At 33.9% G+C, this 42966-nt stretch carries 37 protein-coding genes (1 of these 37 running past the window's edge); 13 read left to right on the top strand and 24 right to left on the bottom strand.

Going from position 1 to position 42966, the window contains the following annotated elements:
• Nucleotides 1-601, bottom strand: the 5' portion of a protein-coding gene (locus AC1Q7L_RS16540) for an exonuclease/endonuclease/phosphatase family protein (RefSeq protein ID WP_492307799.1). Its footprint begins 83 nt before the window's first position; 601 of the gene's 684 nt are visible here — the first part of the coding sequence; the start codon lies at nt 599-601; its stop codon lies beyond the left edge, outside the window.
• A 1024-nt stretch (nt 602-1625) separates the two neighbouring features.
• Between AC1Q7L_RS16540 and AC1Q7L_RS16545 the strand changes: the two genes are divergently transcribed.
• Both AC1Q7L_RS16545 and ribB read left to right on the top strand, forming a co-directional pair.
• A complete protein-coding gene (locus tag AC1Q7L_RS16545) occupies nt 1626-2630 on the top strand; it encodes an LLM class flavin-dependent oxidoreductase (protein ID WP_066755234.1) in 1005 nt (334 codons plus the stop codon).
• 67 nt (nt 2631-2697) lie between these two features.
• Nucleotides 2698-3819: a 3,4-dihydroxy-2-butanone-4-phosphate synthase gene (gene ribB, locus AC1Q7L_RS16550; RefSeq protein ID WP_410692947.1), complete on the top strand. Its 1122-nt coding sequence runs from the start codon at nt 2698-2700 to the stop codon at nt 3817-3819.
• A 113-nt stretch (nt 3820-3932) separates the two neighbouring features.
• On the opposite strand, the gene fmt is transcribed toward ribB, so the two are convergent.
• The 6 genes from fmt to folK all read right to left on the bottom strand — a co-directional run bounded on the left by fmt (nt 3933) and on the right by folK (nt 11802).
• A complete protein-coding gene (gene fmt, locus AC1Q7L_RS16555; protein ID WP_492307801.1) occupies nt 3933-4880 on the bottom strand; it encodes a methionyl-tRNA formyltransferase in 948 nt (315 codons plus the stop codon).
• A gap of 100 nt (nt 4881-4980) precedes the next feature.
• On the bottom strand, nt 4981-6882 hold the full coding sequence (locus AC1Q7L_RS16560) for a RecQ family ATP-dependent DNA helicase (RefSeq protein WP_492307802.1): 1902 nt from the start codon (nt 6880-6882) through the stop codon (nt 4981-4983).
• An 83-nt stretch (nt 6883-6965) separates the two neighbouring features.
• Entirely contained in the window at nt 6966-8420 is a 1455-nt protein-coding gene (locus tag AC1Q7L_RS16565; RefSeq protein WP_492307803.1) for an OmpA family protein, read from the bottom strand.
• Nucleotides 8421-8621: 201 nt separating this feature from the next.
• Nucleotides 8622-10166: an OmpA family protein gene (locus tag AC1Q7L_RS16570; RefSeq protein WP_492307804.1), complete on the bottom strand. Its 1545-nt coding sequence runs from the start codon at nt 10164-10166 to the stop codon at nt 8622-8624.
• 87 nt (nt 10167-10253) lie between these two features.
• Nucleotides 10254-11363 carry an OmpA family protein gene (locus tag AC1Q7L_RS16575; RefSeq protein ID WP_492307805.1) on the bottom strand — a complete coding sequence of 370 codons (1110 nt, stop codon included), beginning with the start codon at nt 11361-11363 and terminating at the stop codon, nt 10254-10256.
• A gap of 22 nt (nt 11364-11385) precedes the next feature.
• Nucleotides 11386-11802, bottom strand: a complete 417-nt coding sequence (gene folK, locus AC1Q7L_RS16580) for a 2-amino-4-hydroxy-6-hydroxymethyldihydropteridine diphosphokinase (RefSeq protein ID WP_492307806.1) — start codon at nt 11800-11802, stop codon at nt 11386-11388.
• A gap of 19 nt (nt 11803-11821) precedes the next feature.
• Between folK and sppA the strand changes: the two genes are divergently transcribed.
• Entirely contained in the window at nt 11822-13579 is a 1758-nt protein-coding gene (gene sppA, locus AC1Q7L_RS16585; protein ID WP_492307807.1) for a signal peptide peptidase SppA, read from the top strand.
• 76 nt (nt 13580-13655) lie between these two features.
• Here sppA and AC1Q7L_RS16590 read toward each other — a convergent pair whose 3' ends face one another.
• The 5 genes from AC1Q7L_RS16590 to rpmB form a co-directional block, all read right to left on the bottom strand.
• Nucleotides 13656-13910: a GlsB/YeaQ/YmgE family stress response membrane protein gene (locus tag AC1Q7L_RS16590; RefSeq protein WP_492307808.1), complete on the bottom strand. Its 255-nt coding sequence runs from the start codon at nt 13908-13910 to the stop codon at nt 13656-13658.
• A 66-nt stretch (nt 13911-13976) separates the two neighbouring features.
• Nucleotides 13977-14930 (bottom strand): signal recognition particle-docking protein FtsY, encoded by a 954-nt coding sequence (gene ftsY, locus AC1Q7L_RS16595; protein ID WP_072412354.1) that lies wholly within the window; start codon nt 14928-14930, stop codon nt 13977-13979.
• 113 nt (nt 14931-15043) lie between these two features.
• Nucleotides 15044-15196 carry a DUF4295 family protein gene (locus AC1Q7L_RS16600; protein WP_066755245.1) on the bottom strand — a complete coding sequence of 51 codons (153 nt, stop codon included), beginning with the start codon at nt 15194-15196 and terminating at the stop codon, nt 15044-15046.
• 19 nt (nt 15197-15215) lie between these two features.
• On the bottom strand, nt 15216-15398 hold the full coding sequence (rpmG, locus tag AC1Q7L_RS16605; protein ID WP_027373683.1) for a 50S ribosomal protein L33: 183 nt from the start codon (nt 15396-15398) through the stop codon (nt 15216-15218).
• Between the two features lie 3 nt (nt 15399-15401).
• Entirely contained in the window at nt 15402-15644 is a 243-nt protein-coding gene (gene rpmB, locus AC1Q7L_RS16610) for a 50S ribosomal protein L28 (protein ID WP_054511814.1), read from the bottom strand.
• Nucleotides 15645-15884: 240 nt separating this feature from the next.
• On the opposite strand from rpmB, the gene AC1Q7L_RS16615 reads away from it, so the two are divergent.
• Nucleotides 15885-17597, top strand: coding sequence for a T9SS type A sorting domain-containing protein (locus AC1Q7L_RS16615; RefSeq protein ID WP_492307809.1), 1713 nt, complete (start codon nt 15885-15887; stop codon nt 17595-17597).
• 209 nt (nt 17598-17806) lie between these two features.
• Here AC1Q7L_RS16615 and lnt read toward each other — a convergent pair whose 3' ends face one another.
• The gene (lnt, locus tag AC1Q7L_RS16620; protein WP_492307810.1) at nt 17807-19441 is read right to left on the bottom strand and encodes an apolipoprotein N-acyltransferase; all 1635 of its coding nucleotides are present in this window, start codon (nt 19439-19441) and stop codon (nt 17807-17809) included.
• A gap of 55 nt (nt 19442-19496) precedes the next feature.
• On the opposite strand from lnt, the gene AC1Q7L_RS16625 reads away from it, so the two are divergent.
• Complete coding sequence (locus AC1Q7L_RS16625; protein WP_492307811.1) at nt 19497-19916, top strand: VanZ family protein; 420 nt, start codon at nt 19497-19499, stop codon at nt 19914-19916.
• 41 nt (nt 19917-19957) lie between these two features.
• Nucleotides 19958-20539: a hypothetical protein gene (locus AC1Q7L_RS16630; RefSeq protein WP_492307812.1), complete on the top strand. Its 582-nt coding sequence runs from the start codon at nt 19958-19960 to the stop codon at nt 20537-20539.
• 125 nt (nt 20540-20664) lie between these two features.
• Here the strand turns inward: AC1Q7L_RS16630 and proC are convergent, their stop codons facing one another.
• The 8 genes from proC to AC1Q7L_RS16670 all read right to left on the bottom strand — a co-directional run bounded on the left by proC (nt 20665) and on the right by AC1Q7L_RS16670 (nt 31084).
• Nucleotides 20665-21468 carry a pyrroline-5-carboxylate reductase gene (proC, locus tag AC1Q7L_RS16635; RefSeq protein WP_492307813.1) on the bottom strand — a complete coding sequence of 268 codons (804 nt, stop codon included), beginning with the start codon at nt 21466-21468 and terminating at the stop codon, nt 20665-20667.
• A gap of 45 nt (nt 21469-21513) precedes the next feature.
• Complete coding sequence (locus AC1Q7L_RS16640; protein ID WP_492307814.1) at nt 21514-22662, bottom strand: cytochrome-c peroxidase; 1149 nt, start codon at nt 22660-22662, stop codon at nt 21514-21516.
• A gap of 3 nt (nt 22663-22665) precedes the next feature.
• Nucleotides 22666-24153: a DUF6850 family outer membrane beta-barrel protein gene (locus AC1Q7L_RS16645; RefSeq protein WP_492307815.1), complete on the bottom strand. Its 1488-nt coding sequence runs from the start codon at nt 24151-24153 to the stop codon at nt 22666-22668.
• A gap of 66 nt (nt 24154-24219) precedes the next feature.
• Complete coding sequence (locus tag AC1Q7L_RS16650) at nt 24220-25449, bottom strand: DUF4876 domain-containing protein (RefSeq protein WP_492307816.1); 1230 nt, start codon at nt 25447-25449, stop codon at nt 24220-24222.
• Nucleotides 25450-25469: 20 nt separating this feature from the next.
• Complete coding sequence (locus tag AC1Q7L_RS16655) at nt 25470-28223, bottom strand: TonB-dependent receptor (RefSeq protein WP_492307817.1); 2754 nt, start codon at nt 28221-28223, stop codon at nt 25470-25472.
• 145 nt (nt 28224-28368) lie between these two features.
• Complete coding sequence (gene murB / locus AC1Q7L_RS16660; protein WP_492307818.1) at nt 28369-29382, bottom strand: UDP-N-acetylmuramate dehydrogenase; 1014 nt, start codon at nt 29380-29382, stop codon at nt 28369-28371.
• A gap of 4 nt (nt 29383-29386) precedes the next feature.
• Nucleotides 29387-29866, bottom strand: a complete 480-nt coding sequence (locus tag AC1Q7L_RS16665; protein ID WP_492307819.1) for a hypothetical protein — start codon at nt 29864-29866, stop codon at nt 29387-29389.
• 12 nt (nt 29867-29878) lie between these two features.
• On the bottom strand, nt 29879-31084 hold the full coding sequence (locus tag AC1Q7L_RS16670) for a pyridoxal phosphate-dependent aminotransferase (protein ID WP_072412260.1): 1206 nt from the start codon (nt 31082-31084) through the stop codon (nt 29879-29881).
• A 276-nt stretch (nt 31085-31360) separates the two neighbouring features.
• Here AC1Q7L_RS16670 and AC1Q7L_RS16675 point away from each other — a divergent pair, with 276 nt between their 5' ends.
• The 6 genes from AC1Q7L_RS16675 to AC1Q7L_RS16700 all read left to right on the top strand — a co-directional run bounded on the left by AC1Q7L_RS16675 (nt 31361) and on the right by AC1Q7L_RS16700 (nt 38266).
• Nucleotides 31361-33856, top strand: coding sequence for a T9SS type A sorting domain-containing protein (locus AC1Q7L_RS16675; RefSeq protein WP_492307820.1), 2496 nt, complete (start codon nt 31361-31363; stop codon nt 33854-33856).
• 132 nt (nt 33857-33988) lie between these two features.
• Nucleotides 33989-34444 (top strand): DUF1801 domain-containing protein, encoded by a 456-nt coding sequence (locus tag AC1Q7L_RS16680; RefSeq protein WP_492307821.1) that lies wholly within the window; start codon nt 33989-33991, stop codon nt 34442-34444.
• Nucleotides 34422-35072: a YiiX/YebB-like N1pC/P60 family cysteine hydrolase gene (locus AC1Q7L_RS16685; RefSeq protein ID WP_492307822.1), complete on the top strand. Its 651-nt coding sequence runs from the start codon at nt 34422-34424 to the stop codon at nt 35070-35072. Before AC1Q7L_RS16680 ends, AC1Q7L_RS16685 begins: the two co-directional genes overlap by 23 nt.
• Nucleotides 35073-35367: 295 nt before the next feature.
• Nucleotides 35368-35679 carry an NIL domain-containing protein gene (locus AC1Q7L_RS16690; protein WP_492307823.1) on the top strand — a complete coding sequence of 104 codons (312 nt, stop codon included), beginning with the start codon at nt 35368-35370 and terminating at the stop codon, nt 35677-35679.
• A gap of 112 nt (nt 35680-35791) precedes the next feature.
• Entirely contained in the window at nt 35792-36346 is a 555-nt protein-coding gene (locus AC1Q7L_RS16695) for a LemA family protein (RefSeq protein WP_492307824.1), read from the top strand.
• A 3-nt stretch (nt 36347-36349) separates the two neighbouring features.
• Nucleotides 36350-38266, top strand: coding sequence for a DUF2207 domain-containing protein (locus tag AC1Q7L_RS16700; RefSeq protein ID WP_492307825.1), 1917 nt, complete (start codon nt 36350-36352; stop codon nt 38264-38266).
• Between the two features lie 106 nt (nt 38267-38372).
• Here the strand turns inward: AC1Q7L_RS16700 and murA are convergent, their stop codons facing one another.
• Together murA and AC1Q7L_RS16710 are read right to left on the bottom strand one after the other, a co-directional pair.
• Nucleotides 38373-39680 (bottom strand): UDP-N-acetylglucosamine 1-carboxyvinyltransferase, encoded by a 1308-nt coding sequence (murA, locus tag AC1Q7L_RS16705; RefSeq protein WP_410692920.1) that lies wholly within the window; start codon nt 39678-39680, stop codon nt 38373-38375.
• On the bottom strand, nt 39681-40364 hold the full coding sequence (locus AC1Q7L_RS16710) for a DUF4290 domain-containing protein (RefSeq protein ID WP_410692919.1): 684 nt from the start codon (nt 40362-40364) through the stop codon (nt 39681-39683).
• A 189-nt stretch (nt 40365-40553) separates the two neighbouring features.
• Between AC1Q7L_RS16710 and AC1Q7L_RS16715 the strand changes: the two genes are divergently transcribed.
• Nucleotides 40554-41990, top strand: a complete 1437-nt coding sequence (locus AC1Q7L_RS16715; RefSeq protein WP_492307826.1) for an alpha-amylase — start codon at nt 40554-40556, stop codon at nt 41988-41990.
• Nucleotides 41991-42183: 193 nt separating this feature from the next.
• Here AC1Q7L_RS16715 and AC1Q7L_RS16720 read toward each other — a convergent pair whose 3' ends face one another.
• Nucleotides 42184-42363 carry a hypothetical protein gene (locus AC1Q7L_RS16720; RefSeq protein WP_492307827.1) on the bottom strand — a complete coding sequence of 60 codons (180 nt, stop codon included), beginning with the start codon at nt 42361-42363 and terminating at the stop codon, nt 42184-42186.
• Between the last annotated feature and the right edge of the window lie 603 nt (nt 42364-42966).

The raw sequence follows: 42966 nt of genomic DNA on the forward strand, positions 1-42966 counted from the left end.
TTTTAGGAATAATGATGTGATCTATATTTTCTTCAATCTCTTTAGTTGCATTCATTAGTTCTAAATCATGAAAAAGATTAACTAAATTTTCTGTTGTTTTAATGTTTATTGAAAATTTTTCTTCTCCCTTTTTAAAAGAAGTATTTAAATCTCCTACAATAATAATATTCTTATTCACGGAGTAGATTTTTTTACAATCCTGAATTGTATTTTGTAATTCTTTTTCAACAAAAGGTTTTCTATTAAACCAAGTTCCGATGATGGTAGAATAGATAACAAAATTACCTAATTCAGTTTCAAATTCCAAAGCCAGATTTGTTTTGTCATCTGTTACCGGATATTTTTTTATACAAGGAAATTTTGAGTATAAAATTGTTCGAAATGCTTTTTCTCCCTTTAAATATTCTGTATAATTAAGATTCTCATAAATTACATTATCAGGAATCTGATCACAAAAATATTTGTACTTGAAATTTTTAAGGTTAAGATTTACAGCTTCAGTTAAAATTAAAAAATCAAAATCAAATTGATTGATGAATTCTTCAATTTTTAAAGAATTCATTTTTCTTGCCCAATCAATATTAAGTGTTGCAATTTTCATGCGTATTATTTTTTTAGGATTGGAAGCTCATAAAATTTTGTATCAGATTTATTTCTGTAAAGTCTGATTATATTTTCATCTTTATCAATAATGCCATATTCATATTCAAGAGTTTTCCTAGAATTAAAATAGACAGTATCATTTTTAATTTTATATTCACCCTTTATTCGATCTATTCCAAAGCAGATGCTTTCATAGATGAACTTTTAATCTTTCTTTAATTTTAAAGTTGTTGTACAATTGGCAGCTCCTTCGGCTTGCGCAAAAATTTTGTTTTCTCCTTCTAGTAAATTTTCAAAGTTGATCAACCCTTCTGGCTTGATTAAAATTAAAGTCAAACAGGAAAACATGAATAATAAAAGAACATTTCTCGTTTTTTCACTGAATTTATTTTTAATAGAAATATAAAGTTGTCGTATGAATTCAATAGACAAAACGAAATAAATAATGAAAATAATAACTATAATAATTAAAAATAGTAGTCCAAATTCACCTTCCCAAAAATAACATGTATTGATTGTAAGAAATAAAAGTAAAGTTAAAATAAATTGTAAATAAAATTTTTTCATTGTGTAGGCTTACCAATTCATGAAATCTCTAAATTTTGGATAAGTAAATAATTTATATAAAATACATAGAACACCAATTACTTCAATTGTAGAACCAATTGTTAAAAATAAATTTGCATTTGGGAAATGGACAATTTTTAAAAACGCTCCAATAATGTTGAGAAGAAATCCTATGATAAGGATTAAGAAAGCATGTTTTGTTTTCATTAAATTACAGTTATTGAGTAAATATAGATATTTTTAAAATTTGATTCAGTAATAAATTTAAACTTTAATCAATATTAATTTCAATAGTTTTTCTCTCATCACACCAATCAGACTTATCAATTACAAAAAGTAACTAATGCAGTTTAGATGTTTTAAATTTGTTTGGTTTTTTAAACCAAAAATTTAAAGTATGAAATCGACAAAGGAGATTCCATATAACCTTTTAAAAAAAAGTAAATATCTCGTATATGAAAAACTTTGAAATATCAGTGTTAGATCTTGCACCAGTAAAGCAGGGGAAAAGCATTCATGATAGTTTTCAGGACAGTTTATCTTTAGCAAACTTTACTGAAAATCTTAATTATAACAGATTCTGGCTTGCCGAACATCATAATATGGAAAGCATTGCCAGTTCTGCAACTTCTGTTCTGATTGGTTTTATCGCCAACGGAACAAAAAAAATAAGAGTAGGATCGGGAGGAATTATGCTTCCGAATCACAGTTCATTAGTCATTGCCGAGCAATTCGGAACATTGGAATCTCTTTTTCCGGGAAGAATCGATCTTGGATTGGGAAGAGCTCCGGGAACAGATGGTTTAACGGCTCAGGCTTTGGGTAGAAATCCGGCAATTATTAATGAACAGTTTCCAAGACAGATTTTAGAACTGCAAAAATATTTTTCTAAGGAAAATTCTAATGCGTTGGTTCGCGCCATTCCGGGAGAAGGATTGGATATTCCACTGTATATTTTGGGTTCGAGTACAGACAGCGCTTGGTTGGCCGCAGAATTGGGACTTCCGTATGCTTTCGCAGGACATTTCGCACCAGAACAAATGGAAATGGCTTTCAATATTTACAGAGAGCATTTTGAGCCTTCAAAACAATTGGATAAACCTTATATTTTAGCTTGCGTCAATGGAGTTGCTGCTGAAACTACAGAAGAAGCTCACAAACTTTCTACAACTTTGTTTCAGGCATTTATCAATATTGTAAGAAACGATAGAAAACCATTTTCTCCGCCTGTTGATGATATGGATGATGTTTGGTCGCCAATGGAAAAATCGATGGTTTTACAGAAGTTGAGATATACTTTTATCGGAGATCAATCTGAAATTGCAGAGAAGTTAAAAAGCTTTCAGGAAAAGTTCAATGTTGATGAATTAATGATCAATTCTCACATTTACGATCATCAGAAAAGATTAGACTCTTATGACATCATCAGAAAAGCCAAAGACTCTTTATTCAAAGCGTAACAAACCGTTTATATTAATTGGGAGATGCTTATTTTTATGAGTATCTTTGCAAAAATCTATAGTAAAAATGTCTGATATTAAATTAAATACTATTCCGGAGGCTATTGAAGACCTTAAAAATGGTAAAATAATCATAGTAGTAGATGATGAAGACAGAGAGAATGAAGGTGATTTTCTTTGTGCTGCAGAACTTACAACACCAGAATTAATCAATTTTATGGCTGTTCATGGAAGAGGGCTTATCTGTATGCCGCTTCCTGAAAAAAGATGTGACGAGCTTGGTTTAGATATCATGGTAAGCCGTAGCAGCGATCCTAAAGAAACGGCATTTACAGTTTCTGTTGACCTTCTAGGAAATGGAACTTCTACAGGTATTTCTGCGGGTGACAGAGCGAAAACGATTTTAGCTTTGATGGATGAAAATTCAAAACCGACAGATTTCATGAGACCGGGACACATTTTCCCGCTTCGTGCTAAAAAAGGAGGTGTTTTAAAAAGAGCCGGACATACGGAAGCTGCAATTGATTTAACTCAATTAGCTGGTTTAAAAGAAGGTGGTGTAATCTGTGAAATCATGAATGAAGACGGATCAATGTCTCGTTTACCGGATCTTCAGGTTTTTGCTCAGAAACATGATATGAAAATTGTTTCTATTGAAGATCTTATTCATTATCAGCTTAAAAAAGGAAATCTTATCGAAAGATTGGAAGAAAGAAAAGTGAAAACTGCTTATGGTGAGTTTGATTTTTATGCTTTCAGAGAAACTTCAAACGAACAGATTCATTTTGCATTAACAAAAGGAACTTGGACAGTTGATGAGCCTGTTTTGGTAAGAGTTCAGTCTTCTGATTCTTATTTTGATGTGTTGACAAGATTGAATAATGGTGAAAAGCCTTTATTGGAGAAAGTAACAAACATGGTAAATGAGGCTGGAAAAGGTGCCGTTATTTTTATCAATAACGTTTCAAATTCTGAAAATACACTAAAAAAGTTACAACAATTCTTGGATTATCAGGATGGTCAGCAACAGCGTCCAACTTTGGCGTATAATTTCAGAGATTATGGAATCGGAACGCAGATCTTAAAGAATTTAGGAATCAATAAGTTTAAAGTAATCACTCAAAATCCTAATATCAAACCTCAGGTTGGAGGATATGATGTTGAGGTGACGGAGCTGGTACAACTATAAAAATGTGAATTGAGAATAGTCAATTTTGCTTCGCAAGTGAATTTTTGTGATTCTGAAAAATTAACAACGTAGTTAATTCACATTTGACAATTAACAAAAAATGGCTTGATTTATCAAGCCATTTTTATTTCGTCGAAATTTCTGAAACCGTTCACAAAATCTTTGATATTCATTCTTTTCTTTCCTTCTAATTGTAATTCTAAAGGAAAATAAACGCCGTCTTTTGTGTAGATCTTAAATTCATTTTTTGAAATATCTAAACTTCCAACAGTTTTTCCATGATCTTCGATTTCAAATTTTCCACCAAATATTTTTAATCCTTTTTCTTCTTCTCCAATTTTTAATGTTGTAAAAGCAGCCGGGTAGGGTGACATTCCTAATATAAACTGATGAACTTCTTTTGAAGTTTTATTCCAGTCTATTCTGGTATCTTCTTTAAATATTTTATATGCATTTTTAGGATGTTCAACTTCTGGCTGAGGTTTTTCCTGAATTGAATTTTCAGCTAAACCATCCAAAGTTTTTACCACCAATTTTGAACCCATTTCCATTAATCTATCATGAAGTGCTCCTGCATTTTCATCAGGGAAAACATTTAATTCCTCTTGGAGTAAAATATTTCCTTCATCTATTTTTTCATTGATAAAGAACGTTGTTGCGCCTGTCTTTTCTTCACCATTAATAACAGCGTAATTTATTGGTGCAGCACCTCTGTAATCAGGAAGTAAAGAAGCATGAAGGTTGAATGTACCCATTTTAGGCATTTCAAAAAGAACTCTCGGCATCATTCTGAAAGCTACTACGATGAAAACATCAGCATCTAATTTTCTAAGCTCTTCCAAAAATTCTGGATTTCTCAATTTTTCAGGTTGAAAAACCGGAATATTATTCTCTGATGCAAAGATTTTTACAGGAGATTGATTAATTTTTTGTCCGCGTCCGCTTGCTTTATCGGCAACCGTTACAACGCCTACAACTTCATGGTGAGATTGATGAACAGCTTCCAATGAAGTTTTTGCAAACTCTGGAGTGCCTAAAAAAACTACTTTCAATGATTTCATTTTGCAAAGATAGGAGTCTTTTGATTATTGAAAAATTAATTGATTTAAAAATTAAAAGATTCGTCATGGAAATATTACCCCATTACCAATTACTCATTACCTATGCTAAAGCGTATGTCCTAAAATTCAGCATTTTTACTTTTCCTGAGTCTAAAAGATAAATCAGATTTTCTAAAATGTTTTCTTTGGGATGGTAACTCAATTGTACAGATAGTTCTTCGATCGTTGCCGGTTTTTCAGTTAATAACTTGATGATCTGATGAGAAATATTTTTCCCAAACATCGATTGTTTATTCTTTTCACAAACCGAACACTGACCACAATTTTTGGAATTTTTTTCTCCAAAATACGCTAAAATAAGTTTCATTTTACAGTAGTCATTGCTTTCTGTGTAAAATTTCATTTCTTCCCATTTCTGGATCTTATTTTTTTGAATATGCTCAAACAGTTTCCAATATCCGCTATTGATAACTCTTTCATCTCTCGGTTTTAAGAATTTCACACTTGATAATGCGCCGTCTACGTATTCGAGATAATTTTTCTGCTGTAATTCTTTAAGCCTTTCTTTTATTAAATGAATGCTTATTCCTAATTTATTGCTCACCTGCTGTTCGCTGAACAACACTTTATGCGTTGTAATCCCTGAAATTGTACGAAGTAAAAGTTCTATAAAATAGGCGTCTTTTTTGGGTAGTTGCTCGATTTCATCTGCCTTTATCATTAACTCTACAGAAGAAAGACTTTTGTTATCATTAAAATAAATGATTTCCTGATTGTGAAGGAAATTCAATACATTTTTAATCTTTGCGGTTGATAATTTGGTGAAATTTTGAATTCCGGCAGCATTTAACTGAAATGTTTTCTCGGGCAATTCATATTCTGCAACCTGAAAAATAGAGTAGAGGTAAGTAACGATCTTTAAAAATTCCGCTTTATTGGGAGTTTGATTTTTTAAGATCTGATCAAAATTTGAAATTTCCTGCTGATTCCAAAGCATGAAGGCAAAACTGTCTTTCCCGTCTCTTCCTGATCTTCCAATCTCCTGATAATAATTTTCAATTGATGGAGCAGGAGAGAAATGGATAACAAAACGAACATTGTCTTTATCGATGCCCATTCCAAAGGCATTGGTCGAAATTAAAACATTATTGTTATTTCTGTTCCAATGATTTTGCTTCGCATTTTTCTCTTTTGTAGTTAATCCGGCATGGAAAAAATCTACATTTTTTAATTGATTTTTATGTAAATATTCAGTCAGTAATTCGGCTTCCTTTCTTGTGCGGACATATATAATCCCAGAATCATTATTATATTTTAAAATATTAAAAATTCGCTGAAATTTATCAGAGACCTCTTCTGTAAAGATTTTAATATTATCTCTTTTAAAACTTTTATGGAAAATCTGAGGGTTTTTAAGTTCTAGTTTAGTTTTAATTTCTTCCAACACTTTTGGAGTTGCTGTAGCCGTTAAAGCCAAACATGGAATTTCAGGATTGTTTTTTCTGAACTCTTTTATATTTTGATAACTTGGTCTAAAGTCTTGTCCCCATTCCGAAATACAGTGCGCTTCATCTACTGCAATGAATGACATTTGTATTTCTTCAATATTTTGTAAAAACTGTTTATTCGTCAATCTTTCCGGAGAAACGTAAAGAAGTTTTGTTAAACCATCTTTACATCTGTTATAAATCAATTCAGCATCAAAATCATCAAGTTCTGAAGACAAATATTCTGCTTCAATTCCACGAAATTTTAATTGGTTGACCTGGTCTTTCATTAATGCCAAAAGGGGAGAAATCACAAGACAAGTTCCTTCTTTTAATAAAGCAGGAAGCTGATAGCATAACGATTTTCCGGCTCCTGTAGGTAAAAGAACTAAAGTGTCTTTTTCGGTAAGAACTGAATTAATGACTTCTTCTTGCGAATCCCTAAATTCATCATATCCCCAAAAATATTTCAGGGTTTCATATTTTAATTTTTGAAAGTCTTGTTGAGAAATCATGAGGTAAAAATAAGGAAAGTATTGTATTGCAACAAAAAAAGTCACGCAATGCGTGACTTTAATATAATTAAATAATTAGTTTATTATTTAGCTTCAAAGTAAACTCTTCTGTTTGCTCTGTTTTTCCATTCTGGACACTTAGTAGCTGGGTCACACTCAGGGTATTTAAGGTCTTTTTCACCTTTACCGATAGCGTTTAATTTAGTAGATTCTACTCCGTTTTTCACTAAGTAACTCTTAACGCTATTCGCTCTTCTTTCAGATAATTTTTGGTTATAAGCATCAGAAGCTCTAGTGTCAGTTGCACCAACTACATTATAAGCTCCGTTTGAAGAATTAATATAGCTAACTGCATTGTTAAGAATAGGTGTGTTAGATGGTAAGATTCTATCAGAATTTAAATCAAATTCAATTCCTTCTAAAGTTCTAGTATCATCAGTTACAGGTCCTGTAGGTGTTGCTGTAGGACAACCGTTATTTTCAACAGGTCCAGGAACAGTTACACATTTATCGTAAAGATCGATTACTCCATCTAAATCTGTATCAAGAGCTACACCCGCACCGTCAACTCTTGCACCGGCAGGAGTATCAAGCTGTCTGTCCCAATCGTCGCAAACACCGTCATTATCAGCATCTCCTTTTTTACAAACTTCGATATCCTGGTTTTTATTAGCCAATACATCTAATTTGTAATAGATTTCCTGCAATGGGTCATGCCACATTAAGTGAGATTCGTGTTTTCCTAGTTTTAAAGAAACACCTAAAGTTGCGTTAAAGAAGTTATCAGATACTTGCTCTTCACGTTGGTTGATAGCACTATATTGTGCACCTCCACCATCAAACTCATCATCACCAGTCATTACATACATTAGTCTACCTTCGATATCTAATCTTCTGTTAACTTTGAATTTAAGACCAGCACCAGCCTGACCGAAGAATGAACCTAATTTAAAAGGTTTGATTTCAGTCATTAATCTTTGTCCAGTCTCATCTTTTTGATAAGCTTTGTATGCTAAAGTACCTACACCAGCATAACCATGTAATGCCCATCTGTAAGGAGAATGGTTATCAACTCTTCTAAGTAAGTTAGAGAAGTTAATATCTCCTAAAATAGAGATCGCATCATACTGAGTTCTACCTCCTACTTGCTGATATTTTGAAGCATCTGCAGGAGCTGCATCTTTAGTATTGAACCAACCTTGTCTTGTTTCTCCTCTGTCATACTGAAGGTTAATACCAAAAGCATGAGTAATAGCTTTATCGATACTAACATAAGCAGAATATCCAAAAAGATTTTTACCGTTACCGTTTTTAATTGATGTTAAATCCGCAGATTGAACCAAAGGAACACCGGCACCAATTGAAATTGCCCAATCATTAAATCTCTTAGATTTCTGTGTAAATGGGGAAACATTCGCAGAACCGGAAGAAAATGTATTTGGGTATTTTCCGTTTGAAGAAACTGCCGTTGAGTCTTGTGCATAACTAGCCGTCGGAACAGCCAATGCCAACGCAACAATTGCTAAACTTAATTTCATAGTGTATTTTTTATTTAGTTAATTAAATGATTGTAATTTTCAGGATGAATATTTTTGCTAACATTTATTAGATTAAATATTTAACAGTTTTAAGAACCCATTCTGAAAATTATGTAAATTTAATAAAAAAAAACCAGTTTATGGAAAAATAAAACCGAAAAGAACTTCTTTTCGGTTTTATTTTATTTATTATAAAGAAAATTACTTTTTCTTCTTTTTAGCAGGAGCTTTTTTAACTGCTTTTTTTGCAACAGGAGCGTCAGTGTAATCTTTCTTTTGAATAGAATTCCACTCACTAGCATCCTCTATAGCTTTTACTGTAACTTTTCTGTCAGCTAATCTTTCTGCATCAGAAGCAGTCGCAGGGATTGTTGCTTCAGCAGAACCTACACCTTTAGATTTAAGTACATCTGCAGAAACTCCTCTTGTTTCCAAAGCTACAACAACAGCAGCAGCTCTTTCTTGAGAAAGTTTTAAATTGTAACCTGCATTTCCTTTAATATCAGTATGTCCTGTAAGTAAATATTTACCGTCATTTTCTTTAATAATCTTAGCTGCTTGATCCAGTCTTTCATTAGATTCTGGTCTGATAGTAGCTTTGTTGAAATTAAAGTATACATTTTTAAGTTCTTGTTCTACCGCTGTAGCAGTTACAGTGTTATCTTTTTTCACTGGACAACCATTATTGTCAGCAGGTCCAGGAACAGTTACACACTTGTCGTAAAGATCGATTACTCCATCTAAATCTGCGTCAAGAGCTACACCAGCACCGTCAACTCTTGCACCGGCAGGAGTATCAAATTGTCTGTCCCAATCGTCGCAAACACCATCATTATCAGCATCTCCTTTTTTACAAACTTCGATATCTTGCTTCTTATTAGCTAATACATCTAATTTATAATAGATTTCCTGCAATGGATCATGCCACATTACGTGAGATTCGTGTTTTCCTAACTTTAAAGAAAGGCCTAAAGTTGCGTTAAAGAAGTTGTCAGAAAGTTGTTCTTCACGTTGGTTGATAGCACTGTATTGTGCACCTCCACCGTCAAACTCATCATCACCAGTCATTACATACATTAGTCTACCTTCGATATCTAATCTTCTGTTAACTTTGAATTTAAGACCAGCACCAGCCTGACCGAAGAATGAACCTAATTTGAAAGGTTTGATTTCAGTCATTAATCTTTGTCCAGTCTCATCTTTTTGATAAGCTTTGTATGCTAAAGTACCTACACCAGCATAACCATGTAATGCCCATCTGTATGTAGAATGATTATCAACTCTTCTTAATAAGTTTGAGAAGTTGATGTCTCCCAAGATAGAGATAGCGTCATACTGAGTTCTACCTGCTACTTGCTGATATTTTGAAGCATCTGCAGGAGCTGCATCTTTAGTATTGAACCAACCCTGTCTTGTTTCGCCTCTGTCATACTGAAGGTTAATACCGAAAGCATGAGTAATAGCTTTATCAATACTAACATAAGCAGAATATCCAAAAAGATTTTTACCGTTACCGTTTTTAATTGATGTTAAATCCGCAGACTGAACCAAAGGTACACCGGCACCTACTGATATTGACCAATCATTAAATCTCTTGGATTTTTGTGTAAATGGAGAAACATTAGCAGAACCGGAAGAAAATGTATTTGGGTATTTTCCGTTTGAAGAAACTGCCGTTGAGTCTTGTGCACTAATAGCCGAGGGAAAGGCTAATGCTAGTACAGCAATTGCTAAACTTAATTTCATAGTGTATTTTTTATTTATTTTATTAAATAATTTTGTTTTAAGTAAAGTGGATTTACTTAATTTTTTTAGTTGTTTAAAAGTGATTGTTTATTTAGTAGGACAACCGTTGTTTTCTGCAGGTCCAGGTACTGTTACACACTTATCGTATAAGTCAATAACACCATCAAGATCCATGTCTAAAGCAACACCGGCACCATCAACTCTTGCACCAGCAGGAGTATTAAGCTCTCTATCCCAGTCATCGCAAACTCCGTCATTGTCATTATCACCTTTTTCACAAACAACAAAATCTGTTGAAGCATTTTCAAGAACATTTGTTCTGTAGTAAGCTTCCTGTAAAGGATCATGCCAAGCTAAGTGAGACATATGTTTACCTAATTTAAATGATAAACCTAAATTAACTGTCCACATATTATCAGATCTTCTATCATTGATCATGTTGTATCTCGAAACCGTAGAGGTAGGATTGTAGTCGTTTGGACTAGCCCATCCACCACCGTCGAACTCGTCATCACCACTGATGATGTACATTGTTCTAGCTTCGATGTCAATAAGTTTTGAAACATTATATTTCAAACCAATACCGAACTGATAGTAAATTGAGTTAATGTCAAGTTTTTGATCAATAAACAAAGGAATTCTTGCGGGAGTTGTACTCCATCTGTACTCGTTGTTGTCGTGTAGAGATGTGTTATAGTTCATGAGTCCAATACCTCCATAACCATGTAATGCCCATCTGTAAGGAGAATGATTATCAACTCTTCTCAAAATGTTTGAAAAGTTAACGTCTCCTAATAAAGCAACTTGGTTAAACTTGGTTTTTGCAACTCCTACACCAGCTAATTGTCCGGGTACACCGTCCAACATACCTTTTTGATTTGTTTCACCTCTTTGGTAAATAATGCTTAAACCGAAAGTGTGTGAGATCTGCTTGTCTATACTTACGTAACTGTTATAACCCCAGTTAACCTTTTTGTCATAGAATGACGTAAGATCTGATTGAGTCATAAATGCTGCACCTCCACCAACTGAAATACTCCAGTCGTTAAATCTTCTAGCCTTGTTGTCGAAAGTTTGGACATTGGCAGAACCTGAGGAAAAAGTATTCGGGTATTCGCTAGAGGAACTAACGGCGATACTGTCCTGAGCATAAGTAGCAATAGGCAAAGCGGCCAATAATAATAAACCTAATTTCATACAATATGTTTTATGTTTTATTTTAAAAAAAATCTTTTAATAATATTCTAGAGAATTCCCGTTCAAAAAGATGTTTCTGATGAGGGACTTCTAACCTTTCTGATGTGAACTTCAATTCATCATATTTAACGATGTCAATATCTATTATTCTGTCGGCATAGCCTCCTGATATCTTCGAGTCGTTAACTCTTCCCATCTCAACTTCAATACTTTTAATAAAATCAAGTAGTTGAATTGGTGAAAGATGTGTGAATATAATTGATGCAATATTACAAAAAATATTGGAACTAACAAATTCTACAGGCTCAGATGTTAAAAATTCACTAATTTTTAATATATCGTTACCTCCTTTTTTAATGTGTTCGAGGGCTTCTTGTAAATTTTTTTTTTTGTCTCCAATGTTACTTCCCAGTAACAAAACTACCTTATGCTGCGACATATTGGAAAATGATTGATTTATGAAAAGTTTTTTTAAAAATGTACTGGCAAATATAGTGGCAATTGTGATACTATGTGTCGTATTTTTCTTCTTTTTCATTATAATGCTCGTGTTTAGCGCAATGGGAAGTGACAAATCTGTAGAGGTGAAGAAGAACTCGGTCTTAACTATTAATTTAAAAACACATATAATAGATAGCCCTACTGAAGAACAAACCGGAATATTTAATATTAATAATCAAAACAAGAGCGTTCTGATTTATGATGCTATCGAAGCCATCAACAAAGCAAAAACTGATGATAATATTAAAGGTATAAGTATTGAAGCTGATGATCTTCATGCAGGAATTACCCAGATAGATGATCTGAGAAATGCGATTCAGGATTTTAAAAAGAGCGGGAAATTTGTGTATGCTTATGGTAATGCAGTTTCTCAGGCTTCTTATTATTTAGGATCTGTTGCTGATCAGTATTATCTGAATCCATCAGGAATGATCGAGCTTAAAGGTCTTGCGACGGAAGTTACTTTCTTCAAAGATTTTGCGGATAAATATGGAATTGGTATTGAAGTTATTCGTCACGGTAAATTTAAATCTGCTGTTGAACCGTTTTTGAGAAACGATATTTCTCCTGAAAATAAGGAACAATTAGGAACTCTTTTAAATGATATCTGGAAAAATACTTCTACAAGAATTGCAGCTTCAAGAAAGATTGATACTGCACAATTCAGAACGGTTGTTGACAGTTTATATGGTATGATTCCTGAATTGGGATTGAAATATAAACTTGCGGATAAATTAATTCAAAAAACAGAATATGATGAATTAATTAAATCAAAATTAAGCTTAAAAGAAAAAGATAAATTAAATAAGATCTCTTTAGGTAAATATATTGCTTCGTATTCTGAAGATGATAAATCTGGTGATAAAGTTGCTGTTTTGTATGCATCAGGATCAATTAATAATGGAGATGAATACAACGATATTTATTCTGATAAGTATGTGAAGTATATTAAAGAATTGCAGGAAAACGATAAAGTAAAAGCTGTTGTTTTAAGAATTAATTCTCCCGGAGGAAGTGCAAATGCTTCTGATGAGATTTTATTTGAACTTCAACAGTTAAAAAAGAAAAAACCACTTGTTGTTTCTTTTGGTGATTACGCAGCATCCGGAGGTTATTATATCGCGATGGCAGCTGATAAAATTTATTCTGAGCCTAATACATTAACTGGATCGATCGGAGTTTTCGGTGTAATACCTTACTTTAAGGATCTTGCCAATAAAAATGGAGTACGTTCTGATATTGTTGCTACCAACGCGAATTCTATGTATTACTCTTCTTTAAATGGAGTGAGTCCTTATGGAGTAAGCATGATCACAAGAAGTGTTGAAGGTACTTATAAAAGATTTGTACATTTTGTTACTCAAAACAGAAAACAGACTTTCGAGCAGATCGATTCGATCGGTGGAGGTAGAGTATGGAGCGGAACAAGAGCTAAGCAAATTGGTTTGGTGGATGAATTGGGAACTTTAAACGATGCGATTAAATTTGCAGCACAGAAGGCAGGTTTGAAGTCATCTTACAATGTTGCATCTTTCCCTAAAAAGATGACTCCATTCGAGCAAATATTTAATGATCTTAATGAAGACGAAATCTCTGCGAAGATTATTAAAAGTAAAATTGGTAAAGCAAACTATGAAATTTTGAATCAGATTACGAACGAAAAGTTACAGTCTGAGGTAAAAATGGAAATGCCTTATCAGATTAAAATAGACTAAATTATATTGTTTCATAAAAGAAGCCGGATTTGAATTTCAAATCCGGCTTCTTTGTTTTTTATCTATTATTTGATAACTAGCTTTTCTTCGTAGCCATTCCGTAGACCCAAAGAACGATCAACGCTCCTCCTACAGCCAATAGCATACTTCTGAAATCGAAACTGTCTGTAGTTCCCCATCCTAAAAAGCTACCTATAAATCCTCCTACGAAAGCTCCAACAATTCCTAAGATGATGGTCATTAACCAACCTCCTCCTTGTGTTCCAGGCATAATTAGTTTTGCAATTGCTCCTGCGATAAGACCAAAAATGATCCAAGTTAAAATTCCCATAGTTTTAAAATTTTTAATTGTTAATATGAATGTGATTTACTAATTTAAAGAAATATATGATAAAAATCATCTCTTCTTGAAAAAAGAATCTACAAATTCTGTACCATTAAACAATTGTAAATCTTGCATCTTCTCTCCAACGCCAATATATTTTACCGGAATCTGAAACTGATCGGAAATCCCAATCACAACACCTCCTTTCGCTGTGCCGTCTAGTTTTGTAACTGCCAAAGCATTAACTTCAGTAGCTGCTGTAAACTGTTTAGCCTGTTCGAAAGCGTTTTGTCCGGTAGAACCGTCAAGAACCAACAAGATCTCATGAGGAGCATCAGGAATAACCTTCTGCATTACTCTTTTGATCTTTGAAAGCTCGTTCATTAAGTTGATTTTATTATGAAGCCTTCCTGCTGTATCGATGATAACAACATCTGCTCCCTGAGCTTGGGCGCTTTGTACCGTATCAAAGGCTACAGAAGCCGGATCAGAACCCATTTCCTGCTTTACAATTGGAACACCAACTCTTTCACTCCAAATCGTTAATTGATCAACAGCAGCAGCTCTAAACGTGTCTGCAGCTCCTAAAACTACTTTTTTACCTTCTGATTTAAATTGATGCGCCAGTTTTCCGATCGTAGTTGTTTTTCCTACACCGTTTACGCCGACAACCATTATTACATAAGGCTTTTTTGAAGCATCAATGTTTCCTGTTCCTGCGTGAGGATTTTCAAGCAATAATCCTGAAATTTCTTCACGAAGAATATTATCTAGCTCGCTTACATTTACATATTTATCTCTGGCTACACGCTCTTCAATTCTTTCTATAATCTTGATGGTAGTGGATGCGCCTACGTCTGATGCAATAAGTATTTCTTCAAGATCATCCAGAACTTCATCATCTACTGTGCTTTTACCGACTACGGCTTTTGTTATTTTTTCGAAAAACCCCTGACTGGATTTTTCCAATCCTTTATCTAAAGTTTCCTTTTCTTCCTTTTTGAAAATATTTTTAAACCAACTCATATTAGAATTTTGATTGTATAATAAGATGTTGTATTATCTCTCTTTATTACAAAGATAACAAAAAAACTACCCAAAAAATGAGTAGTTTTTTTATATTGTAAATAAAGCTAAGCTTATTTTTTCAAATAAGCATCCACTTCGTCTGCATTCATTACTTTTTCTTCGAAAACGTAAGCATCTGATTTAGATGACTTCACCATTTTCACAACTTTAGTCATTTTCTTAGACTGTCCGCTTTGTAGGGTTGCTACTACTTTCTTTGCCATGGTAAATTATATTTATAAATTACTTGATTTCTTTGTGAAGGGTAGATCTCTTAAGAACAGGATTGTATTTTTTCAATTCCAATCTCTCTGTAGTGTTCTTTTTATTTTTTGTAGAAATGTATCTAGACATTCCTGGCATACCACTTTCTTTGTGCTCTGTACATTCAAGAATTACTTGAACTCTGTTTCCTTTTTTTGCCATGATTTAGTTCTTTTTAATCAATCCGTTTCTAGTGCCTCTTTCGATAGCCTCTTCGATTCCAATCTTGTTAATCACTCTCAATCCATGAGCTGATACTTTCAGTGTTACGTGCTTATCTTGCTCTGGAAGGTAAAATTTCTTCTCTAATAAGTTAATTTCAAAACGACGCTTCGTTTTGTTATTAGCGTGAGAAACGTTGTTACCAACCATTGCACGCTTTCCTGTTATTTGGCAAATTCTTGACATATCTCGATGTTCTTATTTGTATAATATTTGAGGTTGCAAAATAACGAAGAATTTTTTAGATAGGCAAATTTTTTATAAAATATTTACAAATAACTGGTTGATTTATAATATTGATTTTACACGTAAGAATAAACTTCAGATACCATGGGCATTGAGCCTGATAAAATTCATATCAACTTTATTAAAGATCGATAAATTAATCTTATATCTTTGTTTTTAATTAATCTAAATAAAAATAATATGAAGAGGATTTCTATTCTATTATCTCTGCTTCCGTTAAGTATAGCGGCGCAAAATTTCACTGAGGTTCAGACAAGTATGAATAACTTCTACTATCCGGCTAGCGATATAGGTGATATTGATAATGATGGATTACAGGATATTGTTGTAAACGGAGCAATAGATTCTGATGGTGACGGAAATGTAGATACTACTTATAATGGAATATATAAAAATAATGGAACAACATTCATTCCTTATGCCGATCTGGGGGCAGATGCAACGCATTTAGGAGATATAAAATTCATTGATTATAATAATGATGGTCTGGCAGATATTATTTCTACAGGGTTGAGTTATATGGATATTGTGAATTATAAACATTACAGATTCAGAAATACAGGTTCAGGTTTTGTGAAAGAAGCTGATCTGTCGGGGAAAATCTACGGTTCAATGGAAGTTTTTGATTTTAATCATGATGGTTTGCAGGATTATGCATTGAATGGAACTCAGTATATCGATGGGCTCGGATTTGTCAATAAATTAGATTATTATCAAAATACAGGAAATGGTTTTCAATTATTTCCCGGATGGATGGAAGGAACCCAAAACAGCAGTTTTAAAATGGTTGATCTGAATAATGACAACCTATTAGATCTAGTAATATTAGGTTACGATGCGAACAGTGACGCTATGTTTAAGATATATTTAAATATAGCAGGAACATTAACGCTTACTCAAACTCTTCCTCCTTTAGCAAGCGGGAAATTAGAATTTGCTGATTTCAATGCAGATGGTTTTCAGGATATCGTGGTTTCTGCGCAGGATGAAGAATATAAAGGATATCTAGCTGTTTTAATGAATGATGGAGTGGGACATTTAAGTATTCAACAAATAAATACTCCGGAAATTTCAGATTCATCGTTAAGTGTTGGTGATTTAAATAATGATGGATACTACGATTTCATTGTATCAGGAAATGACGAAAATAATGATGCTGTGGTAAAAGTTTTCACTTACAATTCAATCAATCACAATTTTACAGAAAATACAACTACAGGTTTGTACAAATTAGGAGGTCCGGGTTTTGTGCATCTACTTGACTATAATAATGATCATCATCTCGATGTTCTATTGTCCGGATTTGATTGGGCAGATCCGGCAATGCCTTCATTAACTAAAATCTTCAAAAACGTTTCGTCCGAAACCAATTTAAAACCCGCACCTCCTACAAATCTGAATGTCACAAAAACCGGAAACAGATTTAATTTCTCCTGGACAGGCGCTTCCGATGACAAAACGCCAGTAAATGCATTACGTTATGAAATCAAAGTAGGAACAACTGCCGGAGCTCAGAATCTTACAAAATATGTTGTAACAACGCCATCGTGGTTTTTAGATCTTGATCCATCCATTCAGAATGTATATTGGAGTGTAAGATCGATTGATGCTTCAAAAGTCTATTCTGATCCGTCCACGGAAAATACATTAGGAACTCAAAATATAAGCTTAGAAAACCAATTTTCTATTTATCCAAATCCTGCGACAGAAAGGGTATTCATCAAAGGAGAAAAAGTCTCAGATGTTGAAATGTATTCGATAGATGGTAGAAAATTGAATGTCACGTTGAGTAGCGATCAGTCGATCAACGTTTCTCACCTTCCAAAAGGAGTTTATATTATTAAATTAAAAATAAAACAACAAGAAATCACCAAAAAACTCATTATTAAATAATTGAAATTTTTCCTTAATCAATGCGAAAAGCCAGACGTCCAGCTGGCTTTTCTTTCTCTACTTTTATTTTAAATGGCGACTTAGATTGTTTCTGAGTCGCCATTTTATTTTTTAATTATTTAAATTATTTTAAACACAAATCTTCACAAATTTTTTTCACAAATAACCACAAACATCTGTGCAAATCTGTGAAATCTGTGGGAAAAAAATTACGCCTTTTTCATTTTATTCTGAACTCTTTTAATCAAGAAATAAAACAACAAGAATCCCAACGCAAAAAATGAAAATCTAGTCAGTAAATCTCCACTTCTTGTGTAGAAAGTCTGCGTGTCATACAGATTAATTTTAGCAAATAAAGTTGTTTTATCTCCATAAAAAGTATCTTCTACAATTTCTCCTTTTGCGTTAATATGAGCCGAAATTCCACTGTTTGCAGCACGGGCAATTTCTCTCCTTGTCTCGATCGCTCTTAATTTTGCATATGATAAAAGCTGTTTGTGGCCTTCCGAAACGCCCCACCATGAGTCATTCGTCATGATCGCAAAGAAATTGGCTCCTTTTTTCACATATTCAGTTACAAATTCACCATAAATACTTTCATAGCAAATGATTGGGGCAATTTTTCCTTTATTAAATGGGTTTGAAAACGCAACTCTCTCTTTATCCATTCCTAACGAAGCAACAGTTCCACCCAAATTAAGCATTGCGTCGCCTAAAAGTGGTTTTAGAACATTCATATAAGGGAATATTTCAACACCGGGAACCAATTTTCCTTTGTGATAAACGACCACTTTTTGATTCGGAACGATTTGAACTGCAGAATTATAACTTTCAACCCAAAGTGAAGGATTAAGCTGATAGGCTTCTGTTGGTAAATTATCTTTTTTTGTATAAAAACGATGCGAAGAAATTCCTGTTGAGAAAACAGAACCCGGATGTTTTACAAGGAAATCTTTAACATTATTTAAAAGTAAACTCTTTTCAAAAGCAGTCTCAGAAATAGAACCTCTTCCGGGAAGTGCCGTTTCCGGAGCGATATAATAATCAATTTTTCCTTTTGAATTTCTTTCGGCAAGACTTAAAAGGTCATTTTCTATCGTCAAACTGTCAGTTGAATATTTTTCTCCGTAAGGATCAAGATCAGGTTGAAGCATTAAAACATTTACCTGTCCGATGGGTTTTTCATCGAAATTATTGTATTTCGCAAAAGAAATAATCATCGGAACAACAATTAAAACAGCTACAATGGATGTATTAATAATTAAACTTTTCTTTTTTCTTCCTGCCTCCCAAATTCTTATGGTGTAAAAAATGAGAACATTAATCACCAAGATCCAGAAACTTCCGCCTGTTGCTCCCAAGGTATCATACCATTGAACAAATTTTGGATAATCTGAAAATACATTTCCAAGATTTAGCCAAGGCCAGGTGAGTTCCCAGTTCAGATGAAACTTTTCAAAACTCATCCAGATTGCTACGAAAAAAGCTAATCCCCAATAGGTTCCCTGAGCATTTTTATACCAATGATAACATTGAAAAACTAAAGAATATAAAAGTGAATTAACCAACACAGGAAACACAACGGCCATCATAGAATGGCTTCCGTCAGGGTTTTTGGCGCCATATAACCAGCCTGTGGTTACGATATTCCAGATAATAAAACACAGATAGGAAAGTCCGAAAACCACCCAACTTTTTCTATTGAATTTGGAAAATTTTGAAACGCCATGTTCCATCATCAAAAGCGGAACAAGAGCAAAAAATATAAAGAACGGAATTCCGTAAGTTGGCCAGGATATAGACAACAGCATCGCCGAAATGAGCGTAAGTAGAACGTATTTCATTAATTTTATTTAACATACAAATTTAATGTTTTTGAAATGAATAAATTTGCAATTGATGTTAAAGAAAATTTACAAATTTATTATTGTTCCGTACACCTTGTTTCTGTTGTATCTCATGTTTTTAGGAATGGGGAGATTTCAGTATGATGAGAATATTGTGAGAATAAAACCTATTTTATCAACGATAGAGTTTATTGAAGGAACGATTCGTTGGGAAGATATTATCAGAATTGTCTTAGGAAATGTTGTAATGTTTATTCCGTTTGGTTTTCTGGGCTGGATCTTTCCTAAACTTAAAGAGCTGAAAAGTCTTCTTTTTTCCTTTATTTCAGCAATCGTGATTGTAGAAGCGCTTCAGTATTTTACAAGAATGGGAATTTGTGAAATAGATGATGTTATTCTTAATACTTTCGGGGTTTATTTGGGTTGGTTGTTACTTAATTTTATTGAAAATAAATTTCCTCGTTTTGTTTAATTAATTGTCCTATTCATTACATTTGTTAAAAACAATTTAAGATGGATAAGAGAGGATTTTTCGTAGAAGAAATCAAAAAAGAAGCACTTGGTGATTGGAAAAGCATTGCGGTTGAAGTTCGGCCAAGTTCGTTTAAAAATGAAGACGGAACTTTAAAACCGTTTTACTTAACAAGAGAATTCAGTTATTTGCCGGAAGATAAGTTTCAATTGGAAATTATCAACTATGCCGATGCTTTCGGGAAAATTCCTTTGGTTAAAATATTGATCAAAGGAGAAGTAGAGTGGCAGGGTGAACATTCCGTTGCGGAAGGTGCGCAAAAAGTAGATTTTACGGCCAACGAAAGTTATGAAGTTACACCGTTGATTCAAAATTTTGCCGACGTATTGAATAATATTGCAAAAGACGGTTTTAATCAATGGGAAGTTGGAAAATCTCAGAATATTTTCAAGAAAAAATTTATTCCTTTTGGATTGAATGAAGGAGATATTTTCAAAGAATATGATCTCATTTACCTATATAAAGATATGATGTTTTGGGGAGCAAGAAATATTGACGGAAGAGGTTTTGATACTGAAGAAAACCGCCCGACGAACTTGCAGATTCCTATGGTTAGGAAATAATATTTTTTTTAACCATTAAGTTTCATTAAGAAGTTAAGGAACATTAAGTTTTTGATTCTTAAAGCTATTTTTAGGTATCGTCTTAAAAAATCTTAACTTCTTAATGAAACTTAATGGTTTAAATTCTATCCATTCAATTCCTTCGCTCGTTTTTCAGCATTTAAAATCCCGTTTTTCAGGATTTCTTTGAAGTTATTTTCTTCGAATGTTTTTAATGCGGCTTCTGTTGTTCCGCCTTTGGAAGCGACGTCTTTTATTAATTCTTCCAAATTTTTATCTGAATTATTAATTAAATGATAAGCTCCCAACATCGTTTGTTTTACGAAGAGTTTTGATAAATTTTCGTCAATTCCCATTTCCATTCCGGCTTTTATCATGGCATCTACAATGTAGTAGAAATAGGCGGGCCCGCTTCCTGAAAGTGCAGTTACACCATCCAAAAGATCTTCGTTTTCCAAATAAACCGATCTTCCTGTTGAATTCAATAATCTTTCAATATTAATTAACTGACTGAAAGAAATTCCTTCCGCAGAAGTGTAACCCGTAATCCCCATTCCCAACAGGGTAGGAGAGTTCGGCATATCTCTTACAACAAGAGGATGATTTAGTAATTTCTGAATTTTTTCGATTTTAATTCCTGCCATGATCGATAAAACCATTTGATTTTCTTTTAGTTTAAATCTGAAATTTTCAGCAACATTTTGAAAGTCCTGAGGTTTTACGGCAATGATGATTAAATCTGCATCCAATTCATTTACGTCATCAAAAATAGAAATCATAGAACGTGGGAATTCTTCTGATATTTTTGAGAATTTAGATTGGTTTCTTGTAATAAGATGCAAACTTTCAGGTTTGATTAATTCATATTTCAAGAAAGATTTTGAAAATGACAAGCCCATATTTCCGGCTCCGAGAATAGCTATTTTCATGTGTGTTTTTTATCGAATTTTTAGCTAAAATAACTAAAATATTTTTTATTCCACAGGAAATTCCGGTCTTCTCATCTTATATCTTGTTCCGGAAAGGCTTTGAAGGAAAGAAACAAGAGCTTTGGTTTCTTCTTTGGTTAAATGTAAAGGCTTTAATAATGGATCTGTCATTGGATATAACGGATCGAGTTGTTTTTTCTCCGGACTTGGATCGATTTGGTGCATTCCGCTGTTGTAAACATTTACAACACCTTCGAGATCATCGAATAATCCGTTGTGCATCCAAGGTTGAGTAAGCATCAGATCTCTTAATTGAGGTGTTCTGAATTTACCGACATCTTCCGTTTTTTTAGTAATTTCATATAACCCAAGATCCTGATATTTTTTCTTGTAATACGTCAATCCGATATTGTGGAAAGATTCGTCGGTAAGATTTTGTCCATTATGACAGTTCATGCAACGGGCTTTTGTACGGAAAATATGCATGCCGTAGATTTCTTCATCAGACATTGCAGTGTATTTTCCTTCTAAAAATTTATCGAAACGACTTGGCTGACTTTTAATTGTTTTTTGAAAATCTGCGATCGCTTTTACAATTTTGTTATATGTTACTTTATCCGTTCCGTAAGCTTTTTTGAAGAGTTCTTTGTAGCCTTTTACAGCCTGTATTTTTGCGGGTAACGTCTTTACATCCATAGCCATTTCATGATGGGCACTCAACGGGCCAGCTGCCTGTTCTTCTAAGGTTTTTGCTCTTCCGTCCCAGAAAAATGACTGGCGTTGCGCGATATTGTATAATGAAATGGTGTTTCTGTTGCCCTGTAAATGATCATTTCCCAGCGCAACACGTCTGCGGTCTGACCATCCCATTTCAGGGTCGTGACAAGAACTGCATGAAACCTGGCTTGATTTTGATAATTTAGGATCGAAAAACAACATTTTTCCTAATATAACATTAGGTTTATCTTGATCTGCAAAGAAAGTAGAGTCGTTTTTAATGGGCGCAAATTCATTCCATTTTACTCCGTAATCAATATTTGGTTTTGGCCAGTCGGTGATTGCTTTTTTATAGCTTTTTACAATATCTTCAATACTCGGATCCTGAATGTTTGACAAATCCTGATTGACCTTTGGCGTAAAACTCCACAATAACAATAAAACCAATCCTAAAACCCAATATATACCTCTTTTCATTCCCTAAAATGTTATTCCAATGCTTGCGCCTACAAAATTATTGTTTTTTTCCTGAATCTTTTGTGACTGATATTCTGCACTTACGAAGAATGCAGGTAGTTTTTCAAGTTTTAGATCATATCTTAATGATGCTCCAACAGTTGTAATATCACTTGTTTGGAACTGATAATCCTGAAGAACCCATCCATCAACAGCTGCATTTCCTGTAGAAGCCAATGCATTAATTGATTTATTGACAACTCTTTTTGAAAAATAAGGCTGAAAACTTAACACCTGATTTTCTTTTATTTCCTGTTTGTAATCTGCATTAATTCCGAAATAAGAATATTCAAATTTTTGTCCTGAATTTGGATATAATCTTCGTTCTTTAATGTCTTCATAACCATAAAATGGAGTAGCGGTTATTGAAAACTTGTCCTGATTGTATTGGTAGAAACCTTTTATTGTGGTTACATAATTTTCTCTTCGGTACGTTTTTCTTTTAAAAATTTGAGTCATGCTTACGGTATTCAATGAATAACCATATTCTGAACCTGTTTTTTTTGATGCATTATAATTTGCCAAAAGACCTACACGATGCTTTTCATTAAAATTAAAAAACTTAGCACCTTCAATTTCAAAGGTTCTGTTTTCCAGGTCTGAAATGTCATAATATGATGTTACGTCACTATAACTTTTAATATTATTAGAGCTTCCTACGGTTGCCTGCAAGTAAAAATCTTTACCTTGTTTATTGGATATTTGCAACCCACCTTTTACACCAAATTCCTCAAAGCTTGTAACAGGATTGGTTCCACCGTTGAAAATATTGTTTGAATATCCAAAACCTGTCATTTGATAGACGAAGGGTCTGCCCAATAGGCTTTGAAAGTAGATAGAGCTATTTTGAGTATATTTATTGAATTCCCCAAAAACGCCCACTTCGTATTCTCTGAAAACATTATAATTTACCCCGGCATTTATTCGTAAATCAGAAGTTGTGCTTCTTAATCTAGGATCTCTTGAACGATAGCCTAATTGAGCTAAATAACTTATCTGCCCTGCAAAAGTCCAACGTTTTAGTTTCTGTAAATAACCTCCGGAAAATTCATAACGTTCTAATTTTAGATCTCCACCAACGGAATCGGAAGATATGTAAGGAGCGATGCGCTCATAATCAAGATTTTCAGCTCGGATAAGATTTTTTACGGTTAAGTTTTGGTAATTTGCATTTCCCCAAACATATCGGTTGGGTTTTAATTTTTGAAATGATTTTGCCTCAACAGTCAAACCTTTGTCTCCACTTCCTAATTGTTGACGATAAGTTTTATCATTTTTATCATGATATCCAACATTAAATTCTGAGAACGAAATAGAACTATAACCCGACATTGCCGCCGGATTATAGTAATAATTAGTCTTAAAATTTCTTTCTATATTATACTGATTGTTGATAGTTTTAAAAAGACTAAGGCTATCCTGAGCTTTTACAGAAAATGTAAGTAGACTCATTAACAGTATATAGAAGTATTTTTTTATAGTAAGCATAACTTATTTTAATGAATGTCAAATAGTATCTTAATGTGCAATACCATTTTTTAAACTTGGTTCAGAATCTTTCACGAAGTCATTGGTGGAATTATTTGTATCCATATAAAGATTCTTGTTTTCTGCCATTTTTCCTATGATTTTACGTCTTACAGATTTTCCGTAACGTGTTGCATCGTTATCAACAGTTCCTGCGGCTGTCCATCCACCATCAATACTTGCTGAAGTTAATGTATGAATGAATTTTGTTGAGATACTGTTGTTCTCTCCATCTATTATCCAAGAATTTGGAATAGAATAAGTACTTTTTGAAGTTACACCTCCCGCACTGTTCTGATAAGTGTAATTATATTTGTGGTTGGTTAAGAATGTAGTTTCATTTTCGCCTGCAGGAAAACGAGCGATTACATAACTTTCGAATCCTCTGTTGTGTAGGAAGAACATGTTGTAAGTCATTTGAGAATAAATAACTTTTACATTCGGAACAGAAGGATTGTCAACCTGTCCTAAAGTTGGGTTTGTAGAAGGAAATTCAAAGTTTGCATTGTGCAGATCGTAGGCATTGCTTGTATTTTGTCTGTGGTCGATCGCATTATCAGCAATTACAATAAAATCTCCTGATTCTACCGGATATTGAGTTCCGTTTCCAGGTAATACCATTACTCCTTTTACTGCAAAATATTCATTTACATTATAAGGTGTAGGGTTTTTATCGTCTGTTGTAAGGAATTCCGACTGCGCAAGAATCAAGCCGTCTGCATATAATAATTTATCAGAATTATTTACAATTTTGAAATAACGCCCCGAATTATAGTTTTTACCATCCGTAGTCTTGATTCCAGTAAAGAATACTTCTTCAATAATAAAATCATTGTGAAAAGCCTTGAAGTATAAAGGGATATTAACGTTAGTAGCTAAAGTCGTGATATCTGCTTTACCGGTTCCTGCTGCAGCAGTTGCTTCCAATTGAGTAGTTATTACCTGACCGTTTACTGTAATTTTGTAAGAACCATAAGGTACTTCTATAGAAGTAGAACTGGCTTTTTGTGAATTTTTCTTAATCACAGCACCTGTGTTTACTTCTTTAAGTTCAATATCCAAATTTTCATAAGAAGAAATATTCTCACCCGAAAAAGATAAAGTTAAAACTCCGTTTTGTGTAGCTGTTACTCCAAAATCATCATCACTAGAACAAGATGTAACAGTAAATGTTGCCGTCATCATTGCTACTAAACTTAATAATAAAACTCTTTTTTTCATGTTATTTTCTTTGATATATATTAAAAATTGTAGTTTAATTCCATTCCGAAATATGGAGTATTGGTTGATCTTCTATAAATTTTCAGATTATTAAAAGTATAAGGTGAGCTGTAATTAAAAAGCCTGTTGACGAACAATGATGTTTTCAAAGCTTTATAAATACTTTTTGTTACTTTAATATTTCCTGTAATTGTAAAAGTGTACAAAGTCGCCAGATTATCTGTAGTAGATACATTTCTTACCAGCCATTGTTTGTAAATATCTGTTCTGTCTGCATCTGTGAACGGATGTTCAATTCCATCTGATCCGTAATAAGAAATTGGCTCGGCAATTCTGTTGTCATTTCTTCTGTTATCAAATAAACTTCCCTGGAATGAAGCGGAAACAATCATATCAAGACTTGGTAAGTAAGTATCGATAAGTAAATTGTAATTCATATTAGAATAAACATATCCATTATCACTTTTATAAATTCCGTAGTAAGGGAAAGGTTCTGTACCAACAGAGATAGTAGGTCTGTAAATAATAGGAAGTGAATTTCTATATTGAGTTTTGAAATAGGCTCCTGTTAATGTAAATCTTGTATTGATGGCTTTAATTCTTGGTGAAGTATACCCAAATTCAATACCTTGTTTTAATGTTGTGCTTCCGTTTTCAACAGTTTCATATTCATTGAAGAGACTTTTTACAACAAAAGGCACATTGGTAAGGTTGGGGCCGTTAGCTGTCCATTGATTAATGTCAACTTGCGAAGCATCATATTGTTTGTAAGTATGGACGATGGAGTTTTTCATGTCACGGAACCCATTGGTCATATCTTCTTTGAAATAAGTAATAAAGAATTCATTGTTTCTATAACTTAAATCTAATCTTATTTCTTTCTTAATACTTTTTGCAGCTTCAATATTTTTATTTTCTCGCGATTGTACGTACGTCATGAAGTTTACATAACGATATTGTGGTTCGTTACCGTAATAATTCAGCTGCGTATAATCCCAATATTCTTTGTTCGGATAAAGCATCAACAAAGTCGGTTGCTTATAGAATAGACCGTAACCTAATGTAACATCCGTTTTCAAAGGGAAATTATTGATCATTAAATGTGGTAAACTATACTGGAAATTCAATCTGGGTTCAGTGAAAACTTTTTTGCTGATGGCATAAGAATTATCAATTCCTAAATTTTGAGAAAGTCTCAAACCGGCATATAGAGTAAACTTATGCTGATTGATCGCATAGCTCATCTGGTCTCCTGCAAAAGCAGCTAATAAGTTGGATGCCGGAATATCATTAAAAGCTCTTGGTCTGTCTATTCCCGATGCTGCCGAGGGAGGCGTTCTCATGTCATAAACCAAACCGTTCCCGTTGTTTTTAGAGTATCTCCAGTCAAGTCCGGCTTCATAATCATGGGTGATTCCTGCTGTTTTTCTTGTTCCGTTTATTTTAAAAAGTGCTGAGATATCCAATGGCTTTCCTTCTGTTGAAAATTCAGTGACGTAACGTAGATCTGGAAAGAAACCAACATTTTCTCCTTGATCGTAAGCTAAAGAGAAAGATCGCGGGCCAGATAGCTGAACTAATTTTGTTTGTTCAATTTTTTCGAATCCTGCACGGATGGCTGTATTTAAAGTTACCTTATTAAAGAATGAACTCTTATCTAAAATGTAAATAAAGTTATTCGTAAAACTTATTTTTTTATTATTAGATTCATATCTGTCTATGTCAGCTGTTCCATTATCAGGATCTACTTTTTTCTTATCAATATTTACTGAAAAATCGATGTTTGATCTCCATTCTAAAGTTCTTGACCAAAGTGTTGAGATTTTCTTTGAACGAAGTGAAGCTGTGATTCTTTGATAGTTTTCAAAATCATCAGTCGGTGTAGCTTTCGAATCCAAGAAATCTGCACTCGCGCTCAACTGCCATTTATCATTTATTTTAAATCCTTTTCCTACATAATATTGTTTACTGAAACCATCAGCTTTAAATCTTGCCTGAAGCGGTGATTGTCCGATTTTGCGCTCAATTTTAATCAAACCTGAAGTTAGATCTCCATACGAAGCAGAAGGAATTCCACGAATGATTTCCACTCTTTCAATATCATTAGTGGAAATTGTTCTCATATCAATTCCAGAGTAAGCAGTTTCTCTGGCTTCTGGAGAATATCCAAACTGATCCGGAGATACCGAAATCTGCATATCAGCATTTGAATTGATTATATTGTCATCCACCATGAATTGCACACCCAGCGATGAGGTTTTGTAGTCGTTGCTTGAAAGGCTACCCGGATTTTCACGAAGAATAGGTCTGTTTACTCCGCTTAAATTAGGAGCTTTTGCCAATCCTCCTGGAAGTAATTCCATCAAATCTGAAAAGCTTGAAGGTTGCAGATGTTCCATTGCCTTTCTGTCGATGACGGATTTTGTAGTTAATCCTTTTCCTTCTTTAGAAAAGACAACAACCTCTTCCAATTTATCGATCGGCTGAAGGTTTATGGTTAAATTTTGCTGAGAAGCAAGCGTAATGTTCAGTTCTTTTTCCTGAAAATTAGGGTGGATTATTTTAATATGATGCTTACCATTTAATAAAGAAATATTGGCATTTCCATTATTATCTGTCGTTACAGAAGATTGGTCAACAATAATAGATGCACCTTCTAATTCTTTATTATTTTCGTTGTAAACCGTAATGTTCAATTGTGATCTTCCTTCCTGAGCATATATGAAATGCGTACTGAAAATGAAGAAGAAAACAAAAGATAAAAATCTCATCATCCTAATCTTATTTATTCTAAAAAAAAGCGAGTGCAAATATATTTATTATAAGTGCTTTACAATAATGTTATTTAGAATAAATTAAAATAAGTGACAAATGTCAGAAAAACGATCTGAATATTTTTTATAAAATCTTAAGATAAAGTTATATAATATTCACCTCTCTTTCCAGTTCTATACCAAATTTTTCTTTTACAGAATTAATGATTTCAGTTGAAAAATCGAATATTTCCTGACCTGTTGCATTTCCTGTTGCGTTAATAATAACCAAAGACTGCAATTGATGTGAAGCAACGTTTCCAATCTGTTTTCCTTTCCAGCCACATTGTTCGATCAGCCAGCCAGCAGGAACTTTTACAAACTCTCCGTTTGGATATCCTTGAATATTTTCAAATTTTTGCTTCAATTCTTCAAATTGGACTAAAGGAATCGTTGGATTTTTAAAAAAACTTCCTGCGTTTCCTGTAATTTTTGGATCTGGAAGTTTGCTTTGTCTGATATTGATAACAGCTTTAGAAACATCCTGAATGATTGGATTTTCAATTCCTAAATTTTCAAGTTCAGATTTTATCGCGCCATATTCAGTTTTGATGTTGTGATTGTCTTTTGTTAATTTAAAAGTAACTTCTAAAATCACATATTTCCCTTTTCCTTCCTGCTTAAAAATAGAATCTCTGTAACCGAATCTGCATTTTTCAATGTCAAAAACTTCAATTTCTAATGTTTCAAGGTTTAAAACTTCACAGTCTACAAAAATATCTTTAATCTCAGTTCCGTACGCTCCGATATTCTGCATCGGTGAGGTTCCTACATTTCCCGGAATTAGAGATAAATTTTCAAGTCCGCCAAGGTTTTTATTCAAACAAAATAATACGAATTCATGCCAGTTTTCTCCCGCTTTTGCAGTAACTAAAACTTCATTGTCGTTTAAGCTTTTTTCAGAAATACCCTTTAGATTAAGTTTTATAGCTAATCCATCAAAATCTTTGGTAAACAAAATATTACTTCCGCCTCCTAAGAAAAGGAGTGGGAGGGCATGAGAGTTTGAGAGTTTGAGAGTTTGCTTTAATTCTTCAATTGAATGTACTTCAACAAAATATTTTGCTTTGGCTTCTACACCGAAAGTATTGTAAGGTTTTAGAGAAAAATTTTCGTGCATGGCATTATTTGTATTCTTTTGGAAGAATTTTTTCTAATTGATCTTTGAATTTTTGAAGCTGATAATAATGAATCGTATCATTATATGAATTGACGAATACATGAGAGCTTTTTAATGTCTTGATCTGAAAAGTTTCATCCATTCCGTCCTGAGCCTGTAAACTTTCTGAACTTTTAATTTTGTCCAGCGTTTTTATATCAATAGATGAGGTTAATTTTTTCCAGGTTTGAGGGTCAATGGCAGAATTCCATTTTTTATGGATTTTTGGAGAAGTCGCTCCCTGCGTCAGATTGATGGAATCTTTTGTTAGTTTTATAATCTTATAGTTTCCTAACTTTCCGCCAACATTTGAAAACCCGATGAATGTTATTTCATTCCTATTGTTGTCAGTTTTTGGTAGGGTTTCTTTCTGACAAGAAAAAAATATCAGCAATAAAAATGTTGAAAATAACATCTTCAAAGTATTGATCTTTATTGCTGACATCTTTATTAAATATTAAAGGTGAAACTCTAATTTATATTTTTCAAGAGCATCTTTTAAAATTTCGGCACTTCTTATCAAGTCCTGTTCTTTTAAAACATATGCAATTCTTACTTGTTTTTTACCTAATTCAGGATTGCTGTAAAATCCTCCGGCTGGTGCAACCATGATAGTTTCATTATTAAGAGAATACTTCTCAAGCAGCCATTGAGCAAATTTTTCTGTATCGTCTACAGGAAGCTCAGCTACACAATAAAATGCCCCTTTTGGTTTCGGACAGATCACTCCCGGAATAGCATTTAGTTGATCAACCAAAACGTTTCTTCTGTGAGTATATTCTTCTCTTACTGCTCTAATGTATGCTCCGTCATTCTGGTGCGCTGCTGTTGCTGCAATTTGTCCCAATAAAACCGGGCTCAATCTTGCCTGAGCAAAAAGCATTGCCGCATCATGAATTTTTTTAGAACGCGTAAGCAAACATCCGATTCTTACGCCACACATTGAGTAACGCTTAGATTCAGAATCAATGATGATACAGTTTTCGCTTAATTCAGGGAAAGCAAGCATTGAGATTTGTTGTTTTCCGTCATACACATATTCTCTGTAAACCTCGTCTGAGATTACAACAATGTCATATTTTAAAGCAATTTCTGCTAATTTTTGAAGTTCTTCACGAGTGTAAAGGTAACCTGTAGGATTTCCCGGATTACAGATAACGATCGCTCTTGTTTTTTCTGTGATTTTCTTCTCAAATTCTTCAATTGGAGGAAGTGCAAATCCAGTTTCAATAGTTGAAGGTACAGCGACTACATTTACATTGAAAGTACTTGTAAATCCGTTATAGTTAGCATAATAAGGCTCAGGAATGATTACTTCGTCACCGTCGTCACATAACGTTGAGATCGCGAAGTTTAAAGCCTCAGAACCTCCGTTGGTTACAATAAAGTTATCGGGCGTAAGATCTGTGAAATCTAATGAATGATAATACTCTGTAAGTGCTTTTCTGTATTCTATATTTCCTTCAGAAAGAGCGTATTCTAATACTTTTAAATCAATGTTTTTTAAAGCATTTAAAGCCGTTTCCGGAGTTTCAATATCAGGCTGTCCGATATTAAGGTGATATACTTTTACTCCTTTCTGTTTTGCTTTAAGGGCAAAAGGAACCAGCTTTCTTACTGGTGATGGCGGCATGTGTTGTGCTCTGTTTGAAATATTCGGCATTGTTCAAAAATTTGTATGACAAAAATAACATTTAATTCTTCAATAATAAAATAATCAATAAATGCTTATTAATTGAATTTTTGAATCGGTAGTGTTTCTTTTATATTTTGATGAAATATTTATGCTAATTAATTTTTTAGTTTTAATTATTTATTTTAAAAATTTAAATTATAATGAGGTTAATATGTTATTTAATGTTATTTGTTTAAAATAAATATGTTAATATGTGTTTTATATTGTTTTTTTATTACATTTACAGTGATAATTTTAAGTAATATGAAAAGAAAGCTATTTTTTGGAGCATTAAATACTATTGCTCTTTTGTCGGCATCCTCTATGATGGCGCAAAATTTTCAAACAATGCCTATACAATCCGGCTATAATGCTGATGTAATTGCTAATGGAGTAGGCTCTTCTTCGATTTCTACCACTACGGATGTTGACGGCGTTTCTTTTGCTTTTGTAGCGAGAGATTTTCTTCTTACATCTTCCAGTACTGCTCTTACGTATGGGATACCTTCGGATGGAATGATTAATTCTGTAGTTGCAGGTACTCCGGGACTGAGTTTTAAACTTGGAGATTTAAGTGGTAGTAATTCCTTAAGACTTGCAAATGCAAATGATACCGGAACTTTAGTGTTTTCTACACCAAAGGCAGCGGTTACTTTGTACATGCTTTCAACCAGTGGAAGTGGAGCGTCTACAGCAAATGTAGTTGTAACTTTTACAGATAATTCCACTCAGACTTTTACAAATGTAAGTGTTTCTGACTGGTATGGCGGAACAAATTTTGCCATTCAGGGAATTGGCAGAATCAATAGAAATACAGATGTTTTAGAAGCAAACGCAACAAATCCAAGATTGTATCAGAATGCATTGGCAATTGATGCGGCTAATCAAACAAAACCAATACAAAGTGTAACGGTAACTAAAACTTCTACAGCTCAGGGATATACAAACGTTTTTGCTTTCTCTGCGGAAGCTTTCTCTGACTGTTCGGCGCCTACTTTACAGCCTGTAGGAACTTTAACAGCGAATTCAGCTCAGGTTTCTTGGACGGTACCAGCTACTACCCAAGCTTCAGGATATGAAATTTACTACAGTACTTCAAATACAGCTCCAACAAGTGGAACAGCTCCTACTCTTACTAATATTCCGGGGACAAGTACAACAATAGGAAGTTTGTCTGCGAATACAGTATATTATTATTGGGTAAGAACGAAATGTAATAATTCAACAGGTCAAAGTGTATGGTCGTTTTCAGGAACATTCAAAACATTGTGTGGTCCTATGACGACTATGTTTGAAAACTTTGATTCTTATGGTACAGGAAATATTGTTCCGGACTGTTGGGCAAGAATTGTTAATACTACGGGTTCTCAAACGATCACCAGCACTTCACCGGCTTCGGGAACAAGAAATATCTATCAGTACAGTACAACGGCGCAAAATTCTACATATGTTGTATTACCTCAGTTTAGTAATATTAATGCAGGAACGCATTGGTTGAGATTTAAAGCTAGAGTTAGTACATCACCCGGAACTTTAGATGTTGGATATGTTACTGATGCTACGAGTTCAGCAACTTTCACATCTATCCAAACATTATCTATATCTAATATTGTATATACAGATCCAAATGCAGAATATAAAGTAATCGTACCTTCTTCTGTACCTGCAAATGCAAGATTGGCTATCATGAATAAAAATGACGGAAAATCTTATTATTGGGATGATGTATATTGGGAAGCAATACCTTCTTGTCTTACACCAACTGCGGTTGTTGTTTCTAATATGAGTACTGTTTCTGCTGATGCAACATGGACGGCACCTTCTCCGGCTCCGGCAAATGGATATGAGTATTTTATTTCTACAAACAGTACTGCTCCAACAGCTACAACGCCAGCTTCAGGAACGACGACTCTTACTACAATAAATATTGCTAACCTTACTGCAAATACAACTTATTATATTTGGGTACGTTCGATTTGTAGTGGAACAGATTCAAGTGTATGGTCTTATCCGGTTACATTTAAAACATTATGTGGGCCAGTGACATTACTTTCTGAAAATTTTGATTCTTACGGAACAGGTGATATTGTACCTGATTGTTGGATAAGATTAGCAGGAACAGGTAGCCAGACACTTACAACAACTACACCAGCTTCTGGAACAAGAAACGTTTATCAGTATACAGCTACTACTTCTACACCTACAACTGTTGTTCTTCCGGTATTTAGTAATATTAATGCGGGAACTCATAAGCTGAGATTTAAAGCAAGAGTTACAACTACCGCAGGAGCTTTGCTTAATGTTGGATATGTTACCAATACAGCAGATGCAAGTAGCTTTGTATTGCTTCAGGCTTTACCAATTTTGAACACTGCTTATACAGCTGCTAACTCAGAATATACAGTAACTGTTCCTTCTTCAGTTCCTGCAAATGCAAGACTAGCTATAAAGAGTCCTAACGATGGAAAATCTTATTACTGGGATGATATCTTCTGGGAGGCTAATACATTAGGAACTTCTGAGGTTGGTATGAAGAAATCACTTTCTGTATATCCAAATCCGTTCAGAGATGTAGTATATATTTCTGATATGAAAGATGTGAAATCTGTAACAGTTAATGATGTTTCAGGAAGAGTTGTTAAGCTTATTGATAATCCTGGAAAAGAACTTAATTTAAGTACACTGAATTCAGGTTTGTATTTACTATCAATTACTTTCAAAGACGGATCTAAATCAGTTACGAAAGTTATTAAACAATAAAATTTTTAGACTTAAATAAACAGGGAAGGCAGTTATATTTCATATATAGCTGTCTTTTTTTATTTAATTAAAATTGTACGGCAGGGTTCATATAAATTTTGTTATTTTGAAAATTGTAAAAACCGAATTAAAATGCAAATTAAAGCAGATTCTGTAGAAGATTATATTTCTAAAATTCCTGAGGAAAGACAAGAAATATTCAAGAAAATATTTGATACGATAACTGATAATTTACCTGAAGGTTTTCAGAAAGGCGTAAGTTATGGAATGGTTGGCTGGGATGTTCCTTTGGAAACTTATCCTGCAGGCTATCATTGTACTCCGGGATCAGCACTTCCGTTTATGGGACTGGCTTCTCAAAAGAATTTCATTGCGTTTTATCATATGGGAATGTATGCAAACCCAGAACTGCTGGATTGGTTTGTAGCCGAATTTCCAAAACATTCTAAAAGAAAACTCGATATGGGAAAATCATGCGTCCGTTTCAAGAAAATGGATGATATTCCGTTAGAATTATTAGCTGAGGTGAGCAAAAAAATGACTGTACAAGACTGGATTTCTATTTATGAGACACAACTTAAAAAATAATTTTTTATTTAAAATATTGGCTGTTTTTGTTCTAATATTGATTTCAGGATGTAAAAACTCTGCATTTTCAGATTTAAAAAATGGAGACCTGCTTTTTGTTACCGCAAAAGAAACCGGATTATCAGGAGCTATTAATAATGTAACTCAAAAACAAAAAACTGCATCTTTTGATCATATCGGAATTTTAGAAAAGAAAGGAAATGAAGTATTTGTTCTGCATGCCGCTCCAAAAAGCGGTTCACAAAAACAAAATTTAAAATATTTTCTGAAAGATCAGGCGAATGACGGACAAAGAGTTGTTTTGTATCGTTTAAAACCCAAATATCAAAATACAATTCCTGCTGCCATTCAAAAAGCAGAAAGTATGTTGGGGAAACCGTATAATTTCAATTATATTTTAGATGAAAACTCTTATTACTGTTCAGATTTTATTGAAAGAGCTTTTCGAAAAGACAATATTTTCAAATTAGAACCTATGACTTTCATTGACCCTAAAACAGGGAAAACGAATGAATTTTGGGAACAATTCTATCAAAAGAAAAATCTTAAAGTTCCGGAAGGTGAATTAGGTTGCAATCCCAACGGATTGGCCACATCAGATAAATTGGAAAGAATAAAGGAATTATAATAATTAGGAATTAGGAATTAGGAATTAGGAATTAGGAATTAGTTTAAAAATAAATCTCTTTTTAAATATTTAGGACAACATATCAATAGGAACGGGCTTTAGCCCGTTTTATTTTTGCCCAAATTCCAAAGGCTTTAGCCAAAACTTAAAAAACTTAATAAATAATGTGTTAAAATTAAAAATTATTAGTCTACCAATTTGGTAGACTAATATTTTTTTATATTTTTGTCAAAGATTTAAAACAAATGAGATGAATTAAATCAAGAACAGTCTAACCAAAAAAAAATATTTAGTTATGATTACACCAAATCCAACTGTGCAGGTTTTACACAACAGAATTAATCTGCAAAAAAGAGAATTGATATTAGAAATAGAGTTAAATGGCAAGATGAAATTCGAGCATTTAATGAATACTATTTATAATCAGTTCGGAATTTGTCACAAGGTGTTATCAGCTAATGTGGAGTACGTCAACGGGCGTAGTTTTGGTTCGGTTCAATTATATATTAATGTAACTTCAGAAGAGTATCAGGAACTTGAGTTCTTTCTGAATAAAAATAAACTTCTAAATACGACTGTAGAATATCTCTGCAGAAAGTATTTTTAGGGGAGGTTCATATAGTTTTAATTACGAAAGTGTTCAGTTTACTGAGCGCTTTTTTTATTTTAAATTATAATTAAAAAAAGGTTATTTTTAAGCTAAATTAAAATCGAAATCTATGATCATTCTAATTATTGTAATCGCATTAGTTGTAATATTTCTTCTTTACGGAGTTTCCATTTATAACCGATTGGTAAAACTGAGAAATCTGGTTCAGGAAGCGTGGAGCAGTATCGATGTTATGCTTAAAAAACGTCACGATCTTATCCCGAATCTTGTAGAAACGGTAAAAGGTTACGCTACTCACGAACGCGAAACATTGGACAGTGTGACAAGAGCAAGAGCTCAGGCTGTTGGTGCCAATTCTGTAGAATCTAAGGAAGCTGCGGAGAAAAATCTAAATCAGGCAATGATGAATTTATTCGCTGTCGCAGAGCAATATCCGGATTTGAAAGCTAATACTAATTTCCAACAATTACAGTCTGAACTGACTTCCATAGAAAATGATATCGAAAAATCAAGAAGATATTACAACGGAACCGTTCGCGATAACAACACATTGGTTGAATCTTTTCCTAGTAATATTATCGCCAACATGTATAAATTCGTAAAATCTCCGTTCTTCGAATTAGAAAATGCTGCAGAAAGAGAAGTTCCAACTGTAAAGTTTTAAAGAATGAAAAAGTTTTTAGTACTTTTTTATTTGCTGACTTTTACGCTCGCTTTTTCGCAGGAAGAAGATAGTTTAAGTGATAACAAAAACGGAATTGAGCGGATCACTTCTTTTCATTCTGATATTAATGTTGATGAAAAATCTGCGCTGAATATTACAGAAAACATCAACGTCCACAGTCTTGGAATTAATATCAAACGTGGAATTTACCGTGCGCTTCCTTTGTCGAGAAACTTAAATAACAAAACTCAGAAAGTAAAATACGATATCATCTCCGTAAAAAAAGATGGAGTAGAGGAGGATTATCATGAAGAAACTGGAGACGGTTACCTGAAAATCTATGTCGGAAATAAGGATGTAATTCTAAGTCCGGGCGATTATAAATATGAAATAAAGTATAAAACAGAAAATCAGATCGGATTTTTTGATAAATACGATGAGGTATATTGGAACGTAAACGGGACAGTCTGGGATTTTGCAATCGACACAATTTCTGCAAAGGTCACACTTCCTGAAGGCGCAAAAATTCTTCAAAATTCATGTTACACGGGTTCTTACGGAAATAATTCTCAAAATTGTACTTCTAAAGTTTTGTCAGATAATTCGATGGAATGGTCTGCAACCAATTTAGCTCCGAATGAAGGATTAACCATTGCAGCAGGATTTCAAAAAGGGATTATGATTCCTCCGCCACCGCCGACTTTCCTCGAAAAATTTGGAATTTTAATTGGCGGGATGATCATCTTTTTAGGTTTGATTTTCTATTACTATTCAACATGGAGAAAATATGGTGTTGATCCGCAAAAGCCAACAGTTTACCCACAATTCAACGTTCCAGAAGACCTTTCACCGGCTTCAATGGGATATTTGGAAAATGAAAGTTTTAAAAATAAATTTCTAACCGCTTCAATCGTCAATCTTGCTGTAAAAGGTTATTTAAAAATAGTTGAAGGCGAAGATTCGGGAATTTTAGGTTTGTTCAGTACAAAGACATTTACTTTAAATAAATTGAAAGAACCCGATCAGGCTTTACCAAAAGAAGAGATCAATTTAATGAATACTCTTTTCACGGGAAATGATACCTTAAAGTTTGATGGAAAATATAATTCAAAAATTGAAAATGTTGTTAATAGCTTCAAAGGAACATTGGCATTTCAGCATGATAAATTTTTAAATGAAGGGAATAACTTTTCAAAAGTTGTTGTGCCGATTTTAATCATGACGGTTGTATATGCTTTAGGTTTATTTATAAGCTATAAAATAGACCCGGAGCCAGAAAAAATGGCTGGTGGAATCGCTGTTTATGTTATTTCTTTAATCATATTTTTTGTAGTATCATTTTTGTCAAGCAGAGTTTCATGGAAATTTTTAATTCCTATTCCAATCTTTGTTATCATTGGATTGATTGGTTTTATTAAAGTAGGAAATAGTGGAAATGAACTCATTAATTTTGGTATTTGTTACTTCTTTATTATTTTAGGATTTACTTCTTTGATGATCTATCAATATGTAATTAAAAGACCGTCAGAAGAAAAATTGAGACAAAAATCTTTAATTGAAGGTTTCAAAATGTACATGGGAGCGGCAGAAAATGAACAGTTGAAATTTCATAATCCACCTAAAATGACTCCACAGGTTTTCGAAACATTACTTCCCTTTGCAATGGTTTTGGGAGTGGATGATATTTGGGGTGAAAAATTTGATGCGATGGTTAAAAACATGGCGAACGGAACAGAGTATGTTCACGCTTGGTACGTTGGAAGCTCCATCAATCATTTAAGCTTTGGAAATACACTGAACTCAAGTCTTACCAATTCCATAAGATCTGCAGCTACACAACCGTCAAGCTCAAGCAGCGGTTCTGGTGGTGGCGGATTCTCCGGCGGAGGTGGCGGAGGTGGTGGAGGCGGAGGCTGGTAATCAAAACTTCTCGAAAAAATAAAAAGCGTTCAAAATTTTGAACGCTTTTACTTTATTAATACAGGCTAAAAACTAATATCTAAATTCTAACCTCTAATTTCTTCTCTTAAATTCTTTCAATATCAGCTCCGATGGCTTTCAATCTTCCGTCAATATTTTCGTAACCTCTGTCGATTTGCTCGATATTGTGGATAATTGATTTTCCTTCTGCAGAAAGTGCAGCAATAAGAAGTGCATTTCCGGCTCTGATATCAGGAGAAACCATTGTAGTTCCTCTTAATGGAGCTTCTTGGTTAAGACCGATCACAGTTGCTCTGTGTGGATCACAAAGAATGATCTGCGCACCCATGTCGATCAATTTATCAACGAAGAATAATCTTGATTCAAACATTTTTTGATGAACCAAAATACTTCCTTTTGCCTGAGTTGCCACTACTAAAATAATAGACAGCAAATCCGGAGTGAATCCCGGCCACGGTGCATCAGAAATCGTTAAAATTGATCCGTCAATAAATTTCTGGATCTTATAATTTTCCTGAGCAGGAATATAAATATCGTCGTTGCTTTGTTCAAGCTGAATTCCTAGTTTTCTGAATGTGTTTGGAATAACGCCAAGTTGGTTCCAGTTTACATTTTTAATGGTGATTTCAGATTTTGTCATAGCCGCAAGGCCGATCCAAGATCCGATTTCAACCATGTCTGGAAGCATTGTATGTTCAGTTCCGTGAAGGTGACTAACTCCTTCAATTGTTACCAAATTAGAACCGATGCCAGAAATATTAGCACCCATTCTGTTCAACATTTTACAAAGTTGCTGAAGATAAGGCTCACAAGCTGCGTTATAAATTCTTGTTTTACCTTTTGCCAAAGCTGCCGCCATTACGATATTGGCAGTTCCTGTTACAGAAGCTTCTTCCAGTAAAATAAATTTACCGTTAAGTTCTTTAGCTTTTAATGAATAAAAGAATTCCTGTTCATCATAATGGAATTCTGCACCAAGTTCTACAAGTCCCTGAAAGTGAGTGTCTAGTCTTCTTCTTCCGATTTTGTCACCACCCGGAGTCGGCATATAAGCTTCACCGTATCTTGCCAACATTGGCCCCATTAGCATGATAGAACCGCGAAGTTTTGCTCCGTCTTTTTTGAATTCGTTGGATTTTATATAATCGAAGTTTACTTTATCAGCCTTGAAAGTGTAATCACCATGTCCGTTTTTGGTTACTTTTACACCAAAATCTCCAAGAATTTCAATCAGTCTGTTTACATCATGGATATCCGGAATGTTTTTAATTCTTACCTCTTCATCAGTTAATAAAACTGCACACAAAATTTGAAGAGCTTCATTCTTAGCTCCCTGTGGAGTAATTTCACCTTGCAGTCTTTTTCCTCCTCTTATTTGAAATGTTCCACTCATTTACTTTCTGTTATTGTTGTTAGTGTTGCTTCTGTTATTGTTATTATTGTTGTGCCTTCTTTTATTGGGCTGATTTTGGTTTCTGTTATTATTGCTGTTGCTTCTGTTATTGTTATTTCGGTTGTTATTACTTGTGTAATAGATCTTGCTCTTTTCCAACGATTCTATATTGGTAAGATCCAGTCTGTTGGCCGAAAGCTCTTTCAGATGACGGAAGATCACATCATCTGTAACATGTTCTTTATTATAAACATTGTAAGACTTCTTCATATTATTGGCAATAACCTCCTTCAAAGCTTCTTTTTCGTCGCCAGGTTCCAGTTCTATTGCTTTTTCTATTAATTGAAGAATACTTTTTCCGTAAAATTTAAAATCTCCCTGTAATTTAGGGTATTCCATTGTTTTTGGTTTCTCTGCCAATTGCTCTCTTGTAGGAAACGGATATGGTGAATCTACATCCAGATCATAATTAGCTAAAATAAAAAGATGATCCCAAAGTTTATGTTTATAATTGTCTTCATCACGAAGTTGTGGGTTTCTCTGACCCATAAAATCGATGATCGCCATCGCCATTTCGCTTCTTTCATCCCTGTCAGAAAGCTCTTTGCAACGCTCAACCAACTGTTGTATTATTCTGCCGTATTCGGGCATATGAAGCTGGGTTTTTTGGGTATTGTATTCCATAGTATGCAAATATATGGATTAATGGAAAAATTGTACCGAAAATCTTCAAAGTTTATTATTTTTTAATAAAGATCTGAATAATGTATTGATAGAGTTTATTATTTAATGTAAAAATTATTTCACCTAAATAAGGATTTATTTCAATAAAAGTGTAATTTCGTTATTAGTTTAATAATTAAAACATTGTATATGAAAAAAACACATTTCTTACTTTCTTTTTTAGCATTAGGCTTTATTAATTCTTGTCAGAATAACGACGAGATTGTTGATAAAAGCCTTGAACAACTAGAGATCCACAACAAAACACTAAATGTTACTACTCACGATGGGCGACCTTTCAATACTGGAAGTGCTGGTTCAGTAAATGGAAAATTTGTTTCGGGACCCGGTGGTGGAGTCTTAATGCAAGGATTTTATTGGGATGTTCCGGATGGAGGAAATTGGTGGAACACTGTAAAAACTAAAGTAACCGATTGGTCAAATGCCGGAATTGGTGCAATTTGGCTTCCACCAGCTTCAAAAGCTCAAAATGGAGCCTACTCAATGGGCTACGATCCAACAGATTACTACGATTTTGGAAATTTTAACCAAAATGGAAGTGTTGAAACCCGTTTCGGATCAAGATCAGAACTGGAAGCATTAATTACAAAAGCACATACCGAAAATATGCAGGTTTATGCAGATATTGTAATTAATCATAACAGTGGAGGGCAGTCTCAGGCAAATCCTTTTACAGGAACGAACACATGGACAGATTTTTCAGGAGTGGCGTCAGGAAAATTTCCTAGAAGTTACAATGATTTCTACAAAAATTCTTACGGAAACAATGATGAAGGAGCATTTGGAGGTTTCCCGGATTTATGTCATGCAAACCCTTACGTTCAGGACTGGCTTTGGGGAAGAGATGATTCTGTCGCAAAATATTACAAAAACGTAATGAAATTTGATGGATGGAGATTTGATTATGTTAAAGGTTTCGGACCATGGGTTGTCAATACTTGGAATGCCAATGTTGGCGGGTTTTCTGTCGGAGAATTATGGGATTCAAACGTGAACACATTAGAATGGTGGGCAAATAATGCTAACAGTTCTGTTTTCGACTTTGCAGCCTATTATAAAATGGATGAAGCTTTCGATAACGGAAATCTGAATGCATTAAATGACGACATGATGTGGAAAAGAAATCCTTACAAAGCCGTAACCTTCGTCTCAAACCACGACACGGATATTATCAACAATAAAATGTTGGCCTATGCTTACATCTTAACTCATGAAGGCTATCCTACGATTTTCTACAGAGATTACGAAGAGTGGCTGAATAAAGAAAGATTAAATAACCTGATCTGGATCCACAACAACAAAGCAACAGGAAATACATCAATTCTGTACACGGATAACGATGAATATATTGCAAGACGTAACGGTTACAATGGAAACCCTGGATTGGTAGTTTACATCAACAACTCATCAAGCTGGCAGGAAAGATGGATTCAAACCAATTGGGCAAGCCAACAAATTAAAGATTTCACAGGAAGCTCAACTTGGTACCCGACGACACAAGGTGATAAGTGGGTGAAAATTCAATGCGCTCCGAACAGTTACTCTGTTTGGTCATTAAATCAATAAATACTCACAAAAATATTTTCCCACAGATTACAAAACTTACAAAAAAATAATCTGTGGGATTAGTGAAGATCACTTCAAATTTTTAGTATCATATATATAAGGTATAGCAGAGTCATTAAACTCTGCTTTTTTATTTCCCCAAATCGTCATTGCGAGAAGCGAAGCGCCGAAGCAATCTCCTCCTCAAATACTCTCATACCCTCCAACCCTCCAACTCAAAAATTTCAGGAGCTTCATCCGGCTTTCCACTATATCTTTTTGGTGCCGGCCTTTGCTTCGCTCCGGCCGCCCCAAAAAGGATGCCGCTCCAATCCGGGCTAGGGTATCGTACATTCTTATTACTTTTTCTCGTAATAGATTTTTTCTCAGACATTAATCACTTATCAATCCACATTCTTTCTCCTACACATTTCCCTAACTCCAAAACCGATCTAGACTCATCCTCTCCAACTCTTCCACGCTCAAACCCTAGTTTAAGATCTGTGCCAATCTGTGAAAATCTGTGGGAGATAAAAAAAGGCATCCTCAAGCATAACCTCTCACGAATTCCAACCTCATAGGTTTTGAAAACCTATGAGGTTTAATTAGAGCATACCTTATATATAGTATACCCATTATATAAAAGGAAATCCTTTCAATTCATATTAAAAGCTCCAAAACCCTCACGAGCGCGCATTCCCAGACCTTTCAACAAACCAATCGAATCCTGTGGATAAGTATGGCTTATTCCGTAAATGTATTTATATCAATAAATTAGTATTAAAACTTTTCCACAATAAGCATTTTACACGAACATTATGTTAAATTAGTTTGGAAGTAGGGGGTAGAAAGGAGTACTTTTGCCCCACTGAAAAACGCGAGTTAATTGGTAGCGCAGAAGGAGGTAACAGAGTATAAACACTACGAAACAGATTACAACAAACATTAAAATTTTTATTAAATAAAAGTTGTTAAAGTTAAAATAATTTGTATCTTT

Source organism: Chryseobacterium sp. GW823-FHT05E08, from assembly GCF_058795655.1.

Excerpts from the sequence above, each read along its gene's own strand:
- AC1Q7L_RS16545 (WP_066755234.1), top strand. The coding sequence starts at position 1,626 with ATGAAAAACTTTGAAATATCAGTGTTAGATCTTGCACCAGTAAAGCAG.
- ribB (WP_410692947.1), top strand. The coding sequence starts at position 2,698 with ATGTCTGATATTAAATTAAATACTATTCCGGAGGCTATTGAAGACCTT.
- fmt (WP_492307801.1), bottom strand. The coding sequence starts at position 4,880 with ATGAAATCATTGAAAGTAGTTTTTTTAGGCACTCCAGAGTTTGCAAAA.
- AC1Q7L_RS16560 (WP_492307802.1), bottom strand. The coding sequence starts at position 6,882 with ATGATTTCTCAACAAGACTTTCAAAAATTAAAATATGAAACCCTGAAA.
- AC1Q7L_RS16565 (WP_492307803.1), bottom strand. The coding sequence starts at position 8,420 with ATGAAATTAAGTTTAGCAATTGTTGCGTTGGCATTGGCTGTTCCGACG.
- AC1Q7L_RS16570 (WP_492307804.1), bottom strand. The coding sequence starts at position 10,166 with ATGAAATTAAGTTTAGCAATTGCTGTACTAGCATTAGCCTTTCCCTCG.
- AC1Q7L_RS16575 (WP_492307805.1), bottom strand. The coding sequence starts at position 11,363 with ATGAAATTAGGTTTATTATTATTGGCCGCTTTGCCTATTGCTACTTAT.
- folK (WP_492307806.1), bottom strand. The coding sequence starts at position 11,802 with ATGTCGCAGCATAAGGTAGTTTTGTTACTGGGAAGTAACATTGGAGAC.
- sppA (WP_492307807.1), top strand. The coding sequence starts at position 11,822 with ATGAAAAGTTTTTTTAAAAATGTACTGGCAAATATAGTGGCAATTGTG.
- AC1Q7L_RS16590 (WP_492307808.1), bottom strand. The coding sequence starts at position 13,910 with ATGGGAATTTTAACTTGGATCATTTTTGGTCTTATCGCAGGAGCAATT.
- ftsY (WP_072412354.1), bottom strand. The coding sequence starts at position 14,930 with ATGAGTTGGTTTAAAAATATTTTCAAAAAGGAAGAAAAGGAAACTTTA.
- AC1Q7L_RS16600 (WP_066755245.1), bottom strand. The coding sequence starts at position 15,196 with ATGGCAAAGAAAGTAGTAGCAACCCTACAAAGCGGACAGTCTAAGAAA.
- rpmG (WP_027373683.1), bottom strand. The coding sequence starts at position 15,398 with ATGGCAAAAAAAGGAAACAGAGTTCAAGTAATTCTTGAATGTACAGAG.
- rpmB (WP_054511814.1), bottom strand. The coding sequence starts at position 15,644 with ATGTCAAGAATTTGCCAAATAACAGGAAAGCGTGCAATGGTTGGTAAC.
- AC1Q7L_RS16615 (WP_492307809.1), top strand. The coding sequence starts at position 15,885 with ATGAAGAGGATTTCTATTCTATTATCTCTGCTTCCGTTAAGTATAGCG.
- lnt (WP_492307810.1), bottom strand. The coding sequence starts at position 19,441 with ATGAAATACGTTCTACTTACGCTCATTTCGGCGATGCTGTTGTCTATA.
- AC1Q7L_RS16625 (WP_492307811.1), top strand. The coding sequence starts at position 19,497 with ATGTTAAAGAAAATTTACAAATTTATTATTGTTCCGTACACCTTGTTT.
- AC1Q7L_RS16630 (WP_492307812.1), top strand. The coding sequence starts at position 19,958 with ATGGATAAGAGAGGATTTTTCGTAGAAGAAATCAAAAAAGAAGCACTT.
- proC (WP_492307813.1), bottom strand. The coding sequence starts at position 21,468 with ATGAAAATAGCTATTCTCGGAGCCGGAAATATGGGCTTGTCATTTTCA.
- AC1Q7L_RS16640 (WP_492307814.1), bottom strand. The coding sequence starts at position 22,662 with ATGAAAAGAGGTATATATTGGGTTTTAGGATTGGTTTTATTGTTATTG.
- AC1Q7L_RS16645 (WP_492307815.1), bottom strand. The coding sequence starts at position 24,153 with ATGAGTCTACTTACATTTTCTGTAAAAGCTCAGGATAGCCTTAGTCTT.
- AC1Q7L_RS16650 (WP_492307816.1), bottom strand. The coding sequence starts at position 25,449 with ATGAAAAAAAGAGTTTTATTATTAAGTTTAGTAGCAATGATGACGGCA.
- AC1Q7L_RS16655 (WP_492307817.1), bottom strand. The coding sequence starts at position 28,223 with ATGATGAGATTTTTATCTTTTGTTTTCTTCTTCATTTTCAGTACGCAT.
- murB (WP_492307818.1), bottom strand. The coding sequence starts at position 29,382 with ATGCACGAAAATTTTTCTCTAAAACCTTACAATACTTTCGGTGTAGAA.
- AC1Q7L_RS16665 (WP_492307819.1), bottom strand. The coding sequence starts at position 29,866 with ATGTCAGCAATAAAGATCAATACTTTGAAGATGTTATTTTCAACATTT.
- AC1Q7L_RS16670 (WP_072412260.1), bottom strand. The coding sequence starts at position 31,084 with ATGCCGAATATTTCAAACAGAGCACAACACATGCCGCCATCACCAGTA.
- AC1Q7L_RS16675 (WP_492307820.1), top strand. The coding sequence starts at position 31,361 with ATGAAAAGAAAGCTATTTTTTGGAGCATTAAATACTATTGCTCTTTTG.
- AC1Q7L_RS16680 (WP_492307821.1), top strand. The coding sequence starts at position 33,989 with ATGCAAATTAAAGCAGATTCTGTAGAAGATTATATTTCTAAAATTCCT.
- AC1Q7L_RS16685 (WP_492307822.1), top strand. The coding sequence starts at position 34,422 with ATGAGACACAACTTAAAAAATAATTTTTTATTTAAAATATTGGCTGTT.
- AC1Q7L_RS16690 (WP_492307823.1), top strand. The coding sequence starts at position 35,368 with ATGATTACACCAAATCCAACTGTGCAGGTTTTACACAACAGAATTAAT.
- AC1Q7L_RS16695 (WP_492307824.1), top strand. The coding sequence starts at position 35,792 with ATGATCATTCTAATTATTGTAATCGCATTAGTTGTAATATTTCTTCTT.
- AC1Q7L_RS16700 (WP_492307825.1), top strand. The coding sequence starts at position 36,350 with ATGAAAAAGTTTTTAGTACTTTTTTATTTGCTGACTTTTACGCTCGCT.
- murA (WP_410692920.1), bottom strand. The coding sequence starts at position 39,680 with ATGAGTGGAACATTTCAAATAAGAGGAGGAAAAAGACTGCAAGGTGAA.
- AC1Q7L_RS16710 (WP_410692919.1), bottom strand. The coding sequence starts at position 40,364 with ATGGAATACAATACCCAAAAAACCCAGCTTCATATGCCCGAATACGGC.
- AC1Q7L_RS16715 (WP_492307826.1), top strand. The coding sequence starts at position 40,554 with ATGAAAAAAACACATTTCTTACTTTCTTTTTTAGCATTAGGCTTTATT.
- AC1Q7L_RS16720 (WP_492307827.1), bottom strand. The coding sequence starts at position 42,363 with ATGTCTGAGAAAAAATCTATTACGAGAAAAAGTAATAAGAATGTACGA.